At 64.1% G+C, this 43513-nt stretch carries 34 protein-coding genes, 3 pseudogenes and 1 riboswitch; of the genes and pseudogenes, 22 read left to right on the top strand and 15 right to left on the bottom strand.

All coding sequences use genetic code 11. The annotated features are described in order from the left end of the window. A partial coding sequence (locus NTD82_RS17810; protein WP_262129638.1) for a hypothetical protein occupies nucleotides 1-1742 on the bottom strand: 1742 nt, incomplete at its 3' end. Then, nucleotides 1742-2443, bottom strand: coding sequence for a response regulator transcription factor (locus NTD82_RS17805; RefSeq protein WP_262129637.1), 702 nt, complete (start codon nucleotides 2441-2443; stop codon nucleotides 1742-1744). The genes NTD82_RS17810 and NTD82_RS17805, both read right to left, overlap by 1 nt. A 324-nt stretch (nucleotides 2444-2767) precedes the next feature. On the opposite strand from NTD82_RS17805, the gene NTD82_RS17800 reads away from it, so the two are divergent. The 15 genes from NTD82_RS17800 to NTD82_RS17730 all read left to right on the top strand — a co-directional run bounded on the left by NTD82_RS17800 (nucleotide 2768) and on the right by NTD82_RS17730 (nucleotide 21622). Then, a complete protein-coding gene (locus NTD82_RS17800; RefSeq protein ID WP_095156653.1) occupies nucleotides 2768-4024 on the top strand; it encodes a cystathionine gamma-synthase family protein in 1257 nt (418 codons plus the stop codon). A 139-nt stretch (nucleotides 4025-4163) separates the two neighbouring features. Next, nucleotides 4164-5603 (top strand): amino acid permease, encoded by a 1440-nt coding sequence (locus tag NTD82_RS17795; RefSeq protein ID WP_095156654.1) that lies wholly within the window; start codon nucleotides 4164-4166, stop codon nucleotides 5601-5603. Nucleotides 5604-5652: 49 nt separating this feature from the next. After that, entirely contained in the window at nucleotides 5653-6543 is an 891-nt protein-coding gene (locus tag NTD82_RS17790; protein ID WP_095156655.1) for a LysR substrate-binding domain-containing protein, read from the top strand. 18 nt (nucleotides 6544-6561) lie between these two features. Beyond that, nucleotides 6562-7950 carry a threonine synthase gene (thrC, locus tag NTD82_RS17785; protein ID WP_262129635.1) on the top strand — a complete coding sequence of 463 codons (1389 nt, stop codon included), beginning with the start codon at nucleotides 6562-6564 and terminating at the stop codon, nucleotides 7948-7950. After that, entirely contained in the window at nucleotides 7947-8384 is a 438-nt protein-coding gene (locus tag NTD82_RS17780) for an Lrp/AsnC family transcriptional regulator (RefSeq protein ID WP_262129634.1), read from the top strand. The genes thrC and NTD82_RS17780 overlap by 4 nt, the downstream gene beginning before the upstream one ends. Before the next feature lie 237 nt (nucleotides 8385-8621). Continuing rightward, nucleotides 8622-9662 (top strand): homoserine dehydrogenase, encoded by a 1041-nt coding sequence (locus NTD82_RS17775; RefSeq protein WP_262129633.1) that lies wholly within the window; start codon nucleotides 8622-8624, stop codon nucleotides 9660-9662. A 12-nt stretch (nucleotides 9663-9674) separates the two neighbouring features. Then, a complete protein-coding gene (locus NTD82_RS17770) occupies nucleotides 9675-11093 on the top strand; it encodes an aldehyde dehydrogenase family protein (protein ID WP_262129632.1) in 1419 nt (472 codons plus the stop codon). Between the two features lie 78 nt (nucleotides 11094-11171). Continuing rightward, nucleotides 11172-11378: riboswitch (cobalamin riboswitch) on the top strand. Between the two features lie 107 nt (nucleotides 11379-11485). Then, complete coding sequence (locus NTD82_RS17765; RefSeq protein WP_262129631.1) at nucleotides 11486-13624, top strand: TonB-dependent receptor; 2139 nt, start codon at nucleotides 11486-11488, stop codon at nucleotides 13622-13624. A gap of 35 nt (nucleotides 13625-13659) precedes the next feature. Continuing rightward, nucleotides 13660-14445 (top strand): ABC transporter ATP-binding protein, encoded by a 786-nt coding sequence (locus NTD82_RS17760; protein WP_262129630.1) that lies wholly within the window; start codon nucleotides 13660-13662, stop codon nucleotides 14443-14445. After that, nucleotides 14427-15410 carry an ABC transporter substrate-binding protein gene (locus NTD82_RS17755; RefSeq protein WP_262129639.1) on the top strand — a complete coding sequence of 328 codons (984 nt, stop codon included), beginning with the start codon at nucleotides 14427-14429 and terminating at the stop codon, nucleotides 15408-15410. The genes NTD82_RS17760 and NTD82_RS17755 overlap by 19 nt, the downstream gene beginning before the upstream one ends. Then, nucleotides 15410-16432, top strand: a complete 1023-nt coding sequence (locus NTD82_RS17750) for a FecCD family ABC transporter permease (protein WP_095156663.1) — start codon at nucleotides 15410-15412, stop codon at nucleotides 16430-16432. Before NTD82_RS17755 ends, NTD82_RS17750 begins: the two co-directional genes overlap by 1 nt. A 340-nt stretch (nucleotides 16433-16772) precedes the next feature. Beyond that, nucleotides 16773-18674, top strand: coding sequence for a potassium transporter Kup (locus NTD82_RS17745; RefSeq protein WP_177454431.1), 1902 nt, complete (start codon nucleotides 16773-16775; stop codon nucleotides 18672-18674). Between the two features lie 292 nt (nucleotides 18675-18966). After that, nucleotides 18967-19107, top strand: a complete 141-nt coding sequence (locus tag NTD82_RS17740; protein WP_175650860.1) for a hypothetical protein — start codon at nucleotides 18967-18969, stop codon at nucleotides 19105-19107. 123 nt (nucleotides 19108-19230) lie between these two features. After that, nucleotides 19231-19755 carry a hypothetical protein gene (locus NTD82_RS17735; protein WP_095156664.1) on the top strand — a complete coding sequence of 175 codons (525 nt, stop codon included), beginning with the start codon at nucleotides 19231-19233 and terminating at the stop codon, nucleotides 19753-19755. A gap of 85 nt (nucleotides 19756-19840) precedes the next feature. Continuing rightward, nucleotides 19841-21622 (top strand): thiamine pyrophosphate-requiring protein, encoded by a 1782-nt coding sequence (locus tag NTD82_RS17730; RefSeq protein WP_262129629.1) that lies wholly within the window; start codon nucleotides 19841-19843, stop codon nucleotides 21620-21622. A 40-nt stretch (nucleotides 21623-21662) separates the two neighbouring features. Here the strand turns inward: NTD82_RS17730 and NTD82_RS17725 are convergent, their stop codons facing one another. Then, the gene (locus NTD82_RS17725) at nucleotides 21663-22760 is read right to left on the bottom strand and encodes a catalase family protein (RefSeq protein ID WP_262129628.1); all 1098 of its coding nucleotides are present in this window, start codon (nucleotides 22758-22760) and stop codon (nucleotides 21663-21665) included. 138 nt (nucleotides 22761-22898) lie between these two features. Continuing rightward, a complete protein-coding gene (locus NTD82_RS17720) occupies nucleotides 22899-24665 on the bottom strand; it encodes a S8 family peptidase (RefSeq protein WP_262129627.1) in 1767 nt (588 codons plus the stop codon). Nucleotides 24666-25056: 391 nt separating this feature from the next. On the opposite strand from NTD82_RS17720, the gene NTD82_RS17715 reads away from it, so the two are divergent. The 3 genes and pseudogenes from NTD82_RS17715 to NTD82_RS29385 all read left to right on the top strand — a co-directional run bounded on the left by NTD82_RS17715 (nucleotide 25057) and on the right by NTD82_RS29385 (nucleotide 28986). Next, nucleotides 25057-27612, top strand: a complete 2556-nt coding sequence (locus tag NTD82_RS17715) for an EAL domain-containing protein (protein WP_315974963.1) — start codon at nucleotides 25057-25059, stop codon at nucleotides 27610-27612. Between the two features lie 51 nt (nucleotides 27613-27663). Continuing rightward, a pseudogene (locus NTD82_RS29390) lies at nucleotides 27664-28440 on the top strand (PAS domain-containing protein); the annotation flags it as partial. A 135-nt stretch (nucleotides 28441-28575) separates the two neighbouring features. Then, nucleotides 28576-28986, top strand: coding sequence for a methyl-accepting chemotaxis protein (locus tag NTD82_RS29385; protein ID WP_371864295.1), 411 nt, complete (start codon nucleotides 28576-28578; stop codon nucleotides 28984-28986). 51 nt (nucleotides 28987-29037) lie between these two features. On the opposite strand, the gene NTD82_RS17705 is transcribed toward NTD82_RS29385, so the two are convergent. Together NTD82_RS17705 and NTD82_RS17700 are read right to left on the bottom strand one after the other, a co-directional pair. Beyond that, nucleotides 29038-30252 carry a dipeptidase gene (locus NTD82_RS17705; protein ID WP_262129624.1) on the bottom strand — a complete coding sequence of 405 codons (1215 nt, stop codon included), beginning with the start codon at nucleotides 30250-30252 and terminating at the stop codon, nucleotides 29038-29040. A 52-nt stretch (nucleotides 30253-30304) separates the two neighbouring features. Then, nucleotides 30305-32596 (bottom strand): TonB-dependent receptor, encoded by a 2292-nt coding sequence (locus NTD82_RS17700; RefSeq protein ID WP_095156670.1) that lies wholly within the window; start codon nucleotides 32594-32596, stop codon nucleotides 30305-30307. Nucleotides 32597-33143: 547 nt separating this feature from the next. On the opposite strand from NTD82_RS17700, the gene NTD82_RS17695 reads away from it, so the two are divergent. Together NTD82_RS17695 and NTD82_RS17690 are read left to right on the top strand one after the other, a co-directional pair. Then, on the top strand, nucleotides 33144-33653 hold the full coding sequence (locus NTD82_RS17695) for a sigma-70 family RNA polymerase sigma factor (RefSeq protein ID WP_095156671.1): 510 nt from the start codon (nucleotides 33144-33146) through the stop codon (nucleotides 33651-33653). Next, complete coding sequence (locus NTD82_RS17690) at nucleotides 33650-34072, top strand: FecR/PupR family sigma factor regulator (RefSeq protein WP_262129623.1); 423 nt, start codon at nucleotides 33650-33652, stop codon at nucleotides 34070-34072. The genes NTD82_RS17695 and NTD82_RS17690 overlap by 4 nt, the downstream gene beginning before the upstream one ends. Nucleotides 34073-34098: 26 nt before the next feature. Here NTD82_RS17690 and NTD82_RS17685 read toward each other — a convergent pair whose 3' ends face one another. Beyond that, nucleotides 34099-34413: a hypothetical protein gene (locus NTD82_RS17685; protein WP_095156673.1), complete on the bottom strand. Its 315-nt coding sequence runs from the start codon at nucleotides 34411-34413 to the stop codon at nucleotides 34099-34101. A gap of 128 nt (nucleotides 34414-34541) precedes the next feature. On the opposite strand from NTD82_RS17685, the gene NTD82_RS17680 reads away from it, so the two are divergent. After that, a complete protein-coding gene (locus NTD82_RS17680) occupies nucleotides 34542-35582 on the top strand; it encodes a hypothetical protein (RefSeq protein WP_262129622.1) in 1041 nt (346 codons plus the stop codon). 79 nt (nucleotides 35583-35661) lie between these two features. Further along, the gene (locus NTD82_RS17675) at nucleotides 35662-36762 is read left to right on the top strand and encodes a P1 family peptidase (protein WP_262129621.1); all 1101 of its coding nucleotides are present in this window, start codon (nucleotides 35662-35664) and stop codon (nucleotides 36760-36762) included. On the opposite strand, the gene NTD82_RS17670 is transcribed toward NTD82_RS17675, so the two are convergent. From NTD82_RS17670 to NTD82_RS17640, 8 genes and pseudogenes are all read right to left on the bottom strand, one after another. Continuing rightward, nucleotides 36650-37600, bottom strand: coding sequence for a phosphatase PAP2 family protein (locus NTD82_RS17670; protein WP_262129620.1), 951 nt, complete (start codon nucleotides 37598-37600; stop codon nucleotides 36650-36652). The genes NTD82_RS17675 and NTD82_RS17670 overlap by 113 nt on opposite strands. Nucleotides 37601-37602: 2 nt before the next feature. Further along, nucleotides 37603-38292: a histidine phosphatase family protein gene (locus NTD82_RS17665; RefSeq protein ID WP_262129619.1), complete on the bottom strand. Its 690-nt coding sequence runs from the start codon at nucleotides 38290-38292 to the stop codon at nucleotides 37603-37605. Nucleotides 38293-39893: 1601 nt separating this feature from the next. Beyond that, nucleotides 39894-40064, bottom strand: a complete 171-nt coding sequence (locus NTD82_RS29380; RefSeq protein ID WP_410017065.1) for a DUF4225 domain-containing protein — start codon at nucleotides 40062-40064, stop codon at nucleotides 39894-39896. 22 nt (nucleotides 40065-40086) lie between these two features. After that, nucleotides 40087-40245: pseudogene (tssD, locus tag NTD82_RS17660) on the bottom strand (type VI secretion system tube protein TssD); the annotation flags it as partial. Between the two features lie 174 nt (nucleotides 40246-40419). After that, nucleotides 40420-41487, bottom strand: a complete 1068-nt coding sequence (gene hypE / locus NTD82_RS17655; RefSeq protein ID WP_262129618.1) for a hydrogenase expression/formation protein HypE — start codon at nucleotides 41485-41487, stop codon at nucleotides 40420-40422. After that, the gene (gene hypD / locus NTD82_RS17650) at nucleotides 41484-42614 is read right to left on the bottom strand and encodes a hydrogenase formation protein HypD (protein WP_262129617.1); all 1131 of its coding nucleotides are present in this window, start codon (nucleotides 42612-42614) and stop codon (nucleotides 41484-41486) included. Before hypD ends, hypE begins: the two co-directional genes overlap by 4 nt. Then, nucleotides 42611-42838 carry a HypC/HybG/HupF family hydrogenase formation chaperone gene (locus NTD82_RS17645; RefSeq protein WP_095156680.1) on the bottom strand — a complete coding sequence of 76 codons (228 nt, stop codon included), beginning with the start codon at nucleotides 42836-42838 and terminating at the stop codon, nucleotides 42611-42613. Before NTD82_RS17645 ends, hypD begins: the two co-directional genes overlap by 4 nt. Next, nucleotides 42829-43513: pseudogene (locus tag NTD82_RS17640) on the bottom strand (carbamoyltransferase HypF); the annotation flags it as partial. The pseudogene NTD82_RS17640 and the gene NTD82_RS17645, both read right to left, overlap by 10 nt.

Below are 43513 nucleotides of genomic sequence, written 5' to 3'. Positions count from 1 at the left end.
CCCCCCCCCCCCCCCCCCCCCCCCCCCCCCCCCCCCCCCCCCCCCCCCCCCCCAACGGCCAGTGTGATGTCCACTGCTGTTGCGCCACTGTGCTTGAGCACGTTGGAGAGGGCTTCCTCGAGCAAACGTGTCAGCTCCATGCAGAACGCCACACGGGGTGGCCAGGGCCACGAGGCAGGGCAGGACCATCGGCTGGTCACGTCCATTTCATCGAACAGCGTCGAAAAACGGTGCCGGGTCGGAGCCATCCATTCCGAGGGTGTCGCCGGCATGTCGGCGTTGACGCGCTCGCCGCTGTCCATGACGTTGCGCAGGTCATCGCGCAGGGACTTGAGGGTCGAGATGTGGCGGCGCGCATCCGCATGCGCATCGGCATTGCGTTCCGCCTGGACGATGGCCCGGACCAGGGCGCTGCCAAAACCGTCATGCAGGTCATGAATGAACTGCATGCGCTCCTGCAAGCGCAAATTCGACAGTTCCAGTTGGTGCTCATTGCCCAAGGTCGTTTCCAGCTCCCGGCAGGCCTCCTCTACAGCGCTCGACAGCTCCACATTGAAGCGCTCGGTGCGGCGCATGCTGTGGGCGATGCGCGAGCCCAGCACGGCGGTGATCACGGCCATGGTGATGAGGTTGGCATAAGGGGTCAGCAGGACGGGATCGGGGATCTTCAGGTAATAGGTGCGCGTGTCGTAGAGCGCGATGATCACGAATCCGAGGCCCAGCGAGGCATACAACACATCCTGGAGCTTCCTGCTGCGCCAGGCATGGACCAGCGGCATGATGCAGCTCGCGGCAAAGACCAGCAGATGGGTTCTGACGCCAAGTTGCATGGCGGCCAGCAAGTGTTTTTCCGGCATGCACACAATCAGCAGCGACAGGCCCAGCGTCAGGGCTTGCAGGCTGCGCTCCTGCACCCGGCTGAGGGGCCGTCCCTGCAACTGGAAAATAAAAATCGCGTAGCACATGCAAAAGGCCATGAAGGCGATGGCGTTGGCCCGCGCCACATTCACCGTATGGCTGAACGGCCAGGGATCGACGGCCACGATGTTGTAGACGAACAGCACCCAGGCCAGGTTCAGCAGCGCGAACCAGCCATACACGGCTTGCTTGCGGTACAGCAGCCAGATCCCCGCGAACAGGCCGGCAATGCACAGCGAGCCGACCATGTTGATCAGGAACGTGGTGCGCTGCGACCACCATAGCTGCTGATGCAACGCCAGCATCTGCGCGGGAGGCCCCATCCTCACCAGTCCGAGGCCAGGAAACACCAGGGCTCGGCCCTGGACGCGGATCCAGATGTCATTGGCCTGCGGGTGCATTGCCGCGTTCGGGAGGATCCAGTAGCGGGGCGTATTCCAGCTTCTCGACAGCGGCTCCCGCAGGCTCGCGTCACGCCAGAGCAGGGTTTCGTTGAGGTAGACCTCGCCGGCCAGGTTGATCGAACTGGCGACCAGCGCGACCCACTGCTTTTCTGCGTCCACGCCTGCGCAGTCGTGGCGCCAGGTGATGCGATACCAGACCGCGCCGGTGAAGTCGGGCCAGCGGGTGGTCCAGATGTCGGGCAGCGTGACCGGTTGCCAACCCTGCGTTGGCCGGCCGGCCTCGCCGGGCTTCTCCCTCGCGGCCTGCACGGCGCTGATGGTGGGCGTACAGGCGTGCGCCCAGGCAACCTGGAACAGGCAACTGCCCAGCAGCATCACGATGCCGAGCAGCAACCCACCGAGGCGGCGATGCCTCAACACTACGTGAGCAAGCCGCGCGACCGCGCTTCGTTGATGGCGTTGATGCGCGACGACACTTCCAGCTTCCGGTAAATGTGCTTGATGTGGCATTCAACGGTGTAGAGCGAAATGTACAGGTGCTCGGCGATATTCCTGTTCGACTTGCCGCCCGCGACCAGCGTCAGGATCTGCGCTTCGCGTTCCGTCAGAAGGTCGGGCGACTTGGTTCGCTCGCTGTCCGAGGCGTTGGCCACCTCGTCCTTGGCTTGCGGAATGTGCGCGAGGATGTGTTGGGCAATAAACGGATCGATCGGCGCGCCACCGCGCAGCACGCTGCGTATCGACAAAAGGACTTCGAGGTCGTCGCGTTCCTTGAGCAGGTAGCCGGTAGCGCCGGCCTGCAGCGCCTGGAGGATTTTGTCCTGCGTGCTCCACGCGGAAATCACCAGGGTGCTCACAGGATGGGGGCGTTGGCGGAGTTCGGCGATGAGATCAATGCCGCTGCCGTCGGGCAGGCCGAGGTCCACCAGTGCGAGGGAAAACGCCTGGGTCTGGCTGATCTGCCGGGCATCGGCCAGGGTGCCAGCGACGTGAAGCGTCCCGGGGGCACAGCCCAGATCCGACAGGATCTTGAGCAAGCGCTCCTGGAAATGGGGCTCGTCCTCGACCAGCAGCACGCCAGAGGGGAGGGATTGCATGGCGGTCAGCGCGATCTTGGACATGGCGTTGTACTGTCGGATAGGCGAGGGGCGCCAAGGGTCGGCACGGCGAGCAATATAAGCTGATGGCAGAAGGCCGCGCCATCCCTGAAAACCGGGATTTTGTGATGCGGTTTATCGCGAGCAAGCTCGCTCAACATTGACAGACATAGGAACTGTAGGAGCGAGCTTGCTCGCGATAAGCAATCCACCTCCCACCCAAGGAGCCATTAAAAAACCCTTCCCTTAGGCCCGGATTCCATCGTTTTTCAAGGGGCCGCGTCCTCCCTATAGTCCTCGCAGACCCAGTCGAAACACCGCCGTGTTTCATCGATGCGAGACAAAGACATGAACAACGAAGCAAAGGTCGCTCAGGGCGTGCAACCGGGTGTTGGCACCTGTGTGGTGTGGGGCGGGGAGCAGGTCGAACACCCTTATAACGCCACCCAGACCCCGATCGTCGCCAGTGCCGCCTACGGCTATCACGATATCGATGCCTGGTATGACGTCGCACTGGGCAAAGAGCCGGGCTTCATCTACAGCCGCATGAGCAACCCGACCGTCGCGGTGCTCGAAAACAAGCTGTGCGCGCTGGAGCAGGCCGAGTCGGCCGTGGCCTTCAGTACCGGCATGGCGGCGATCAGCGGCGTCCTGCATACCTTCCTGTGCAACGGCAAGCGCGTGGTCTCGACCCGCGACAGCTACGGCGGCACCAACAAGATCTTCGAAGAGTTCCTGCCCCGCCAGGGCGTCGAGGTGACGCTGTGCGACACCCTCGACACCGAGGCCATCGAGCGCGAAATCGCCCTCGGCTGTGATCTTGTCTACCTCGAGACGCCCAGCAACCCGACCCTGAAAATCCTCGATATCCGCCGGTTGGTGGCGGCGGCAAAACGTGTCGGCGCGCTGGTCGTCGCCGACAACACCTTTGCCACGCCGCTGAACCAGAACCCGCTGGCGCTGGGCGTCGATGTGGTGGTGCACAGCGCGACCAAGTTCCTTTCCGGCCATGGTGATGTGCTCGGCGGTGTGGTCTGCGGGGCCGAGTCGCTGATGGCGCAGGTGCGTCACTACCGGGAAATCAATGGCGCCTCGCTGGACCCGTTTTCCGCCTACCTGATCATTCGCGGCATCAAGACCCTCGCCCTGCGCCTGCGCCAGCAACAGGCGAGCGCCCAGGCACTGGCGGAATTCCTGTGCAGCGAGCCGCTGGTGGAAGCCGTCAACTATCCGGGATTGCCGCAGCATCCCGGTCACCAAATCGCCTGCGCGCAGATGAAGGGATTCGGCGCGATCGTCAGCTTCGTGCTGGTCGGCGGGATGGACACCGTCGTCAAGCTGCTGCCGTGCCTGCGCTACGCCCACCGTGCCGGCAACCTCGGCGCGGTGGAAACCATCTACGGGCCGGCACGGACAACCAGCCACGTGGAAAACACCCTGGAAGAGCGTCAGGCGCTGGGCATTTCCGAAGGGTTGGTGCGGGTGTCCGTCGGTATCGAGGACACCGCTGACCTGCTGGAAGACTTGCGTCAGGCCTTCGCCACGGTACGTGCCCAACGCACGGATGTGGCCGGCAGCGAGCGGCGCGCCAGCGTGTCCGCCTGAGGGTGAGGGCGGTCTGCCCGGGATGGCGGGGCGCCCTGTTTCATGAAAGCAATAACAATAACAGTCGCTGGTGCATTGGTTGGTACTGCCTCGTTGCGGGTTTCCCGTTGAACACCAGACACTTCATGAGAATCAAACTATGTCCACTGAACACTCAACGACAGCGTCGGCTGATCCGGCCGAATACAAGAAAGAGATGCACACCCGCCACATCGTCATGCTGGCGCTGGGCGGGGTGATCGGCACCGGGTTGTTCCTGACCTCGGGCTACACGGTCAACCAGGCCGGCCCCCTCGGCGCGGTGATCGCCTATATCGTCGGCGCCGTGATGGTCTACCTGGTGATGGTCTGCCTGGGCGAACTGGCCGTGCAGATGCCGGAAACCGGCTCGTTCAGCAGCTACGCCACCCGTTACCTGGGACCGGGCACCGGCTACACGGTGGCCTGGTTGTACTGGCTGACCTGGGCCGTCGCCATTGGCTCGGAATTCACCGCCGCCGGGATCCTGATGGTCCGCTGGTTTCCGGACACGCCGGTGTGGATATGGAGCGCATTCTTCGCTATCACCGTATTCATCCTCAACGTGGTGTCTGTGCGCCTGTTCGCCGAGACCGAATTCTGGCTGTCGCTGATCAAGGTGCTGACGGTGATTGCCTTCATCGTCATTGGTGCCGGGGCGATCTGCGGCCTGTTCGAGGTCAAGCATGTTCAGGGCATCGGGCTGTCCAACTTCACCCGCGAGGGCCTGTTCCCCACCGGCTTGCTGCCCATCGCGATGACGCTGCTGGCGGTGTCGTTCGCCTTCTCCGGCACCGAGCTGATCGGTATTGCCGCCGGCGAAGCCAAGGATCCCCAGGACAGCGTGCCCAAGGCCATTCGCACCACGGTGGTCAGGCTGGCGCTGTTCTTCGTCGGCACCATCGTCGTCCTCGCGACCTTGTTGCCCCGTGAGCAGGCAGGCCTGGTGGAAAGCCCGTTCGTGATGGTGTTCGACATGATCGGCATCCCGTACTCGGCCGACATCATGAACTTCGTGATCCTCACCGCACTGCTGTCGGCGGCCAACTCCGGCCTGTACGCCGCCTCGCGGATGCTCTGGACCCTGAGTGACCAGGGCCATATGCCCAAGTGCTTCCGCCGCCTTTCGCCGCGCGGCACGCCGGTCAATGCGATCATCCTGAGCATGGCCGGCGCGGTGGCGTCGCTGCTCAGCAGCGTGGTCGCGCCGGACACGGTGTACCTGGCGCTGGTGTCCGTTTCCGGGCTGGCGGTGGTGGTGGTGTGGATGAGCATCGCCGCCAGCCAGATCGCGTTTCGCCGGCACTATGTGGCCAATGGCGGCCGCGTCGAAGACCTGCATTTCCGGGTGCGCGGTTACCCCTGGGTGCCGCTGGGCGCGATTCTGTGTTGCGTGCTGGCTTGCGTCGGGATCGCGTTCGACCCTGAGCAGCGGGTGGCGCTGTACTTCGGCCTGCCCTTTATCGCCTGGTGCTACTTCGTCTACTGGGTGACCCGCAAGAAGCGCGAACAGCGGCTTGCCGCCATGCTGCCGGTGGTCCCGGGCGTTAACGCGACCTGAAGATTCCGGTTCATGATGGACGGATTCAATTCCGAACGAGGTCGTGCCGATGAAGCAAAAATCCCTGCCGCCGCTGAACTGGCTGCGGTCATTCGAGGTATCGGCGCGCGCCTTGAACTTCACCCACGCCGCGGAGGAACTGCACCTGACCCAGGGCGCGGTGAGCCAGCAGATCCGCCAACTGGAAAACCACCTGGGCGTGGCCTTGTTCAAGCGCCTGCCCAGGGGCCTCGACCTAACCGAGGAGGGCCAGTCCTACCTGCCGGTGGTGCAGGACGCGATCAGCCGTCTCGCGGTGGGCACCAACGAGATTTTCGGCCAGCACAAGCGCAGGCCGGTGAAGGTCCGCGGCAGCCTGTCGTTCCTGCAGTACTGGCTGGCCCCGCGCTTGCTCGATTTCAGCCGCGAGAACCCGAACATCGACATCCGCTACATCAGCAACCTGTGGGTCAAGGCTCCGGATGGCGAGGACGACCTCGAAGTGCGCTGGGGCAATGGTGAATGGCCGGGTCTGCATGCCCAGCGTCTGACCTGGGACGTGCTGGTGCCGGTCTGCTCGCCGGCGCTGCTGGCGCGCTCGCCGATCCGTCAGCCGCAGGACCTCAAGCACCATCCGCTGCTGCATGTCCTCGGCTACGAAGAGGGCTGGGGCTACTGGCTCAAGCGGGTCGGCGCGGACGATGTCGATTACTCGCGGGGGCTGCAATTCGACACGCTGATTTCGACGATCCGCATGGCGGAGCTGGGGCAGGGCGTTGCCCTGGCGCGTTCCTCGGTGGTCGAGGACCTGCTCAGGGACGGGCAGCTTGTCGCGCCCTTCAGCCAGCGCATCGAAGCCAGCGAATCGTTCTACCTGGTCCGTGAGCAAGGGCGCGCGTTGCCGCCCGATGCCGCGCTGTTTTCAGACTGGCTGGTGGCTCAAGCCCATCGGCCTTCGTAACCCTTTCCTGGAGTTTTCATGCACTACGTGAGCACCCGCAATGGCGATGTACGGGCCGACTTCCGTGAAGTCGTGCTGTCGGGGCCTGCTGCCGATGGCGGGTTGTATGTGCCGGCGCACTTGCCGGAGATCAGCCCGGAGGAAATCGCCAGTTGGTCCTGGCTGCCCTTCGATGAGCTGGTATGGCGGGTGATCGCGCCCTTCGTCGGTGACGCGCTGGATGAGCCGACCCTGCGCGCGCTGCTCAGCGACAGCTACAAGGACTTCACCCATCGCGCGATCACACCGCTGCAGCAGATTGGCCATAACGAATGGATTCTGCAGTTGTTCCATGGCCCGACGCGCACCTCGAAAGACTTTGCCGCGCAGCTTCAGGCCCGGCTGGTCAGGCACTTTCTCGATGAATCGACTGGCGAAGCCCTAGTGGTGGGCGCCACCAACGGCGACACCGGCGTTGCCGCCATCAAGGCCTTCGCGGCCTGCCCGAATGTGCGCATGGCGATTCTCTCCCCGCGTCACGACGTCCCCGCGGACCGTCTCGCCGCCTTGCTGGCGGCCGACCCTGAACGCGTCCTGCTGATCCCCGTGGACGGCAGTTTCGATGACTGCCAGACCCTGGTCGCGCGGCTGTTTCGCGCCTGGCCGCTGGAGGGGGTGATTCCGGTCTGCTTCAACTCCACCAACTGGGTCGGCGTGCTGGCCCAGATCGTTTTTTACTTTCACGCCGCCTTGCAGTTGGGCGGTGGCACCCGGCCCGTCGGGTTCAGCGTGCCTGCCGCGAGCTTTGCCGAGATCTACGCCGGCTTCGTCGCGCAGAAAATGGGCCTGCCGATCAATCAGGTGATCGTTTCGACCAACAGCAACGACGCGCTGCACCGCTTCCTCCACCGCAATCGATATGCCACCCACGCCAGCCAGCGCACCCTGGCGCCGGCCATGGATTTTTCCCTGTATTCGAACCTGGAGCGCTTTATCTGGGAGCTGTACGGGCGCAGTGCCGGTTGCGTCAGGACGCTGATGGAACATTTCGAAGCCTGTGGCGAGCTGAGCATCGGCAACCCGCAGTGGCTGCAGGCGCGGGTACTGTTCGACTCCTATGCGGTGGAGGAGGCCGAGGTGCGCCGCGAGGTCATCCGCCTGCGCGAGGACACCGGCGCCATTGTCGATCCGCATACGGCGGTGGGCGCGCTGGCCGGGCGCATGCATCGGCGCAGCCTGGGCGCGCCGATGGTCACCCTGGGCCAGATCGCGCCGGAAAAATCCGCCGCGCTGCTGGCGCAATTGGGTGTGTGGGACGGCGAGGTGGCGCCGCCGCCAGCCTTGGCAGACGAGCCGCCGGTCCTTCAGCGTGGCGATCTGGACGGACTCTGTCATGTGTTGCGGGCTGCGCAGGCGAGGGCGCTATGAAGCGCATTCTGGACCCCCTGGACGAGCGCATCCTCGCCGAGCTGACCGCCAATGCGCGGATCGCTCATGCGGAGCTGGGGGCCAAGGTCAACCTGTCGCGCAACGCGGTGCGCCAGCGCGTCGAACGGCTTGAGCGCGATGGCGCGATTCAGGGCTATACCGTGCGGCTGGGCGACGCTCGCCGGCCTTCGTCGCTGATCAGCGCGGCGATTTTCGTTTATCGCTACGACCGCATGCGCGGCGACGATGTGCTGACCAAGCTGGGGACCATTCCCGAGGTGGTCCAGTGCGAGGTGCTCAGTGGCGAGTTCGACCTGATGCTGCGGGTCAACGCGGCGAGCCCCGAACGGGTTCACGCGGTCTGGAAGGAAATCGCGGCCATGCCCGGTGTGGAAAACACCGTGACCTCGTTTGTCCTTTCTGCTGTCTTCTAACTAACCCTTCCGCCCATTTCGCAACGGTTCGCTCCCACACTGTAGGAGCGAGCTTGCTCGCGATGCCCCCCACGCTTGCGCTGGCTCACCGCAGCGCAAGCGTCCCTTCGCGCCTCGATTTCAGGCGTTTGCGCACTGCGCAAATCGCTCAACAAATACAGCGTTTTGCCGTATTCAAGTGCCCTGGCCCGACTCGTACGCTGATGCCATCAAACAACAGCAAAGAGGAATGCCTTCGTGACTGAATACAACATTGCCCTGGTCGGCTTCGGTGGTGTGAACCGTGGCCTGGCCCAGTTGATCGCAGAACGTAATGCCACCTGGAAGGCGGCCCTCGGTTTCAGCCTGAAGATCGTCGGCGTCACCGACCTGTTTCTCGGTTCGGTGGTGAACCGCAACGGCCTGGACGCCGCCGAGCTGGTCGCGCTGCCCGCCGAGAAGGGCGCGTTGGCACGGATCGCCGGCGGTACCGCCGAGGCCTTCAATGAAACAGTAATCAAGCAGTCCGGCGCCGACATCATTGCCGAGGCGACCTTTACCAACCCGGTCGACGGCGAGCCGGCAGCCACCTTCTGCCGCTGGGCGCTGGAAAGCGGCATTCATGTGGTCACCACCAACAAGGGCCCGATTGCCTTGCACGGCGCCGAGCTCAAGGCGCTGGCCCGTCGCAAGGGCCTGGCGTTCGAATACGAAGGCTCGGTGATGAGCGGCACGCCGGTGATCCGCCTGGCCCGACAAGCCCTTGCCGGTGCGGAAATCCAAGGTTTCGAGGGCATCCTCAACGGCACTTCCAACTATGTGCTGACGCGGATGAAGGACGGCCTGGCGTTCAGCGATGCGGTGGCCCAGGCGCAACAACTGGGCTACGCCGAAGCCGACCCGACCGCGGATGTCGAAGGCCATGACGTGCGCCTGAAAGTGGTGATCCTCGCCAACGAACTGCTGGACGCGCGGTTGAGTGTCAGCGATGTCGCGTGCTCGGGTATCAGCGGCATCAGCGCCGCAGACATCGTCAAGGCGCAGGCCACCGGGCAATGCTGGAAACTGATCGGCGCCGCCAGCAAAGCGGCCGACGGTTCGGTCTCCGCCAGCGTCGAAGCGCGTTTGTTGCCGCTCGAGCACCCACTGGCCGGTATCTCCGGCGCGGTCAACGCGATCTCCTTCAACACCGAACTGCTCGGCGCCGTCACGGTGTCCGGGCCGGGCGCCGGGCGCATCGAGACGGCGTTTGCCTTGCTCTCCGACATCATCGCCCTGCACACCACCGACCGCCAGTAACCGGAGCCTTTCATGAGCGTATCTCGCATGGCCAGTGTTCAATCCGTAGCCCCGAGCCACATCGACGTGTTCAGCCCGTTCGATGGCCGTCCGGTCGGTCGCGTTGCCAACCTCGACGCCACGGCGGTGCCGGGCCTGCTGGCCCGGGCGCGGGCGGGCGTCAGCGAAAGCGCGGCGCTGCCACGCCATCGCCGTGCGCGGATTCTCGAGGAGGCCGCACGACTCGTTGAATCCGACGCCGCGGCGTTCGCCAGCCTGATCGTGGCCGAAGCCGGGAAAACCCTGCGCCAGGCCGAGAAGGAAGTGAAGCGCTGTGTTAACACGCTGAAGCTGTCCGCCGAAGAGGCGCGGCGCAATGCCGGTGAAGTGGTGCCGTTCGAAGCCTATGAGGGCTCGGAGTCCCGCCAGGGCTGGTTCACTCGCGAACCGCTGGGGCTGATCGTCGCGATCACGCCTTACAACGACCCGCTGAATCTGGTCGCGCACAAGCTGGGCCCGGCGATTGCCGGCGGTAACGCGGTGATCCTCAAACCGTCCGAGCTGGCGCCGTTGTCGGCATTGAAACTGGTGGAGTGCCTGGTGCGAGCAGGGCTCCCGGACAACGTGGTGACCACGGCCACCGGCGGTGTGGAACTGGGCCGGGCGCTGGTCGAACTGCGCGAGGTGCGGATGATTTCCTTCACCGGCGGCTTTGCCACCGGCGAATCCATCGCCCGCAGCGCCGGGCTGAAAAAGCTGGCGATGGACCTGGGCGGCAACGCGCCGGTATTGGTGCTGGAAGACTGCGACCTCGGGCCGACCGTGGAGTCCTGCGTCTCGGGTGCCTTCTGGGCCGCCGGACAGAACTGCATCGGCACCCAGCGCATTCTGGTGCACCGCGCGATTTACCCGGCGTTCCGCGAACAGTTCGTGGCGCAGTCGCGGGCCTTGAACCTGGGTGACCCGTCGCTTCGCGAAACGGATGTCGGGCCGATGGTCACCGAGCAGGCGGCCTGCCGCACCGAACAACTGGTCGAGGACGCCGTGGCGGACGGTGCCAGGGTGCTTTGTGGTCACCGCCGCGAGGGCACGCTGTACGCACCTACCGTGCTGGAACAGGTCAGCCACGCCAGCCGGATCTGGCAGCAGGAAGTGTTCGCGCCGGTGGTGATCCTCGAACCGTTCGACCACCTCGACGACGCCGTCGCCCTGGCCAACGCGCCGGAATACAGCCTGCACGCCGGCGTATTCACTCGCGACCTGTCGACCGCGCTGAAGCTGGCCCGGCGCATCGAGGCCGGTGGCGTGATGATCAACGACTCGTCCGACTACCGCTTCGACGCCATGCCATTCGGTGGCTTCAAATACGGCAGCCTCGGCCGGGAAGGGGTGCGCTTCGCCTATGAAGACATGACGCAGCCGAAAGTGGTGTGCATCAACGACATGGGCTGAGTCGTCGCGTCGGTGATTGCCGGTCTTGATGCCGGCCACCGACACCTCTGTCGTTGACCTGCTGGCACTTTGATGGTCAACTGCGCGCCTGTTTCAGGTGCCCCATACCGCCGTGTATGGGGTGAAACGGGAAGCCGGTTCGTCACTTTGCTGATCAGTCCGGCGCTGCCCCCGCAACGGTATGCGAGCGAAACATTCGAAAAGCCACTGTGCCCCGCGCATGGGAAGGCGAATGTTTCATGACCCTCGCGAGCCCGGAGACCGGCCTGAAGCATCGTTTGGCAAACCCGCGGTGGGCGGGCGCAGGCTGGTTTCCGTGGGCTGTCGCGCCCGCGATTCCCTATGCGTTGTTCCCTCCGGGATTCTTTCATTCCTGCTTCAAGTGGAACGACATGTCCCGTAAATCCCTGTTCAATTCCCTCTCGGGCACGCTGCTGTGTGCCAGCCTCGCACCTTGCGTATTGCTGTCCCTGCCGGTGCACGCCGCGGAAGACGAAAAAGCCCTGTCCCTGCCGGCCACGGCCATCAACGAGGTCGCCGAGCAAAACCCTCAGCCTGACCTGCACACCCCGAGCACCAGCGGTTCGCGCCTGGGGCTGGCGCCGCTGGAAACCCCGGCCAGTGTGACCAGCATCAGCGCCGAGCAGATCCTCAAACGCAATAACGCCACCGTGCAGGACGCCGTGACCCGCTCGCCGGGCGTCACCTTCATCGGCACCCCCGGCAATGGCGGCACCGCGCTGTCGGCCCGCGGCTTCACCGGCCACAGCTCGACCATGCAGTTGTATGACGGCACCCGCCTGTATGTCGGCGCCGGGACCGTCACGTTCCCGGTGGACACCTGGGCGGTGGAACGCATCGATGTGCTGCGCGGCCCGGCTTCGGTGCTCTATGGCGAAGGCGCTACCGGCGCGGTGATCAACGTGGTGCCGAAGAAGCCGTTCGAGGGCGAGATCCGCAATCACCTGCGCCTCGGCTATGGCTCGGACGACAAACGCCAGGCTGCGCTGGACAGCGGCGGCTCGCTGACCGACACCCTCAGCTACCGCTTCAACCTGAACCAGCAGGCGAGCAACGGCTGGGTCGATCGCGGTAACTCGGAAAGCATCGCCCTCAGCGGCTCGCTGCGCTGGCAGGCCACCGACGACCTGAGCTTCACCTTCAGCCATGACTACAGCGACCAGGAGCCGCAACGCTACTTCGGTACGCCGTTGGTGGACGGGCATTTCCGCGAGTCGCTGCGTGACCACAACTACAACGTCGAGGATGCGACCGACCACTACAACGACCAGTCCACCCGGCTGGTCACGGACTGGACGATCAACGACAACCTCAGCGCCAGCAACCAGTTGTACTTCCTCAAGGCCCAGCGCCGCTGGCGCAATGCCGAGACTTACACCTGGCTGCCGGGCGACCTTGTGCGGCGCGACAGCTTCATCAGCATCAAGCAGACCCAGGAGCAGGTGGGCGACCGTCAGACCTTCACCCTGCAGCATTCGCTGTTCGGGCTGGACAGCCGCACCGTGGTCGGCGCGGACTACAACTCGATCCGCTTCGTGCGCAAGCATGACTTCGGCAACGTCTACAGCGACACCGTGCCGCTGGCCGGCTCGGGTGGTGGCGGCTATGTCAGCACCGACCCGTATCGCTCCCGTGACGCCAACCAGGCGAAGCAGTTCTCGCTGTTCGCCGAGAACCGCACCCAGCTCACCGAGCAGCTTTCGCTGATCACCGGTGTGCGCCGCGATCAGGTCCACCTCGACCGTACCGATGTGCCGACTGACACCCGCAGTGATCGCAGCCTGTCCGGTGGCAACTGGCGCGCCGGCCTGGTGTTCGCCGTTACTGAGGACCTTTCGCTATACGGCCAATACGCGACCAGCACCGAAGGCGTCAGCAACCTGCTGACCCTCTCGACCGCGCAGCAGCAATGGGACCTCAGCACCGCGAAACAGACCGAAGTGGGCATCAAGCAGCAGTTGCTCGACGGCCGTGGCGAATGGACCCTGGCCGCGTACCACATCGTCAAGAAGAAGCTGCTGAGCACCGATCCGGTCAATCCGACGATCCAGCAGCAGATCGGCCAGCAGTCCTCCGACGGCATCGAAGCCACCCTGGAACTGCGTCTGCCATACGACGTGCAGCTTTCGGCCAACGCCGCCTGGGTTCGCGCCGAGTACGACGAGTTCGCCAGCGGCAGCAACGACTTCAAAGGCAACCAGCCGGTCAACGTGCCGCGCCGTTCCGCCAACCTGTGGCTGAGCAAGGACTTCGCCGAGCGCTTCAGCGCCGGCGCGGGCGCGCGCTACGTGGACAGCCGTTACGGCGACAACGCCAACACGGTCGAAGTCCCGAGCTACACCGTGGTCGATGCCAACGTTGACTGGCACGTGCAGCCGGACCTGACCCTCGGCTTGCAACTGAACAACCTGTTCGACCGCCAGTACGCCACCACCACCGGCAACAACGGTCGGCAGTGGTACCTGGGCGAGCCGCGTTCGTTCTTCGTCACGGCTGACTACACCTTCTGACTGCCGCGCCCCCGGCGGGGGCGCACGGAGACTGAATGTCCTCACTCAGTATCGAGGGGCTGGCCTGGGCCGCCCCCGGCCGTGACCGCGATCCGCTCTGGCTGCTGCGGGATATCCACCTGCGGGTCGGCCAGGGCGAATTCGTCGGCCTGATCGGCCCCAATGGCAGCGGCAAGACCAGCCTTTTGCGCTGCGCCTACCGTGCCTATGAACCGGCCATGGGCAGCGTGATGCTGGACGGCGAGAACCTGTGGCGGCGCACCCCGCGCTGGTGCGCACAGCGCATTGCCGTGGTGCTGCAGGAGTTTCCCCAGGAGTTCGGCCTGACCGTCGCTGATGTCGTGGCCATGGGGCGCACTCCGCACCAGGGGCTGTTCGACGGCGACAGCCCGGACGATGCCGCTCGAGTGGCGCAGGCGCTCGAGCGGGTAGGGCTTTCGGCGTGCGCGGCGCGCAGTTTCGCCAGCCTCTCCGGTGGCGAAAAACAGCGCGTGCTGCTGGCCCGGGCCTTGGTGCAACAGCCTGGCCTGTTGATTCTCGACGAGCCGACCAACCACCTCGACCCGCGTTATCAGCTCGAACTCCTGGGCCATCTGCGCAGCCTCGACCTGAGCATCCTCGCCAGCTTTCATGACCTGAACCTGGCGGCGGCGTTTTGCGATCGGCTCTGCGTCATCGCCGAGGGCCGCATCGTCGCCACTGGCACGCCGTCCGAGGTGCTGACCAGCGACGTGCTGCATGAGGTTTTCGGTGTGCGGGCGCTGGTCGACACCCACCCGCTGCACCCCTATCCGCGTGTCACCTGGATCACTCAACCATGAACTATCGGTTACTTGCCGGCCTGACGCTGGCGTTGGCGGCAGCGCCGTCGCTGGCCAGCGACTACCCACTCACCGTGCGCAGTTGCGAGCGCGACGTCACCCTGAACAAGGCGCCACAACGGGTCGTCGTTCACGATGTGAATATGACCGGCATGCTCCTGCACCTGGGCGTGCGCGAGCGCCTGGCCGGCTACACCGGCTTTACCGCCACCAAGCACCGCGACCCCTGGATCAGCGAGGCACTGCAGGGTGTGCCGCAGCTTGCCAGCCGCTATCCGTCCGTCGAAACGCTGTTGGCGGTGGATGCCGACCTGTTCTTCGCCGGCTGGAACTACGGCATGCGGGTCGGTGGCCCGCTGACCCCGACGTCCCTCGCGGCGTTCGGCATTCCGGTCTATGAACTCAGCGAATCCTGCTCATGGATCATGAAACAGCCGCGCGCCAGCCTTGATGACGTGTACCGCGACCTGACGAACCTGGGGCGGATCTTTTCCGTCGAAGACCGCGCCCAGGCGCTTGTCAGCCATATGCGTGCGCGCATCGAAGCGGTCGGCAACGCGGTTCGGCAGGGGCCGGACGCGCCGCGGGTCTTCCTCTACGACAGCGGCGAAGACCGGCCCACCACCTCGGGCCGCCTCGGCATGCCCCAGGCGCTGATCGATGCTGCTGGCGGGCACAACATCATGGACGACGTCACCGCCAGTTGGACCCAGGTGAACTGGGAAAGCGTGGTGGAGCGCGATCCGGAAGTCATCGCGATCGTCGACTACGGCCCGCTGAGCTGGCAGCAGAAACGTGATTTCCTGTTGCGTCATCCGGCGTTGCAAACGGTGCGGGCCATTCGTGAGCAGCGCTTTGTGGTGCTGACCTATCTGGAAGTCACACCGTCGGTAGAGAACGCCATCGCCATCGAAAAACTCGCCGCGGGTCTGCACCCACGGTTGTTCGCGCAGGACTCGCACTGATGCTGATCCGGAGCCATGCCGCCTATCGCGGGCTGCTCGCAGCCTTGCTGCTGGTCATTCTGCTGTCTTGCGTGGTCGCGCTGGCGTTCGGGCCGGCGGTGATTCCGCTGGGCACCGTCTGGGGGATCATTGGCCGGCAGGCCGGGCTTGAGCTGCCGGTGAACTGGAGTGCGGGGCAGGAGCATATCGTCTGGCTGATCCGTGCGCCGCGGGTGCTGCTCGGCGCGTTGGTCGGGGCGGGCCTCGCGTTGGTCGGGACCGCGTTGCAGGCGGTGACCCGCAACCCGCTGGCGGATCCGCACCTGCTCGGCGTCAGCTCCGGCGCGGCGCTGGGGGCGGTGTTGGTGATTCTTTACCTCGGCGAATTCATCGGCATCTTCAGCCTGCCGCTGGCGGCGTTTATCGGCGCGGCGGGCAGCATGCTGCTGGTGCTGGCGGTGGCCCGACGGGACGGGCGTCTCGAAAGCGACCGGCTGCTGCTCGCCGGTGTGGCGGTGTCGTTCGTGCTGATGGCGGGGGTGAACCTGTTGCTGTTCACCGGCGAGCAACATGCTGCGGCGTCGGTGGTGTTCTGGATGCTGGGCGGCCTGGGCTCGGCGCGCTGGGAGGTGATTTGGCTGCCGGCGCTGTGCGTGGCGGCTTGCATGCTGGCGCTGTGGGTGCTGGCTCGCGGGCTCAATGCGTTGATGAGTGGTGAACAGACGGCGATCAGTCTGGGGTTTAGTGGTCGTCGTCTGCGTATTCAGGTGTTTCTCTGCACATCGTTGCTGACCGGGGTGTTGGTTTCGTTGTCCGGGGCCATTGGTTTTGTCGGGCTGATGGTGCCGCATATGGCGCGCCGTCTGGTGGGTGCGGAGAACCGGCGCTTGCTGCCGGTCAGTGCGGCGCTGGGCGCGGTGTTTCTGGTGTGGGTTGATGTGGCGGCCAGAACTTTGATCGCGCCTGAGGATCTGCCGATTGGTGTGGCGACGGCGGCGTTGGGGGGTGTTTTTTTTATTGTGTTGTTGAAGCGGGGGCGATAGTGAGGGCGGGGTTTGGGTATCTGCCTCTCTTTCGGTCATTCGGTGGTTGGAAGGCGCATGTCGGAAGCTCTCCAGCGCTCTTGAGATCGAGCGCCGCGCGGGCGGCGCTCGGTCTTGAGGGCGCAGAAAACCTTTCGGCTTGCGCTTGGTCGCCAAACAGCCATGAAATGTGCAGATACCCCCCCCAAAAAAAACCGAATTTTTACGCCTTTTTTACGGCCCATCCCAACGCATAAAACGATACTGAGCGCGTTTTTTTGCCCGCACCCGGACGCCCCCCGGTGAAATACCCCAGCTCATGAAGGGCCCGCGTCAGCCCCTCAACCCAGAGAAGTCACCCGTGAGTGAAGCACTGACCGTTGCAGAACCCTCCCACCACGCCAAAACCTCCGGCATCGGCATGCTGATCGCCGCTGCCGGCGTGGTGTATGGCGATATCGGCACCAGCCCCTTGTACACCCTCAAGGAGGTGTTCTCCGGCCACTACGGCGTTCAGCCCAGCCATGACGGCGTGCTGGGGATCCTGTCACTGGTGTTCTGGTCGCTGATCTGGGTGGTCTCGATCAAATACGTGCTGTTTATCCTGCGCGCCGACAACCAGGGCGAAGGCGGGATCATGGCCTTGACCGCCCTGGCGCGCCGGGCCGCTGCACCTTTTCCGCGAATGAGCAGGGCCCTGGTGCTCCTCGGCCTGTTTGGCGCAGCGCTGTTTTACGGCGACAGCATGATCACCCCGGCGATTTCAGTGTTGTCCGCGGTTGAGGGCCTGCAACTGGCCTTCGACGGCATCGACCACTGGGTCGTGCCGTTGTCGGTGATCGTGCTGGTGGCGCTGTTCCTGATCCAGAAACACGGCACCGCACGCATCGGCATCCTGTTCGGCCCGGTGATGGTGGTGTGGTTTGTGGTGCTGGGCGCACTGGGGCTTTACGGGATCGTGCAACGCCCGGAAGTGCTGCTGGCGCTCAACCCGGCCTGGGCCGTGCAGTTTTTCGTGGTGCATCCGGGCATTGGCGTCGCCATTCTCGGCGCGGTGGTGCTGGCGCTGACGGGTGCGGAAGCGCTGTACGCCGACATGGGCCACTTCGGCCGCAAACCGATTGCCCGGGCCTGGTTCAGCCTGGTGCTGCCGGGCCTTGTGCTCAACTACTTCGGCCAGGGCGCGTTGATCCTCGATAACCCGGAAGCCGTACGTAACCCGTTCTACCTGCTGGCCCCCGGCTGGGCGCTGCTGCCGATGGTCGCGCTCTCGACCCTGGCGACGATCATCGCCTCCCAGGCGGTCATTTCCGGTGCCTTTTCCCTGACCCGCCAGGCCATCCAGTTGGGCTACGTCCCGCGCATGTTCATCCAGCACACCTCCAGCCAGGAGCAGGGGCAGATTTACATCGGCACGGTGAACTGGGCGTTGATGGTCGGCGTGGTGCTGCTGGTGATCGGCTTCGAGTCTTCCAGTGCCCTGGCCGCGGCCTACGGCGTGGCAGTCACCGGCACCATGCTGATCACCACCATCCTTTCCTCCGCCGTGGTGCTGCTGTTGTGGAAAAAGCCACGCTGGCTGGCCGTGCCCTTGCTGCTGGGTTTCCTGTTGGTGGACAGCCTGTATTTCTCGGCGAACGCGCCGAAGATCGTCCAGGGCGGCGCCTTCCCGGTGATCGCCGGGATCGGCCTGTTCATCCTGATGACCACCTGGAAGCGCGGGCGCAAGATCATCGTCGAGCGCCTGGACGAAACCGCGCTGCCGCTTCCGCTGTTCATCAGCAGCCTGCAGGCGCAACCACCGCACCGGGTGCAGGGCACGGCAGTGTTCCTCACCGCGAGGACCGACGCGGTGCCCCACGCCTTGCTGCACAACCTGCTGCACAACCAGGTGATGCATGAACAGGTGGTGCTGCTCACGGTCGTGTTCGAGGACCGTCCGCGCGTCAACTCCGCCAAGCGCTTTGATGTGGAGGCGTACGGCGACGGTTTCTACCGGGTCAACCTGCACTTCGGCTTCATGGAAGAGCCCGACGTGCCATTGGCCTTGAGCCAATGCCCGCGCACCGACCTCGATTTCAGCCACATGCGCACTACCTACTTCCTGAGCCGCGAGACCGTCATCCCGACCAGTCGCATCGGCATGGCGAAGTGGCGCGAGCACCTGTTCGCCTTCCTGCTCAAAAATGCCAACAGCAACCTCAAGTACTTCAAGCTGCCGCTGAACCGGGTGATCGAACTGGGTACGCAAGTGGAGATATAAGGCGAGTGCGCATGCCGATGAGGCTGCCGGGCTGCTGAGATCAAGCGCCGCCCGCACGGCGCCTCTCGGCGCGATCAGGCCATTACCGTCCGTCGAATCCCCCCGACTGGCACGGAATTTTCATGGCTCGGCTATGCTCTCTCGTCATAAGCACGGACAGGCGTGCCTTTCCCACTACAAAAACAACCCAGGGGGATCCATGAGTTGCCTTATCTGCGCGGGTCGCGCTGAATCCATCGAGTGCTCACCGGGGTGGGAACAACGGCGTTGTTTCCAATGCGGGTGTTACCGGATGTCTCAAACTCTGATCCTCAGCATGATGGAAGAGGGGCAGATTTTCGATGCGCGCAAGATGCGCGAGTGGCTGGATGGGCAGCGCGGCAGGGTGCCGGTCCCGTCCATCGAGGTGCATGAAGCCATCTTGATGCCGTGATGTTCGTGCGCTGAATGGCGCCCGTGTGAACTTTGTTCGAGGTCGCGGATTCCCAACCTGCGTGGGATCCAGTGCGACAACGCTCCTGCATCCCAGCCCCGCGCAACGGACAGGAGCTACCGAGTGCCCCGAATCATCACGCCCGCCACCCCCGACCACCAGATCGATGCCCAGAACGCCCGGATGTTCGGCTCTCCCAAGGAGCGCCTGGACTTTTACCGGCGCGAAATCCAGTACGAAACCAGCATCCTCGCCAACCGAACCGACGCCTACCTGGCCGCCCAGTCGTTCCTGGTGATCGCCTTCGTCTCGTCCATGGCCAACCTCAACCCCGAGTGGGGCAAGATGTTCACCATGGTGGTGCCGCCGTTTCTCGCGCTGTTGGGCGTGTTGAGTTCGCTGAACGCGTGGCCGGGGATTCATGCGGCGTACCGGATCATTGACCACTGGCAGGTCAAACAGAGCCATCTGCTGCACAGCGACCCGCTGATGGGCCTGGCCTACGACGAATCGCCGCTGTTCAGCGAGGCCGAGACGTCCCGCGCCGGTCACCGCAAGTCGCTGCTGTTTTCGCTGCGCACGCCGTGGATCTTCCTCGCGTTCTGGATGTTGCTCGGCGGCTATTCGCTGTACATCCAGATCGCCTGAGCCGCCGCCGCAAATCAATCTGAACATGCGCGCTCCACTGCCGGTCCCAGCCTTTATCGACCGCAGGATCAAGGAGGCAGCAACCATGTCCAGCACCGTAGGCGACTTTCTTGTGGAACGGCTCAGCCAGTGGGGCGTGAAGCGTATTTTTGGCTACCCCGGCGACGGCATCAACGGCGTGTTCGGTGCGCTGCGGCGCTCCGGCAAGATTGAATTCGTCCAGTGCCGTCACGAAGAAATGGCCGCCTTCATGGCCAGCGCCCATGCCAAATTCACCGGCGAGTTAGGGGTGTGCATCGCCACGTCCGGGCCGGGGGCTTCGCACCTGCTCACCGGCCTCTACGATGCGCGCCTGGACCATATGCCGGTCCTCGCCATAACCGGCCAGCAGGCCCGCACCGCGCTGGGCGGCCACTACCAGCAGGAACTGGACCTGATGTCGATGTTCAAGGACGTGGCCGGGGCCTTTGTCCAGCAGGCGTCGGCACCGTCGCAAGTACGCCACCTGCTGGACCGTGCCGTGCGCACGGCCGTGGGGGAACGCAAAGTCACCGCGCTGATCCTGCCCAATGACCTGCAGGACCTGCCCTACGAAGAACCCGCCCGTGCCCATGGCACCCTGCATTCCAGCGTTGGTGTCTGCCGTCCGCGCGTCGTGCCGCGTGAAGCCGACCTGGTCGACGCGGCGCAGTTGCTCAACGAGGGCAACAAGGTCGCGATCCTCGTGGGTGCCGGCGCCTTGCAGGCAAGCGAGCAGGTCCGCGCCCTGGCGGAAAAGCTCGGTGCCGGCGTGGCCAAGGCGCTGCTGGGCAAGGCCGTGCTGCCGGATGAGCTGCCGTGGGTCACCGGCTGCATTGGCCTGCTCGGCACCGAACCCAGCCTGAAGCTGATGAACGAATGCGACACCCTGTTGATGATCGGCTCGGGCTTTCCCTACGCCGAGTTCCTGCCCAAGGAGGGCCACGCTCGCGGCGTGCAGATCGATATCGCGCCGAACATGCTCGGCCTGCGCTACCCGATGGACATCAACCTGGTGGGCGACGCCGCCGACACCCTCAAGGCGCTGTTGCCGCTGATCGAACAGAAGACCGACCGGCGCTGGCGCAAGAAAGTCGAAGGCTGGCGCAAGGCCTGGGACACCAAACTGGAGAAGCGCGCCTTGACCACCGCAGACCCGATCAATCCGCAGCGGGTCGTTTACGAGCTGTCGCCGCGCCTGCCGGACAACGCGATCATCACCAGTGACTCGGGCTCCTGCGCCAACTGGTTTGCCCGCGACCTGCGCATCCGCGAGGGCATGCAGTGCTCGCTGTCGGGCGGGCTGGCGTCCATGGGCGCGGCGGTGCCGTATGCCATCGCCGCCAAATTCGCCCACCCGGAGCAGACCGTCGTCGCCCTGGTCGGCGACGGCGCCATGCAGATGAACAACCTCGCCGAGCTGATCACCGTCGCCAAGTACTGGAAGCAGTGGGGCAATGGTCGCTGGATCTGCGCGGTGTTCAACAACCAGGACCTCAATCAGGTGACGTGGGAACAGCGGGTCATGGAGGGCGACCCGAAGTTCGCCGCAAGCCAGGACATCCCTGATGTGCCGTATCACCTGTTTGCCATTTCCATCGGCCTCAAGGGCATTTGCGTCGAGCGCGACGAGGATGTTGCCGCTGCCTGGGAACAGGCGCTGGCCAGCGATGTGCCGGTGGTGATCGACTTCCGCACCGACCCCAACGTGCCGCCGCTGCCGCCGCATATCAGCCTCAAGCAGGCCCGGCAGTTTGCCGGCGCGCTGCTGCAGGGCGACCCGGACAGCGTCGGGGTGATCCGGCAAACCGCGCGGCAGGTGCTCAGTAGCGTGTTGCCGAAGAAATGAGCGCGGGCCCAGGGCTGATCCAGCCCTGGGCCGCACTGGGTCAGCGCGGCTCGTGGATCGGGCAGCCGTTGTGACGGGCGCGGTAATCCGACGACATTTCGTACGACGGCTTGCGCACCCGCATCACTCCGCCCAATGGCCGGTGCGCGGCCAGCCCGTGCCACGGGCTGAACGCCATGCCGTCGTCGATTTCCCTGACCTTTTCCGCGTCCCAGGTGCTTTGCGCGGGGATTTCGACCCGCGCCACGGTCACGAACGGGCTGAGGTTTTCATCCCATTGCACCGAGGCATCCTCGATGGGCATGTGCTCGCTGTCGGTGGCGAGCTGGACGCGCAATTCCCAGGTGCCGCCGTGCCCGGCGAAGTATTGGGCGACCGCTGCCCGCAAGCCATCCGGGTTGCCATGGAAATCGACATGCAGGTTGGTCAGCTCGGTCAGCGACGCCGACACCGGCACCATCGCCAGCTTGGCGTAGTACGGGCCGTAGAGCACCGGCACCACGGTGTTGAAGGTCTCGCCGAGGATGTGGGTCTGCGGATGGCCGCCGAGGCTTTTCAGCGTGGCGCTTTCACCGCCCAGGGCTTCCACGGCCGCCTCGACACCGCGCAGCACCGCCGACAGTACTTTCTTCGAGCCCGGCGCCTTGTCGGTGGTTTTCGCCAGCAGCTTGAGGCTTCTCAGAAACGCTTTCGGCGTGGCGGAAATGAACGCCTTGGCGTTCTGCATCACGAAGTCCTGGGTGACTTCGCCCTCGCTGCCCGGCAGGCGCGACCCCTCGACGCCCACCAGCTTGATCGCCAGGCCCCGGGGCGTGGACACCTTGTCATCGAGGATATCGCCGGGGTTGGTGGACAGTCGCAGGTAGACGGGCAGGGTGGCAGGGCGGGCAAACGCGCCTTGGGCCAGCTCGGGGGGCAGGTTGTCGAGGACCGTCAGTTCGCCGCGCAGCAGACCGTGGCCCTTGGCGTGGACGCTGCGGTCGGCATGGCCACGGTCGGCGAAGGTGGTTTCCATGATCGAGCGCAGGGTCTCGGCCAGCTCCTTGCTGGTCTGCGCTTCGTCCTCCGGGATCTGTTCGAAGTCCGCTTGAAAGCGCAGCGGGGGTGCGGTGGGTCGTGTGGTCGGTAGATCGCTCATCGGCACATCTCCATTCAGGCTCGGGAATCACGCAGGCGTCGCGCTTCTTTGGATGAGCGCTGTAGAGAGGACTTCGCCGGCAGCGCCGTCGTTCGCCGGGAACGCGCCGTGTGCGACCGGTGGCAGCGTGGCCGGGCCTCAGCGCACCCGATCACGGCTCTGCACCGCCAGGTCCAGCGCTTTCTGCATGTCCAGCCGCGCCGAGCGGCCGACGTCGCGGTCGCCGAGCTGGTAGTTGCGCTCGGACGGCAGGATGGGCGCGGTGAGGTCCTCGCCGTCCATGGCTTCGAAGTCGTGGTTGTCACCGATGGTCATGGCGCTGCGGCGCAGCAGCATGCGCAGTTGCTCGGGCTGCAGTTGCGGATTGATCGACAGCATCGCCGCCAGCAGGCCGGCGACCATCGGCGTGGCATAGGAGGTGCCACAGTGCACTGCGCCGGTCTGGCCGGCCTCGCGGTTCGAGGCGTGGGCGCACGCGGCGGCGGTGATGTCGACGCGCATGTCGATGTTCGAGGTGCTGCGCTTGACCGCGTACGCCGGGTCCTCGACGGCGCGCCCGCCGCCTGCGTTGCGCTGGTGCCCGCCGACCACCAGCAACTGTTCGGTGATAAACGAGGAGGGCAGGCGGTATTCATCGCTGCCGGAGAACGACGCGCCGTTGCCGGCGGAGTTCACCACCACGACATCGGGATGATCCTTGCGCAGCCAGAGGAAGAACTCCTCCAGCAACTCCTCGTAGCCAGCCATGGCGATGCCCGAGCGCAGCAGCGAGTCGACGTCGTCGCCGTCGACATTCTTCGCGCCGACGCGGTGGATGCCCCAACTCCAGTTGAGCACGCGCACGCCGTCTTCGACGAGGTTCACCGAGGCGGCGATGTTGGCGGTGATGCCGGCATCGGAATTGCGCTCGACGATGACCTCGAAACCGCCGCCGGCCTTGTCCAGCCCGCGCAGGAAACCGGTATTGCCGCCGTTATCCCAGCCCGCGCCGAGGATGCCGGCGACAGTGGTGCCGTGGTTGTCCGGCTTGGCGGCGTCGCGGGCATAGACGCAGGTGCGCGGTGGCGAGCAGGCGCCCAGGTAGTCGGCGAAGTCCGCCGTGTCGAAATCGACGTCGCGCTCGATCAGGCCAATGCGCACCGGCTGCGGATGGATGGGCGCCTGTCGTCCCGGTATGCGCCGCTGGTAGTAATTCACTGCATCGAGAAAGCGGTTCGCGGCCCACTCGTCCGAGTCCTCGGCCGGCTTGTTCTGCGCCGCGGGGCGGGCGGTGGCGTGCTCGGTTTCTTCCGCCGCGGACTCCTCGACCACCACGGCATCCACGCTGGTCTCGCTGCCCAGCCGCAGCACCAACGCATCGCGCTGCATCAGGTCATTGGCCGGCAGGCGAAGCTGGTAGAGGTTCAGCGGCGCGATGCTGCCGACCACCTTCGCGCCGTACTTGCGCGCCAGGCGCTCGGCTTCCTGGCGACCGTCCTGGTTTTCCTCGATCAGCACGCTGACCAGATCGACGTAGGTGGTCAGGCCGTCCATGTTCTTCGCCACCTCGTCCGGCCCGGCGGCCAGCACATGGCTGTTGCGCAGGCTCAGCCAGGCGGCGTTGCTGGCGCGCGGACCGTCTTCCAGCCAGAGCGGGCCGCTCTGGTAGCCGGCGCTGTCGAGGCGCAGCCGCAAGGTGTCGCCCTCGCGTTGCACGCTGTTGGCCGGCAGCGCCTTGTCACCCAGCTTCAAGTGCGGCATTGCCGCGCCCAGCCCGCGCACGCGCAGGCACCAGTCCTGCTGCCGGCTTTCCAGCAGGTCGCCACAGCGTTTCAGGCTTTCCAGGCGCAGCGGCGCTTCCGCGGCGGTCACAGGATTGCCGGCCAGCATGAGCACGGTGGCGAAAGCGGCGGATCGTAACGGCATCGGTTGAGCATCCCGGGGTGAAGGTCCTGCTGTTCCGACTATCCCGCAGGCCGCTTCGTTCAGCGAGGAGCCCTCGGCGAGGCCTTTGCTTTGCGTGCATATTATTTAATGTTCGCCGATTGATTCGCTTAACACATGCGGGTTGTTTAGATATTGATGTGCGTCAGGAAGTTGTCATTTACTTTTAATAAATAAAATATTTTCCTGCGTTATTAGCCGGCGCTGAAAACTTTACATAGCCTGCCGTCATCAATAATGGCTATGGGCCATTGGTGGGCGTAAGCTATGCGCCGCGCCCCGCCGGGCGTTTTCCTGGTTATTGAGGCAGCCCTGTAACGCGCGTGATGAAAGACGGTTTCATCGGGCTTGCCGTGCCTTCGCAACTGTACATATGTTTTTTCGGATCGAGTTGATGCCTATTTCCCAAAACCTCTCTGATGTTTTCGTGCAAACGCTGGAACAAGCCATCGACAGTGTGGTTGTAATCGACACCTGCAACTGTGTGGTGTTGTTCAATGCAGCCGCGGAAAAGTTGTGGGGATTTTCCAGGGAAGAAGTGCTTGGAAAAAATGTCAGCATGCTGGTGCCGGAAAACATCCGCAGTAAACATGATGGCTATGTCGACTCCAATCGACGCACCGGTATCAACAAGATTGTCGGTACGACCCGGGATGTACCCATTCATAAAAAAGACGGCACGCAACGCTGGGGTTCGATGTCGATTTCGCGGGTCGTCAGTGAGGGCCAGATATTATTCACCGCATTTGTCAAAGATGTGACGGAACAGCGAAAGGAACGCAAACGCATCAAACTGTTATCGATGGTCGCCGATCAAACCGATAATGCGATCTTTATTACCGATGGCAGTGGCGGCGTGGTTTACGCGAATAAAGGTTTTGCCAAGATTTTTGGTTATGACTTCAGTGAAGTTGAAGGCTGCAAACCCGCGAAGTTACTGGTGCCGCATTTGCCCTCGGCGCGTATTGCCCGGGTTCAAGAGGGTTTGAAAGGCGGCCGTTCATTCCGCCTCGAAGAGTTATTGAAAGTCAAAGGCGGCGAACGTATCTGGTGCGATGTTGCAATCAACCCGGTGATTGGCGCCAATGGCGAACTTGCCCACACCGTGACGGTATTGACCGATATCACCGCGTCAAAGATCCATGAAGTGCTGCAACATTGCATTCTCGACGCGATGGTGCGGGAGATGCCGCTGGAGTCCGTGATGGATCTGCTGTGCAAGGAAGTCGAGCGGATGTCGCCGGAGATCCGCGCAACGGTGATCCAGGTCGATGAAGACGGCGCCATGCACCCGTTGGCGGCGCCGAGCTTCTCCGAGCGTTACGGGCATTTGCTCGAAGGCATGCCGATCAAGAACGGCATCGGCTCCTCCAGCCTTGCGGCTGAGCGGGGCGAGATCGTGTTTGTCCGGGACATCGGCAGCGACCCGCGCTGGGCGTTGATCCGCGACGAATTCCTCGACCAGGGAATCAAGAGCTGCTGGTCCATCCCGATCAAGAGCGCCAAGGGCCTCGCCATCGGTGTGTTGGCCTTCTACTACAGCGACCACCGCACGCCGTCGGTTCTGCACCAGCAGATGGTCGATGTGATCATTCCGCTGTGCGCGCTGGCCATGGAGCGCGAGGTCAACCGCGAGAGCATTCGCCAACTGGCGTTCTACGACAGCCTGACGCAACTGCCCAACCGCAGCCTGTTGCACGCCAAGGCCGATCACGCGCTGATCGAGGCGCGGCGGACCAAAACCGCGCTGGCGGTGCTGTTCATCGACTTGGACCGCTTCAAGCAGATCAATGATTCGCTGGGCCATCCGGCGGGCGACGCGTTGCTCAAATTGATCGCCCAGCGCCTCAATGCCAACCGGAACGCCGCCGACATCGTTGGCCGGCTGTCTGGCGATGAGTTCGTCATCGTCCTGCCCAATTGCGACAGCGACAACGTCACCGAGGCGATCGAGGACATCAAGCACGCGATTTCCCAGCCCTGCCAGATCGCCGGCTCGTGTTTCTCGCCGTCCGCCAGCATGGGCGTCAGCATCTACCCGCGCGACGGCCATGACATGGGCACCCTGATCCACCGCGCCGACATGGCCATGTACCAGGCCAAGCACTCGGGCCGCGGCCGTTTCAGTTTCTTCAGCCATGAACTGAACGAGCTGGCCCAGGAACGCCAGGCCCTGGAAAATGCCCTGCGCGACGCCATCGAACAGGGCGGCCTGCACCTCAACTACCAACCGCAGGTCAATATCGACGACGGCCAGGTCTATGGCGTCGAAGCCCTGGCCCGTTGGACGCACCCGACCTTCGGCGTGGTCTCGCCCGCGCGCTTCATCCCGCTGGCGGAGGAGTGCGGGCTGATTACCGAACTGGGTCACTGGGCGGTCAAGGAGGCCTGCCGGCAACTGGCGGTGTGGCGTCGCAAGGGCCTGAACATCCCGTCGGTGTCGGTGAACCTGTCGCCCAGCAACTTCCACAATCTGGACCTGGCCGGGATGATCGGCAACGTGCTCGATCAACATGGCCTGGCGGCCAAGGACCTGACCATCGAACTCACCGAAAACCTGCTGCTCGACACCAACCCCGGGACCATGAAAGTTCTTCACGACCTCAGCGAACGCGGCATCAAACTGGCCATGGATGATTTCGGGACAGGCTACTCAAGCTTGAGTTACCTTCGCAAACTACCCATCCAGGAATTGAAGCTGGACCGTAGCTTCGTGCTGGATCTTGAAGCGGATGAAACCAGTCGTGCGCTCAGTGACGCAGTGATGCGCATCGGCGACAGCCTTCGCCTGAAGGTGGTTGCCGAAGGGGTCGAGGAGCAAGGCCAGTACAAGATTCTCAAGGATCAGGGGTACCACGTTGCCCAGGGTTACCTGCTGTCGAAGCCGCTGACGCCGCACGACCTGGAAGCCTGGATGACGAAGTACTGACGTATTGAAGGTGCACGCTGCTTATCTCTCTCGTAATTGGAGGACTTCCTCATGTTTTCAGCATATCGGCGGCTCAAGCAGGAGCTTGCAGAAGCGCGTGAAAAGCTCTCGTCGCTCGAACAGGTCAAGGACAGCCTGGACAGTGAAATGCTCGTCCTGACGTTGAGCTCGCAAGGTGAAATCACCTATGCCAACGGCAACTTCCTCAAGGAAATGCAGTACGCGGCCAGCGCTGTTGAGCGCAAGGTCATTTTCGGCCTGGTGCCGGAGTATGCCCAGAGCACCAACCACTTCGGCCTCATGAAGCGCGCGATCCAGAGCGGCGAGCACTGGGCCGGCGCCCTGCAACTGCGCCGTGGCAACGGTAACGAGGCCTGGCTGCGGGCGATCGTGCAGCCGGTCAGGAACGCACGCGGGCAGATCGACTATGTCTCGCTGTACGCCAACGACCTGACCCGCACCATCGAAACCTCGCGGGAGCGGGAAAACCTTATCGAGGCCCTGCAACGTTCCACCGCCGTGGTCGAATTCGACCTGCAGGGCACGGTGCTGAACGCCAATGAGCGGTTCCTCAATGCGATGGGTTACACCCTCAAAGGCATCCAGGGCAAACACCATCGGGTGTTCTGCGACGCCGAAGAGCAGGGTTCTGCGGGCTACGAGCGGTTCTGGGAAAAACTGCGCCGGGGCGAGTTCATCGCCGATCGCTTCAAGCGCATCGACAGCCACGGCCATGTGGTCTGGCTGGAAGCGACCTACAACCCCATTTCCGACGCCCATGGCCGGCTGTACAAGATCGTCAAGTTCGCCACGGTCATCACCGACCAGGTCAACCGCGAGATCGCCGTGTCGCAGGCGGCGGAAATCGCCTTCACCACCTCGCAACAGACCGACGACAGCGCCCGGCGCGGCAGCGTCGTCATCCAGGAAACCGTCGATGTCATCCAGGGCCTGGCGGTGCAAATGACTGCGGCGGTGGAAGGTATCGCGGCGCTGGACAAGCAGTCGCAGATCGTTGGCAGCATCGTCAAAAGCATCGGCGGCATTGCCGACCAGACCAACCTGCTGGCCTTGAACGCGGCGATCGAAGCGGCGCGGGCGGGCGAACAGGGGCGGGGGTTCGCGGTGGTCGCCGATGAAGTCAGGCAACTGGCGTCGCGCACCACCAAGGCGACCGAAGAAATCGTCGACGTCGTGACCCAGAACCAGAAACTGGCCGAAGAAGCCGTGCGCATCATCGAACAGGGCAAGCGCCATGCCGAGCAGGGCCTCGAACTGTCTGCGCAGGCCGGGACCGTTATCGTCGAGATTCAGGACGGGGCGCAGAAGGTGGTGAATGCCGTGGGGCAGTTCACCAATCAATTGTCGGTTTGAGGGCCGGACGGGAAATCCAGCGCCGCCCACGCGGCGCTCGATCCTGAGGGTTCAACCCGCCCCGGCCTGTGCCTCCTGCAACACCCGCAACAGATTCCCGCCCCAGATAGCCGCCAGGTCCTGTTCGCTGTACCCGGCATCCAGCAATCGCTGGCTGACCCGGGGCAGTTGGCTCACATCCTCCAGCCCGATCACGCCGCCACCGCCATCCCAGTCGGCACCGATCCCGACGTGACGCGGGCCGACCACCTCCAGCACATGCAGCAGGTGTTTCATGAACACCTCCAGGTCCGCTCGCGGTTGCGGGTAGCGCCGGTCGATCTCGGCCCGTTCGGCAAACAACCCCCGGGCCTGCTCCGGGCTGAGCGCGGCGATGTTGCGAAAGCGCGCGCCCAGCGCGGCCAGGGCCTTGTTGCGTTCAGGGTTGGGCGTGAGCGGCACCAGGTAGTCGCTGTAAGCCGTGACCTGGATCACACCGCCCTTGGTCGCCAATTTGCGCAGGCGCTCATCGTCGAGGTTGCGCGGGTGGGCGTTGATCGCGTGGCTGCTGGAATGCGAGGCAATGACCGGCACTGTGGACAACACCAGTACCTGGTCGAGCACGGCGTTGGACGCATGCGACACGTCCAGCAGAATGCCCAGCCGGTTGGCTTCGCGCACCAGTGCCCGGCCTTTGTCATTCAGCCCGTGCCACTCGGGCAGGGCGGTGGCCGAGTCGGCAAAACTGTTGCTGGCGAAATGCACCAGCCCGAGCATGCTCAGGCCCTGGCGCTGGTAGGTGCGCAACAGCTCAGGGTCGGCCGCCAGCGGTTCGGCATTCTCCATGCTGATGAACACCACCCGCTTGCCGCTCGCGGCGATGCGCCGGGCGTCGTCGGCGGTGCGTGCCAGGGCGAACTGTTGCGGCTGGCGGTCGATCATGTCGCGGATGCGCTGCAGGGTCGCCAGGCCATAGGCACTGGCATGGGCGAGCCCGGCTTCGTCCCGTGGACCCTGGGGGGTGTAGATGGCGAAGAAGCCGCCATCCAGCCCGCCTTCGCGCATGCGCGGCAGATCGACCTGGCTGCCATCGATCTGGGTGTCGTGGCGCTGGTTGATGTCCCAGCCGGGGCGGGTCAGTTGCAAGGGCGTATCGAGGTGGCTGTCGAGGACCAGCAGGCGCTGATGCAAGGCGAGAGTGTCCGGGCTGACAGCGGTGGGCTCCGGCACGCTGGCGGCATGGGCCGTCAGGCTCGCCAGAGCAAGGGTGAACAGCATTGGCTTCATGGGGCAGGCTCCAGAAATCAGCGGCCGCGCCTGGCGGGCGCGGCCAGGGCGGTCAGAAGTCCACACTCAGGGTGGTCTGGAAGGTGCGCGGCGAACCCGGGCGGTACACCGCGGGGCCGGTGGTGCTGGTGAGGATGTAGCCCAGGTAGTCCTTGTCGAAGAGGTTGTCGACGTTAAAGCGCAACTTGACGCTTTTCAGCGCGCCGTTGCCCCAGGCTTCGCCGCCCAGGTCCAGGTAGGCGTTGTAGAGCGTGTAACCGGGGACCTGTTCGCTGTTGGTGAAGTTGCTGTAGCGCTCACCGATGTAGCGCGCCGAAAGGTTGAGGATCGCCCACGGTGTGATTTCCCAGGTGATGCCGGTCTGGCCCAGCCAGCGCGGGCTGTCGGGCAGGTCGTTGCCGCTCAGGGCCAGGCCCGCGGCGTCGTCCTGGAACTGGGCCCGGTTGTAGGTGAGGGCTCCGTTGAGGATCACCTGGCCACCCAGCACGCCGGGTTTCCACTGGCCGCTCAGTTCAGTGCCGTAGGCCTGCGCCTTGCCGACGTTCTGGTAGAAGGTTTCGACCTGGCTGCTGCCGGGCACCGGTGAGGCGAAGGCTTGCAGGCGGTTGTCGAAATCACTGCGGTACAGCGCCCAGGCGGCGTTGAACGTGGGGCGATTGAGGCGCCAGCCAAGCTCGTAGTTCTTCGCCCGCTCCGCTTCCGGCGCCGGTGCCTGGGGGCTGGCGGCACGGTAGATGTCGTCGGCGCCACGCGGTAATGCCATGTTCTCGGAGTACGAGGCGAACAACTGGCTGCTGTCGGTGAGGTTGTAGACCGCCCCCAGTTGCGGCAGGAAACCGTCGCGCCAGGTCGTCGACAGGCGCGGGTTGCGGCCGTTGATGTAGTCGCCGGCGTTGCGTTGGCCTTCGATGCGGTAGTCCAGTTCGAGGCGCTTGAACCCGTATTGCACGAGCAGGCGGTCATCGAGCAGCGCCCAGGTGTCTTTCAGGTGCAGTTGCAGCGAGTCACGGGTGGAGGTGAAATCACCCTGCAAGTGCACCGGCTCGTTGCGTAACGGCTCACCCGCCGGGCTGCCTCCGACGAGGTTGTAGCGCGCCTGCAAGCGGTTGAAGACGTCTTTCTCGGCCCACACGCCGGCTTCCAGGCGATGGGCGCCGAGGTCCCATTGCAAGCCGGTGCGCGCGCCGTAGCGATGCCCGCTGAGTGCCGAGAGTCCGTACTGCACGCCCCGTGGATCGACCAGCCCGGGCACGTTGCTCTCGGCATTGTGCAGGGCCAGCGAGGTGGCGTAGGCCTCGGGCGATACGCCGTAGCCGCGCTTGCCCTCGTAATAGAGCGTGGCGTATTGGCTCAGGTTGTCGTTCAGGCGGAATTGTCCGCCGAGGCTGTAGAGCGTGTCGCGGCGCTGGTTGATGGCTTGCTTGTAGTACTGGTTGTAGCCGCTGTTGCTGTACGGCACGCCCGGCGCGGTCTCGGGCAGGTCGGGGAGGTAATCGAGGTAGGCGAAGTCGCGCCCGGAGCGGCCAAACGCGTCGTTGGCGGTGCCGTGGTACTGCGCCAGGCTCACGTAGGGCGAGTCGTAGTCGAAGAACGAGTTGTGCACCGCGCGGAGCCAGACGCTGTTGTCCTCGCCGAAGCGGTAGCGGACCTTGGCCTCCAGGTGTTCGCGGTCGATGGTGCCGGGGCCGCGCCACAGGTCGCCGTCGATCTTCGAGCGGCTGACATAGGCCGACAGCCCCTGGTGTTCGCCGGTCTGCAGACGCACGAAGCTGCGCCGCAGGCTGTCGCTGCCCAAGGTGTAGGACAGGCTCGCACCCGGCTCCGGGGACGGGTCGATGGTCTGGTAATCGACATAAGGCCCGAGCGAGGCATAGCCGGACTGGGTGACATCACCGGCACCGGTGGAGGCGGTCACCCGCTCGGTGTTCTCGTTGTCCACGTAGCGATAGATCGGGCTGCCGCCGAACTGGTCGCTGCGCCCCAGCGGCACGCCGTCGAGCGAGAAACCGATCTGTTGCAGGTTGAACGCCCGCACGAACACCGAATTGCCGAACTCATAAAGGCCCAGCGCATCGTTGACCTGCACGTTGAAGCCGGGCAGGGCTTCGAGCATTTTCAGGCCCGAGGTGCCTGCGGGCGCTGAAAGCAGCGCCTGGTGCGAGATGCTCAGGGTGTTGCTGATGCGGTCTTCGCCGATGGCGGCGCTGGCTTCGGTGACGCGGGCACCGACCACCTGGACCTTGTCCAGGGTGGTATCGGCGGCCCAGGCAGGGGCGGTGAGCAGGCCGCCGACCAGCAGGCCGGGCAGGTGTTTGCGCGAGAACAGCGGGACGTGGTGAATCATGAGCGATCCTTGCCAAAGAGTTCCATCAGCGCCCGCTGGCGCCGTGGGCGAACAGCCGCAGGCTGTCGGGAAAATCATGCGGGGCGTATTCGGGCGCGGGGGCGGGACGATCCCGAACCGCCCGCACGTGCCGAATGGCTCGTGCGCACGTCAGGGAGGCGGGGGAAAACGTCGGGGCATGGATAAAACTCCGGGTCGGTGAAGCGCAGTGGTCTACTGGCCGTTGTTTCCCACCTTGAGCAACGAGAGCCCGGGATTTTCAGTCAATCATTTAGAACATCTTGTCAGGTGGCTATAACCACTGGCGGGCGCTGGCACGCTGATTCAAGGCGAGATGGAGGGGCAATTCAGGTGCACGCCAAGGAACCGTTGGGCGCGGCGCATATATGCAAAACTTTCATGTCTCTACGATTTTTTATTCTTTTTCAGCGTGATTTCCCTGGGGCACACTCGACCCAACTGCCAGGGAAGCAGTCAACCGATCCCTTGACCGGCCACCACCTTCTTGTCCGATGGCGTGCGCAGTCCCTCAGAAGATTGTCAGACCATGGATGTGGAAAACCTGCCCAAACAGCAGACCGTAACCCGTATTTTTCGCGAGCATTACGCCTGGTTGCACACGCGCCTGGCGTTTCGCACCGGCTGTCGCCACAGCGCCGAAGATCTCGCCGCCGAAACCTTTCTGCGGGTGTGGATGCTCCCCGACCCAGGCGCGATCCGCGAGCCGCGCGCGCTGTTGACCACCATTGCCCAGCGCCTGATGTACGAAACCTGGCGGCGCCGTGACCTGGAAAAAGCCTGTCTGCAGGCATTGGCCCTGGTGCCGGAAGAATTCCAGCACTCGCCGCAGGAGCAACTGATGCTCATCGAGAGCCTGGTCGCTATCGACCGGCTGCTCGATGGCTTGTCCAGCCAGTCGCGCACGGTGTTCGTGCTCAGTCAGCTCGAGGGACTCACCTACGTGCAGATCCAGGGCCGCCTGGGATTGTCCCTCGGGCGCATTCATCAACTCATGGCCCAGGCTCTGCGCTGCTGTTACCGAGGGTTGCAAGCATGAACGAGCAGCGTCTCGACGACCCGGTGGCGGAGGAGGCCATCGACTGGATGGTGCGCTTGCAGTCGGGTGACTTCGACGATCACCTCTACGCTGAACTGGAGCACTGGCGCAGCCGTTCCAGCCACCATCGCCAGGTGTACCAGCGCCTGCTGGCGGGGCTGGCGCAGTTCCAGCAATCGCCGTGGCGGGGTCGCGCCAGTCAGCCGTTGTTGCGCAGTCTCGAACAGTCCGATGGTCGCCGCACCTTCCTGTGTACGGCGTTGGGTCTCAGCCTGCTGCTGGGGGGCGCGGGCTGGCTGGCCAGTTCGCCCCAGGACGCCTGGTGCGACGGGCGCGAGCCCAGCACCTTTCGTGGGATGATTGCCGGCAGACGCTGGAGATCCTCCAGCAGAGCCCGCCGCTCAACGTCGTGCAAGTGACTGGCTAGCGCAGAAGGTGTAGGCCTCTAAAGCGCCCTCAACATCCGCTCCACCTGCTGCACTTCCCACTGGCTCATGAACTCCACCGGGTTGGTGCCGTATGGGTGCGCGGTGTCGTACAGATAGGCGGCGCCTTCGGGGTCGTAGCAGCGATCGCAGTGGCTCAGCCGGTCGCCGTCGTTGTGCAGGGTGAACACCCAGCCATCGACTTCCACGGTCAGCAGCCCGCCGCCACTCTCCAGCCAGCCTTGCTCACCGATCCGGCGCATCGGCCGAATGCCCTGGGCGATGTCTCGAAGAATCTGGTAGGCCTCGCGGGGTTTCAGGGTCGGGGTCGTCACGTTGGGCTGCTATTCGGGGGATTTTGCGGGAGGTTACAGGAGGGCTTTGTGCGGTTTCCAGTTCGCGAGGCGATTCTGTGGCCCAGTCGAGGCTACGATGAAAGCCTGGTCGCGAAGGGTGTGAAGTGATGATGAGGTTAGTGCTGTGGGCGTTGCTGTTGATGCTGGCGCCGCTGCGGGTGTTGGCTGCCGAGGACGGCGCTTGCGCCGAACGCGCCGGTTCCGCCTGTTTGCGGTCATTCGAACTGCCGGAGCAGGCGGGGCGCATGAGCTTCTACGCATCGGATTCCGCCCCTGCGCCGCAGTCGGTGCTGCTTGTGATGCATGGTCACCCACGGGACGCCAATCGCAGTTTCGAGGCCGGCCTGCGTGCGGTGCGCGAGGCGGGACGATTGGCCGACACCCTGGTGGTCGCGCCGCTGTACCAGGTGGCCGACGCCAACCGTTGCCACACCCGTGGCGTACCGCTTGCGCAAGCGGGCGACGCGCTGTGGACCTGCGCCGGATGGCTCGCGGGCGAACCTTCGCTGGGCCCTCAGCCGATCGGCGCCTTCGCCGCCCTCGACGCGCTGCTGGTGGAACTGCACAGGCAGTGGCCGAGCGTGCGCAGCGTGACCCTGGCCGGGTTTTCGGCGGGGGCGCAGATGTTGCAGCACAGCATCGGTTTCGCCGCCGATCCGCCGGCGAGCATCGCGGTGCGTTATGTGATCGCCGATCCGGGCAGTTGGCTTTATTTCGATCCCGTGCGGCCTTTGCCCGAGGGCGGATGGGCCGCGTGCGCTGCTGGCTGTCGTTTCACCTTTCAGGTGCCCGAAGCGTGCCCCGGCTATGACCACTGGAAATACGGCGTTCAGGCCTTGCCTGGCTATCTTGGCCGCAGCGCGGAGCAGGCGCGGGCGCGCTATGGGGCGACGGCGGTGGATTATCTCGAGGGCGCGCTGGACAGCAGCACCGCGAAAGGCGCGTTCTACCCGATTCTCGACACATCCTGCGCGGCCATGGCGCAAGGCCCTTTCCGTTTGCAAAGGGGCCTGGCCTATACGGCCTACGAGCAAACACTGCTTAAACCGCAACGGGCCCGGCGAATGATCGTGGTGCCGGGGTGCGGGCACGATGTGACCTGTGTGTTGCCTTCCGAGGCGGCGCGGGCGGTGTTGTTCGGGCGCTAGGCCGACGTCCGCGGTCATTGGCTCACTGCTGTGGGCCGGCTAGATTGGCTACAGGTCCGATCATTTCCAGGGAGTTTTCATGCGCGCTCGTCAACTCGGTATCCGCGTCGGTGTCGGTACGCCCGGCGAATTCAATGCCATCACCGATGTGCCCGGTGTTCGTGTCGGCCACAGCACCGTGCTGGCCAACGCCGCCGACGGCAAGCAGGTCCGCACTGGCGTCACGGTGGTGCAACCGCGGGCCGGCGAGGCGCGGTTGCAGCCATGCTTCGCCGGCGTGCATGTGCTGAACGGCAATGGCGACGCCACCGGCCTGGAGTGGATTCGCGAGGCCGGCCTGCTGAGCACGCCCATCGCCATCACCAACACCCACAGTGTCGGCGTGGTGCGGGATGCGCTGGTGGCGGCCGAACGCGATGCGCTGGCCGACCCGTCGGTGTACTGGTGCATGCCGGTGGTGATGGAAACCTACGACGGCGTGCTCAACGATATCTGGGGGCAGCATGTGCGCCCCGAGCATGTCCGCGAGGCGCTGGCCGACGCGAAAGCCGGGCCGGTGAGCGAAGGCGCGGTGGGCGGTGGCACCGGGATGATCTGTCATGAGTTCAAGGGCGGCATCGGCAGCGCTTCGCGCAAGTTACCGGCGGCGCAGGGCGGCTGGACGGTCGGCGCGCTGGTCCAGGCCAATCATGGTCAGCGTCAGCAATTGCGCGTCGATGGTTATCCGGTGGGGCGGGTGCTGGATGACCTGCCGTCGCCGTTCGCCGCGCGTGGCGAACCGGGCATGGGCTCGATCGTAGTGGTCATCGCCACCGACGCGCCGCTGCTGCCCCATCAGTGCCAGCGCCTGGCGCAGCGCGCCACCATCGGCATCGCCCGCACCGGCGGCGGCACCGAGGACTCCAGCGGCGACCTGTTCATCGCCTTCTCCACCGCCGACCAGCAACTGCCCCCGGCCGGCTACGGACGCCAGGGCATCGCCTTTTCCCAGGCGGTGCAGATGGTCAACAACGACCATATCAGCCCGTTGTTCCTGGCCGCGGCCGAGGCGGTGGAAGAGGCCATCGTCAATGCACTGCTGGCCGGCACCGACATGTGCAGCGCCGAGGGCGTGCTCGTGCCGGGGCTGAGTGGCGAGCGCCTGTTGAAGGCGCTGCGCGAGGTGGGCTGGCGCGGCTGAGTCTGGCGGCGTCGGCGCCGGCGAAGCCTTCGGCGGGTGCGTGGCGTGCGGCGCTGTACGGCGCCGCTTGCAGCGCCGGCCGGCCATAGAACAGCAACGCCGTCGTCCAACTGGTCAGCCAGACAAAAATCCCCGCCCAGAAGGTGTGCGACATGTAGTGCCAGCCCTGCAGCACCCGGGTGGTGCCGTAGATGAACCCCACCACCAGAATCGCCACCAGCAACGTGCGCGCATGAACCCAGCGGTGCCGCCGCGCGACGAAGTACAGGGCCAACAAGGTAAAGCCGCCGGACGCATGCCCGCCCGGCCAGCACCGACCGTCACCTGCCTTGTCCAGCAAACTGAAGTGATCGAACCATTCGAAGCGCGGCTGCGCGCCGCCATACAGCGTGGTTTCCACCGGGCAGTACACGCCGGTGTGGCTTTTCAGGTAGTGAATGACCGCGGTGCAGAGGGCGAAAGCCACCACCACAAAGACGAAATCGCAGCGATGGCGGGCGGTGAAGCGCAACACCGGGGCGATCCGCGCGGTTTCCAGCAGGCGCACCGGCGCCGTATGGGAAAACTTAGCCAGGCCAGGCCAGAGCAATGACAGCAACATTCCGATGATGGCCGCCTCGCCGGTCCAGTCCGGCAGGATACGCGGCCATTTGTGGGTCAGCTTCTCGAACAGTTGATCGTGAAAAAACAGGAACTGACCACTGGCCGGATCGATCAGCAGGTTACTGATCCAGCGGTCGAGGTTGCTGAGGTCGAACAGCAGGAACACCGCCACAGCCAGTGCCAGCGGAACGCCCAGGTTGACCAGATAGAAGCGGCTGCGGGATGGAGACGGCATGCTCAACTCCCTGCGCGAGTAACGAGTTTCTGCCACTGCTCGGCATTCATCTGCCCGAGAATCCGCGCCTTGCCGTTGTTGCCCATGGAGACGAACAGCGCACTGGCGTACTCGCTGGAGCGCTCCCCGCCAGGCACTTTCAACTGCCGCTCGACACGGTCGATGCAGCCGCTGTGGGTCACCAGGACCAGGTTATAGCCGGCCTCCTTGTGGCTGAAGGCGTTTTTCGCGAAGTCGCGGTCGCACTGGCCGAGCCAGTCCTGGGTGGCGATGGCCTTGCCGAACAGGAAGTGCGCGGTCTGTTGGGTGCGCACCTCGGGGCTGCTCAGCAACTCGGCATGCTGCAGACCGAGTTGCGCAATGCCTTTGCCGACCTCGGTGGCTGACTGGCTGCCGGCCACGGTAATCCCGGCGGGATCGCTCAGGCAGGTATTGTCCGAGCGGTCGCAGCGCTCGGCGTGGCGGATCAGCACGATCACCGCGCCTTTGGCCCATTCGCTCAAAAGGCCGCTGCTGTTCATCTGTTGCTCACTGCGAAAGTCCATGACCCGTGTCCGAGTTGCATACCAGGTAGAGAAACCGGCGAGCACGACCAGCATGCCCGTCACCACGGCCAACGCCCTCGTGGACAGTCGTCGGCGTCGGTTGGCCGGGTGGGGAAGGTCGGGATGGGTGATTGCGCCTTGCAACATGAGGTCACTCCGGACAAAAAGACCGGGCACCGCCGAAGAGCAGGCCCTGGGAATGACGGCACTGTAGGGAGCGGGGTGTTGAGCGGGAGTGAAGCGGATGTGAAAAATGCCTTGAGGTGGGGGGCGCGATTCGGTCGGCCTGGTATCGGTAGGAGCGAGCTTGCTCGCGAAGCGCTGCAAGCCTCTGCGCGCAGTCTGATTGTGTTTTCAGGTGAGCGCATCGCTGAGTCTGATGGCTCCAGAGGGTGATATCGATGGTTTATAGATCAACGCCTTTGGTTCTTTTTCTTACGGAGCCAGCGCTTTGGCTGCCATTCAACCGGGAAGGCAAATAAGTGAAGAAGCATTGATGCTAGCGCAATCCACACTAGCGCTGGATGATCCTCGTGCAATTGAGGAAAGCATCCATAAAACATAACGCAGCTTTGCTCCGCAATCTTCATGTGAAATGCGGCCGCAACCAAGTTCAGGACGACGCTGCAACAAAAAATCCAAAGCTTAAAATTGTTCCCTGAAAAATAGATTTTTGAGGCGTATGCGATAGCAAGCCCGAGAAGTGTGCAGCAGGTAAACAGCAAGGTTGTCACTTGTCTGGTTCCTCGATGGAATGATCCAGCGTCATGCCAATGGGGTATATCCCGCTTGAAGCCACCTCATCGCCACGTCGCCGTTTTGTCACATCCCAATCTCGTAAATTGTGAACACGTTTTTGATGACGTTCGTTAAATTATAATTGCCACAGTTTGTTCTTGATTTTCCGAAGCCAGCCCTTCGGTGTCCAGCGTACCGGTGAGGCGAAACAGTGAAGGAATAAATACAAAAGTGAGGTCCAGGCTATGATTGGATAGTCTTCGTGCAAGTGCGGAAAGCAACCCAGAAAAATAATGCATTTTTGATAAACTATCTTCATGTGGGTGAAGATGAATAGTAAGTTGAAGAACACGCAAAGAAGGAAGGTGTAGAATTTCAAGTTCTCAGATGAAAAGTACAGCCTGAGTAGATAGACAGCTACTAGGCATCCTGATGCGATCAGAATAAAAAACAAGGTAGTCATTTGTTTGGCTCCGGATATGGGTTTTCTCTTCCGCTCCGCCTAAATCCCGCAGCCCGTCGTCACTGATGGCCTTTCCGTGCTCAATCGCATCTACGCCATACTCAGCTTGAAGCGCCCGTGTAGCGATACGTCGCCTATTTTCCATATTTCAATTGCGTGGATGAAGTTAGTCAGGCTCGTTATGTTCGCACGTTGATCACGATTTTCGAATGGTATTCGTTACATTAGTCTTTCCATACCTTGTTTCTCTTCTTTCGAAACCAACGCCTGGGTTCCTGATTCGAAGGAATGGCACATCCGTGTAGCACTGCACAGATAAATGAGGCCCAAGGGAGTGCTGGATAGTTTTTATTGATGTCGACAAGGCAATGATAAAAGGTGATACACCCTTCATTTGATATTCTCATATAGAAGAAGCAAAAAAACAGGTTGAATAGCACGCATGGAACATATTGTCTGTTTTTTATTCGTTCGCCTGAGAACCGCTGTTTTAGATAAAAAGCGCAGCCTACACTGCAGAGTGCAAGTAAAAAGAATCCTGCGGTAGTCATTTCTTCAACTCTTCGCTGATTTGAAGGATGGTAGTCGCGTCTGAAGCGGCCTCGACAGCAAGAGAGCTTTTGCTCATCATTTTGTATGCACTTGCGTAGTCTGAGTCGATGTATCTAAATAAGCGCCAACTGGTTGATTTTAACTTCCTTCTGAAAATTGCATACATAGAAAGCTTGATCGTGGGCGGTGTTGCTGATGCTGGTCATCTGGTGGTCTACCGACAGCACCAGGATCTGGTCGGTGTGCCCGGCCTGGCATTTGTTGCCGATGGAATCCTGGGTGGAGCAGCCGGCCGAGATGAGGTCCATTGTGTTGCCCTTGATGGACAGGTAGCTGTGGGTAGCCATGGTCGAACTCCTTGTAGGCGGAGTTCGCAGCCTAGAGACCGAACACGGGGTGCGTCTGTGGGATGTTTCCTAAAGTTAATCGCGAAAAGTTTATGGTTTGTCGTGTGGCCCGGTAAGACTCATGACGTCCCTGTCGTGCCGGGTGGTTTCAGCCGGCACGACAGGCGCACGGCACTAACAAATCCGCGGCAACTGCTCCCCCACCAGCCAATCCACGATCCGCCTCCCGCCAAACCGCGTATGCATTTGCACGAACCCGTGTTCGTCGGCGATGACGGTGCCGATGCGGGCGGCGTTCTGGCCCAGGGGGTGGGCGCGGAGGGTGCGCAGTAGGGCGTCGGCGTCCTGTTCGGCGCAGATCGCCACCAGCTTGCCTTCGTTGGCCACGTACAGCGGGTCGAGGCCAAGCAGTTCGCAGGCGGCTTCGACCTGGGCCTGGACGGGGATGGCGGCTTCGTCGAGGAGCATGCCGACGCCCGACTGTCCGGCGATTTCGTTGAGGGTGGTGGCCAGGCCGCCACGGGTCGGGTCGCGCAGTACGCGCAGGCCGGGGGCGACGGCCAGCAGGGCGGCGACCAGTTCATGCAGCGCCGCGCTGTCGGAGCGGATCTGGGTCTCGAACTCCAGTGACTCGCGCTGCGAAAGAATGGCCACGCCATGCTCGCCGATGCTGCCGGAAAGCAGGATCACGTCCCCCGGCCGGGCGCGGTGGCCGCTGGTGTCGATGCCGGCGGCGACCACGCCGATGCCGGTGGTGCTGATGAAGACGCCGTCGCCCTTGCCGCGCTCGACCACCTTGGTGTCGCCGGTGACGATGGCCACGCCGGCCTGGCGGGCGGCGTCGCCCATGGCGTCGGCGATGCGCTTGAGGTCGCCGAGGGGGAAGCCTTCTTCGAGGATGAAGCTGGCCGACAGGTACAGCGGCTGCGCGCCGCTCATGGCGACGTCGTTGACGGTGCCGTGCACCGCCAGGCTGCCGATGTCGCCACCGGGGAAGAACAGCGGCGAGATGACGTGGGCGTCGGTGGCCATCACCAGCCGCTCGCCGGGGTTGAGCATCGGCGCGAGGGTGGCGCCGTCGTTGCCCTGGCGCAGCCAGGGGTTGTCGAAGGCGCGCAGGAAGATCTCGTCGATTAGTTGCGCCGAGGCGCGGCCGCCGGCGCCGTGGGCCATTTCGATCTGGCCGTCGCGCAGGTTGAGCGGGCGTACGTAGCCGCGTTTGACCGTGGAGCGGGCGTTCATACGGCGTGAACCTCGATGTCTTTGTAGCGCCCGTAGGCGTAATGCGCGGCGCACGCGCCTTCATTGGAAACCATGCACGAGCCGACCGGGTTTTCCGGGGTGCACACCGTGCCGAACAGGCGGCAGTCGATGGGCTGTTTCTGCCCGCGCAGGATCGGACCGCAGTCGCAAGCCTTGTGGTCGGGCACCGACTGGTAGCGCAGGGCGAAGCGCGCTTCGGCGTCGTGGCGGGCGAAGGCCGGGCGGATCTGCCGCGCGCTGGCCGGCATCTCGCCAAGGCCGCGCCATTCGAAGCTGTCGCGCAGCTCGAAGACTTCCTCCATCAGCGCCTGCATCGGCCGGCTGCCGTGGTCGCTGACGGCGCGGATGAATTCGTTTTCCACCTCGGCGCGGCCGTCGTTGACCTGCTGTACCAACATAAGAATGGCCTGCAGCACGTCCAGCGGTTCGAAGCCGGCGATCACCACCGGCTTTTGGTAGCGCCGGGCGAATTCGCCGTAGGGCGCCGCGCCGATCACCACGCTGACATGCGCCGGACCAATGAAACCGTCCAGCGCCACCGCCTGTTCGGCGGGGGTGTCGAGGATGTGGGCGATGGCCGGCGGGGTGAGGACGTGGCAACAGAGTACGCTGAAGTTGTCGAGGCCGCGCCGGGCGGCTTCGCGGATCACCAGGGCGGTGGGCGGCGTGGTGGTTTCGAAGCCGACGGCGAAGAACACTACTTCGCGGCCGGGGTTGGCTTCGGCGATTTTCAGCGCGTCTTGCGGCGAGTAGATCATCCGAATGTCGGCGCCAAGGGCCTTGGCCCGCAGTAGCGAGAGCCCGTCGGAGGCGGGCACGCGCATCGTGTCGCCGTAGCTACAGAGGATCACCCGCTGTTCCAGGGCCAGGCGGATCGCCAGGTCGATGCGCCCGATCGGCAGCACGCACACCGGGCAACCGGGGCCGTGGATCATGCGCATGTTGCCCGGCAGCAGGTCGCTCACGCCGTAGCGCGAGATGGCGTGGGTGTGCCCGCCGCAGAATTCCATGAAGCGGTATTCGCGGTCGGTGCGGGCGGCTTCGCGGATGCGTCCGGCGATCTGCCGGGCGAGGTCGCCGTCGCGGTATTCGTCGATGTACTTCATGGCTGTTGCGCCTGATCGAGTTCGTTGAACATTTCCAGGGTGCGCCGGGCTTCTTCCGGGTCGATCAGGCCGAGGGCGTAGCCGACGTGGACGATCACGTAGTCGCCGATCTGCGCGCCGCTGACCAGTGCCAGGGAGATTTCCTTGCGGATGCCGCCGAGGTCGACCAGCGCCTGATCGTTGTCGCGCAGTTCCACCACGCGGGCGGGGATGGCTAGGCACATGCGGGGAGGTCCTCCAGTGGCAGGGCGCTGTGACCGGTGAGGTCGACCCAGTGCGCGGCGACCCAGGCCTGGCCGACGGCCAGACCGGCGTCGCCGCAGGAAATGTGGTTGGCGCTGAACACCTGGCGGCCCTGGGCGCTGAGGTGGTGTTCGAGGCGTGCGCTGAGCAGGCGATTGGCGAAACAGCCGCCGCCCAGCAGCACCGGCAACTCGCGGGACTGGCGCCCGACCTGATCGGCCAGGGCCGCGGCGAGGGTCAGGTGGAACAGCGCGGCGCCTTCGCCGACCCGGCCTTGATCGGCCAGATCGAACAGCCGCGCCAGCAGCGGCAGCAGGTCGAGGCGGCCATCGTCGCGCAGCCACCAGAGGCCATCGACGCGGGGCGCTGGCGCCTGTTGCAAATACTCGCTGGCGCGTTGCTCCAGGGCGATCGCGGCTTCGGCTTCGAACGCCTGGCGAACGCTCAGGCCGAGGATGCCGGCGGCGGCGTCGAACCAGCGTCCGGCGCCGCTGCTCAACGGGCAGTTGAGACGGCGTTCGAGCATGCGCGCCACGGTGCTGGCGGCGGGTGCGCCGACCAGCGCATTCAGGCGCGGGCCGATCTCGGCGTCGCGGCCCAGCAGGTGCAAGGCCGCGGCCATCAACCGCCAGGGTTCGCGGGCGGCGATATCGCCA

The sequence above is a fragment of the Pseudomonas sp. 5P_5.1_Bac1 genome (assembly GCF_025466015.1).
GTDB lineage: Bacteria > Pseudomonadota > Gammaproteobacteria > Pseudomonadales > Pseudomonadaceae > Aquipseudomonas.
The sequence above is the reverse complement of the archived record's forward strand: the minus strand, read 5'-3'. Positions and strand labels throughout refer to the sequence as shown.

What these genes read in the sequence shown, in the direction of transcription:
- NTD82_RS17700 (WP_095156670.1), bottom strand. Translation starts at nt 32,596, where the DNA reads ATGATTCACCACGTCCCGCTGTTCTCGCGCAAACACCTGCCCGGCCTG.
- NTD82_RS17725 (WP_262129628.1), bottom strand. Translation starts at nt 22,760, where the DNA reads ATGAGCGATCTACCGACCACACGACCCACCGCACCCCCGCTGCGCTTT.
- NTD82_RS29385 (WP_371864295.1), top strand. Translation starts at nt 28,576, where the DNA reads ATGACTGCGGCGGTGGAAGGTATCGCGGCGCTGGACAAGCAGTCGCAG.
- NTD82_RS17670 (WP_262129620.1), bottom strand. Translation starts at nt 37,600, where the DNA reads ATGCCGTCTCCATCCCGCAGCCGCTTCTATCTGGTCAACCTGGGCGTT.
- NTD82_RS17765 (WP_262129631.1), top strand. Translation starts at nt 11,486, where the DNA reads ATGTCCCGTAAATCCCTGTTCAATTCCCTCTCGGGCACGCTGCTGTGT.
- NTD82_RS17790 (WP_095156655.1), top strand. Translation starts at nt 5,653, where the DNA reads ATGAAGCAAAAATCCCTGCCGCCGCTGAACTGGCTGCGGTCATTCGAG.
- NTD82_RS17780 (WP_262129634.1), top strand. Translation starts at nt 7,947, where the DNA reads ATGAAGCGCATTCTGGACCCCCTGGACGAGCGCATCCTCGCCGAGCTG.
- NTD82_RS17800 (WP_095156653.1), top strand. Translation starts at nt 2,768, where the DNA reads ATGAACAACGAAGCAAAGGTCGCTCAGGGCGTGCAACCGGGTGTTGGC.
- NTD82_RS17740 (WP_175650860.1), top strand. Translation starts at nt 18,967, where the DNA reads ATGTCTCAAACTCTGATCCTCAGCATGATGGAAGAGGGGCAGATTTTC.
- NTD82_RS17645 (WP_095156680.1), bottom strand. Translation starts at nt 42,838, where the DNA reads ATGTGCCTAGCCATCCCCGCCCGCGTGGTGGAACTGCGCGACAACGAT.
- NTD82_RS17680 (WP_262129622.1), top strand. Translation starts at nt 34,542, where the DNA reads ATGATGAGGTTAGTGCTGTGGGCGTTGCTGTTGATGCTGGCGCCGCTG.
- NTD82_RS17705 (WP_262129624.1), bottom strand. Translation starts at nt 30,252, where the DNA reads ATGAAGCCAATGCTGTTCACCCTTGCTCTGGCGAGCCTGACGGCCCAT.
- NTD82_RS17720 (WP_262129627.1), bottom strand. Translation starts at nt 24,665, where the DNA reads ATGCCGTTACGATCCGCCGCTTTCGCCACCGTGCTCATGCTGGCCGGC.
- NTD82_RS17695 (WP_095156671.1), top strand. Translation starts at nt 33,144, where the DNA reads ATGGATGTGGAAAACCTGCCCAAACAGCAGACCGTAACCCGTATTTTT.
- NTD82_RS17795 (WP_095156654.1), top strand. Translation starts at nt 4,164, where the DNA reads ATGTCCACTGAACACTCAACGACAGCGTCGGCTGATCCGGCCGAATAC.
- NTD82_RS17805 (WP_262129637.1), bottom strand. Translation starts at nt 2,443, where the DNA reads ATGTCCAAGATCGCGCTGACCGCCATGCAATCCCTCCCCTCTGGCGTG.
- NTD82_RS29380 (WP_410017065.1), bottom strand. Translation starts at nt 40,064, where the DNA reads ATGTATGCAATTTTCAGAAGGAAGTTAAAATCAACCAGTTGGCGCTTA.
- NTD82_RS17770 (WP_262129632.1), top strand. Translation starts at nt 9,675, where the DNA reads ATGAGCGTATCTCGCATGGCCAGTGTTCAATCCGTAGCCCCGAGCCAC.
- NTD82_RS17665 (WP_262129619.1), bottom strand. Translation starts at nt 38,292, where the DNA reads ATGTTGCAAGGCGCAATCACCCATCCCGACCTTCCCCACCCGGCCAAC.
- NTD82_RS17760 (WP_262129630.1), top strand. Translation starts at nt 13,660, where the DNA reads ATGTCCTCACTCAGTATCGAGGGGCTGGCCTGGGCCGCCCCCGGCCGT.
- hypD (WP_262129617.1), bottom strand. Translation starts at nt 42,614, where the DNA reads ATGAAGTACATCGACGAATACCGCGACGGCGACCTCGCCCGGCAGATC.
- NTD82_RS17690 (WP_262129623.1), top strand. Translation starts at nt 33,650, where the DNA reads ATGAACGAGCAGCGTCTCGACGACCCGGTGGCGGAGGAGGCCATCGAC.
- thrC (WP_262129635.1), top strand. Translation starts at nt 6,562, where the DNA reads ATGCACTACGTGAGCACCCGCAATGGCGATGTACGGGCCGACTTCCGT.
- hypE (WP_262129618.1), bottom strand. Translation starts at nt 41,487, where the DNA reads ATGAACGCCCGCTCCACGGTCAAACGCGGCTACGTACGCCCGCTCAAC.
- NTD82_RS17715 (WP_315974963.1), top strand. Translation starts at nt 25,057, where the DNA reads ATGTTTTTTCGGATCGAGTTGATGCCTATTTCCCAAAACCTCTCTGAT.
- NTD82_RS17675 (WP_262129621.1), top strand. Translation starts at nt 35,662, where the DNA reads ATGCGCGCTCGTCAACTCGGTATCCGCGTCGGTGTCGGTACGCCCGGC.
- NTD82_RS17750 (WP_095156663.1), top strand. Translation starts at nt 15,410, where the DNA reads ATGCTGATCCGGAGCCATGCCGCCTATCGCGGGCTGCTCGCAGCCTTG.
- NTD82_RS17730 (WP_262129629.1), top strand. Translation starts at nt 19,841, where the DNA reads ATGTCCAGCACCGTAGGCGACTTTCTTGTGGAACGGCTCAGCCAGTGG.